The following is a 55,600-nucleotide window of genomic DNA, read 5'->3' as shown; positions in this document are numbered from 1 at the left end:
AGGCCGCCACGGGCCAGGGAGCCGAGGATCGAGAAGATCCCGCCGGCGCGGTGCACATCTTCCATGTGGTACTTCTGGATATTCGGCGCGACCTTGCACAGTTGCGGCACGTGACGGGACAGGCGGTCGATGTCGCGCAGGTCGAAATCGATCTCGGCTTCCTGGGCGGCGGCCAGCAGGTGCAGGATGGTGTTGGTGGAACCGCCCATGGCGATGTCCAGGGTCATGGCGTTTTCGAACGCCTTGAAGTTGGCGATATTGCGCGGCAACACCGACTCATCGTTCTCGCCGTAGTAGCGCTTGCACAGCTCGACGATGGTGCGGCCGGCCTGCAGGAACAACTGCTCGCGGTCGCTGTGAGTGGCCAGTGTGGAACCGTTGCCCGGCAAAGCCAGGCCCAAGGCTTCGACCAGGCAGTTCATCGAGTTGGCGGTGAACATGCCGGAGCACGAACCGCAGGTCGGGCAGGCGCTTCGCTCGTATTCCGCAACCTTCTCGTCAGAAGCGCTGGAATCGGCGGCGATTACCATGGCGTCGACGAGGTCGAGGCCGTGGGAGGCGAGTTTGGTCTTGCCGGCTTCCATCGGGCCGCCGGAGACGAAGATCACCGGGATGTTCAGGCGCAAGGCAGCCATCAACATGCCGGGGGTGATCTTGTCGCAGTTGGAGATGCACACAATGGCGTCGGCGCAGTGGGCGTTGACCATGTATTCCACGGAGTCGGCGATGATCTCGCGGCTCGGCAGCGAATACAGCATGCCGTCATGGCCCATGGCGATGCCGTCGTCCACGGCAATGGTATTGAATTCTTTTGCCACGCCACCGGCGCGTTCGATCTCGCGGGCGACCAGTTGGCCCAGGTCCTTGAGGTGAACATGGCCCGGCACGAACTGGGTGAACGAGTTGGCAATTGCGATGATCGGCTTCTTGAAGTCGTCATCTTTCATCCCCGTGGCACGCCACAGCGCGCGCGCACCGGCCATGTTGCGGCCGTGGGTGGATGTTTTCGAGCGGTAATCAGGCATTGGAGCACTCCGGGCGGCTAATCAAGTACTAAAGGGGAGTGAGCTTCTAATTGACGACTGGAACACTCAGAAAATGGCCGTGTGTCCGGTAGTTGCCACTCGCATCGCGGGATCGCCGCTTGCTTGGGCCTCGAGCTCATAAACCCGCCGGGGGATGACTGGCGATGAATAGGGCCGATTCTACACCGCTGGCGGCTGGAGGGAATGGGCGTATGTGTATTGGCGGGTTCAACCGACGTTCAGCAATTCCAGGCGACGTGAAATCAACGAATTCAACACGAGGGCCGCTGTACTCAGCAGCAAAAAAGCTAATGCCAGGGTCATCTGCGGGTTATCTGTACTCATGTTGATCAATGCGCTAATCAATCCACCCAGTATAAAAATTAAAGTGTTCCCAGCCGACGCCGCGGTGCCTGCATTTTCCGGAAACACGTCCATAGCTTTAGAGGTAGCGATGGGCCGACAAATGGTAGTTCCGGTGGTGCAGACGATCATTGGGATTAATACTGTCATCGTTGAAAGCTCAAAAGTGCTTGAAAAAAAGAGCATCAATAGCCCAGAACAAAAAATCAGGGCCAAACCGAGCACGATTTGAACCTTGGGCGCCAGCCTATTAGCGAGTATGCGAGCTACGATGCCGCCAGCAATATACGCCGCGCCGTAAAGTAGCAAGGCTAGTGAGAATTCATAAGTGGATAGCTGCAACTGATCCATGAAGATGAGCGGTGATATGACGATGAATGAAAAGTGGCAGGCGAAAGCAATTGCTGCAATTAGCCAGTAACCGACGAAACTGCGGTTGCTGAGTACCCGTTGATAAGCGCAGAAAATATCTTCTTTTGGATGAGAGTTTACATGATGATTGTCTAGTAAAAAATACGCGATTGACAAAACGCCAAGGGCCAATACGATAAAAAGAAAAAAGCTGCCAGGCCAGTCAAAAAGCTGTTGCAGTACACTACCAAGTAGCGGAGATATTGAAATAAAAATGCCACTCGCCGTGATCATCAGAATTCTCAACTGGTCCCTTTCTTTACCTTCAAACATATCCTGAACCAACGCCTGTGACAGCACGAAGCAGCCGCAACCGATGGCTTGGACCATTCTAAATATCAGAAACCACATATATTCGGTAGAGAATACGCAACCGGTGGCACCTGCAATGGATACAACCATCCCGCTAATCAACAACCCCTTGCGCCCTACGATATCTGAGAGTGGTCCGATTAAAAGTTGTGATAGGGAGATACCGATAGCAAAAAGGCTAATAGAGAACGCAATATCCGAAGGTTTATTTTGAAAGTGTTCAGCCAGTGCGGGGAAAGAAGGGAGTAAGACATCTAGAGGGAAAACACCAAGTAACACCATGGTCATTAATAGCACGATCGCCGACCTTTGTCTTTTTTTGTTACCGTTAGCGGTACGTGTCTTATTCATCTATAAGCCCCACATTTGAGAACAGCTGGCGAATATCAGTTCGTTTAAAAAAACCTGCTTTTTTCAATGCTTGAAATGTGGTGCTGGCACCTTCGCGAGCGCGAAGAATATGGGCGTGCGGGTCAGCCATCATGGTCACGACTTGATCGACGGTGGTCTCACTTAATTGCACGCTTCGTAAACTCAATTCGAGCCATTTTTTATCCGTCTCAAAGAAAATAAGGATAATATCTAAGAGCTGTTTGGCAGATAAAATTCGTTGCTCGTCACTCATCTGAATCCACAAATAATGAAAGACTTCGCTAAAATATCGACTGTGTCGGGCCTCGTCAGCGAGGTGATCTTTGAGCATCTCCTGAACGCAGCAGACCAAGTTTTTTTGATAAACATCACGTAGATCTTTTGCAATGATGGTTTCCGATACGAAACCAATTAGAAGCCACGTGATCGACTTCTGCTTATTCGGGGTGGTATGGATTAGCTGATTGAGTTTTGTTATTCGTCTGTGGATAGTTGATTGAGTTGCCATATCATAAAATTTACTGACTTGTTCGGCAAGCTGATAGGAGAATAGCGCGTGATAACCTTCGTCAGTGTAAAGCTGCAGTGCCGCTGTTTTCATACGAGAAGGTATCGTAAATTCAAGCTCGTCATGAATTATTAGTTCTACGGAGCGATTAACGATCTGGTGTTCAAGTAGTGTTGTGTAGTTTAGGAAGTTTACTAAGTGATTGGCGCAGAGACGCTTAGTGATGGCTTTGTCGGCTAATTTGACTTCCGGATGTTTAAGATAGGGAAGTAGGGCGGGAGGAAACCAATCTCTTGACTCCAGCTGTTTCTCTAAATCTGGAGGTAACTTGTATTGGTAATCACTGGTTCTTACTGATGCGCGGGTGTTCCAGTCTCCAAGAGTGAAGCTGGCTTTCCACAGATTAGAGTCGATGAGCGGCTCAACCATAATTCCTACCCTCGGTTGTTTAGCAGCGATTTTAGTTCCCTGCATATCACTTGTCCGTCGCTTTTACCGCACCCGACAAAAAATAAGACTTGTTCAGGATTGTTTTCTTCAAATCCTAATAAGGATTCAACCTGATTGTCTGTAAGTGCGCCCGTTAACCAAGTGCTCAGTCCCATCGCTGTCGCGACCAGTTGGTAGGTTTGTGAAATATGACCCGCTTCGACATAAGCCATTCGATAAGCTCGTGAGTGCTCGTATTTCCACCAGAGTTTGTCAAATCGACAAGTGATGAAGAGACCTGCCGGGAGTTCGTTAATGAAGTGCTGTCCTGAAAGCACTTGCCCCAATGCCGTTTTCAGTTGCGTATTGACGGTACTTAGAGTGTGCTCGGATGCGTTATAAGCGTAAATGCCGGGCTTCAACCCATCTATATTTTTAGCGTAAAGGAAACCTTCACACGCGTTTAATCCCCCACCGGAAGGGCTGCTCCTTCGGGCTTCGAGTCCTTTCGCAATACTTTCATCAACATTGTTTGCTCTTTCGTTTAAGTGTCCTAAGCACAAGTAAAGAATTGTACTTATGGTTTGCAGGGCAACGGATTCGCCTGTGAATGAACGGCAGGTTTTTCGGGTGAGCAATGCACTTTGAAGTGAGTTCTCTGACAGGTTGATAGGTGCTGGCAAGCGAATTAATGGAGTGTCAGCTTTGTGTTTGTGTATTCGGTCTGGAGGGGGAGGTGTTGATAATGTTTTTGTACAATGGTCTAGGTAGATGCTCGCCCATTCGTCTGCGTTTTCGGGCATTTGATCGCAAGGTATGTTTTTGGTGCCAATATGGAAAATTTTTGATAACTCATCCCAGCCCCAATTAATTGGCGGAGAAGGTGTGTCTGTCAAAATTTCGGCTTCTAATAGCTGAGTGTCTATTGGGTTTGAATTGTCGAAGATTTTTGGATCGTTTATCAGTTTGGTGAGTCGTACTGAGTATTCTAGATTGAGCTCGTATTGTTTGTGATTTTTATAGTTCCAAACTATCGCTGTAGGTGTTTTTGGGAGTATAAATATATAAGGGTTTATCTGCATTGCACTGCCTCCGTGCGGAGCGGAAAAACGCTGGGTAGCCGGCACTCCCCAGCGTTTTAGTTGCTTAGCGGGCTTTCAGTGCTACCAAGAAAGCCAAGTTGGCGATGTGGGAAGTTTCCAGTTTGATATTTTTCATTTTGGATCTCCTTATTTTCAACTTTATATTTAATTAAAGTGTCGCCGTCATCGGTGACAATTGAATAATAGGATTTAATGATGAAATTTCAAGAAAAAAACGCGTAGGAATGTTCGAGTTTTTTTGTCGGATTGGTACTACGAAGTGGCGTGGGGTAGTTATTCTATGCTTAATAGGCAGTCGGTAAAATACGGTCGGGCGGAATGGCTTAGATGTAATGAAATCATGGGAGATCCATTTTGGATCCCCCATTCAGATGTTAATCAGCTATTAGGCAACAACCGGCACGTAATGCTCTTGATATACCGCGTCTCGGCAATCGCCGGGTGCACCGGGTGGTCCGGGCCTTGGCCGCCGCGTTCGAGCATCTGGATGTTGCGGTCCAGATGGCGGGCGCTGGTGAGCAGGATGTTTTGCAGGTCATCTTCCGGCAGGTGCATGGAGCATGAAGCGCTGACGAGGATGCCGTCCTTGCTGAGCAGGCGCATGGCTTGCTCGTTGAGGCGGCGGTAGGCGCCTTCGCCGTTTTTCATGTCTTTTTTGCGTTTGATGAAGGCCGGTGGGTCGGCGACGATCACGTCGAAGCGTTCTTCGCTGGCTTTCAGTTCCTTCAAGGCTTCGAACACGTCGCCTTCGATGCAGGTCATTTTCTCGGCAAAGCCGTTCAGCGCGGCGTTGCGTTCTACGCCGTCGAGGGCGAAGGCGGAGGCGTCGACGCAGAACACTTCACTGGCGCCAAAGGCCGCCGCTTGCACGCCCCAGCCGCCGATGTAGCTGTACAGGTCCAGTACACGCTTGCCCTTGGCATACGGGGCCAGGCGGGCGCGGTTCATGCGGTGGTCGTAGAACCAGCCGGTTTTCTGGCCCTGGATCACCGGGGCTTCGAATTTCACGCCGTTTTCTTCCAGCGCCACCCACTCCGGCACCAGGCCGAATACGGTTTCGACGTAGCGGTTGAGGCCTTCGGCGTCACGCGCGGCGGAGTCGTTCTTGAACAGGATGCCGCTGGGCTTGAGCACTTGGGTCAGTGCGGCGATCACGTCTTCTTTATGCGCTTCCATGGTCGCTGAAGCGATCTGTACTACCAAGATGTCGCCGAAACGGTCGACCACCAGGCCCGGCAACAGGTCGGAATCACCGTAGACCAGGCGGTAGAACGGCTTGTCGAACAGGCGGTCACGCAGGGACAGGGCCACGTTGAGGCGGTGCACCAGCAGCGACTTGTCCAGCGGCAACTTGATGTCGCGCGACAGCAGGCGGGCGCAGATCAGGTTGTTCGGGCTCATGGCCACGATGCCCAGGGTCTTGCCGCCGGCTGCTTCCAGGATAGCCTGGTCGCCTGCCTGGAAGCCGTGGAGTGGGGTGGCGGCCACGTCGATTTCGTTGCTGTAGACCCACAGGTGGCCGTTGCGCAAACGACGATCGGCGTTGGCTTTGAGACGCAGGCTTGGCAGGGACATGACGTCGCTCCGGAAAAAAGAGCGGGAGTATACCCTTTGCGCACTCTTTCATGTGGGAGCTGGCTTGCCTGCGATGCGGGCGGCGCGGTGTATCAGACGTACGGTGGTGATGCTATCGCAGGCAAGCCAGCTCCCACATTCGATCGGGTTTCACTTGGCTTTTTGGGTGTCGGCCATGTCGGCATAAGGGGTAGAATTCGCGCCTAGCCCAGAGTGTGTACTTATGTCCCAAGAGCTTTCCCCCGAGCAGATCCAACAGGCCCTGCAAGGCATCAGCGTGCCGCCTCAACCGCAAATCATGGTGGATTTGCAGATGGAGCAGTACATGCCCGACCCGGACCTGGAAGTGATTGCGCGGTTGATCTCCCAGGACCCGGGCTTGTCCGGTGCGCTGCTCAAGATTGTCAATTCGCCGTATTACGGCCTGAGCAATAAAATCGCTTCGATCCAGCGTGCGGTGAACCTGCTGGGCAGCCGTTCGATCATCAATCTGATCAACGCGCAGTCGATCAAGGGCGAGATGTGCGACGACACCATCGTCACCCTCAACCGTTTCTGGGACACCGCCCAGGATGTGGCCATGACCTGCCTCACCCTGGCCAAGCGCACCGGTTCCCAGGCCGTGGACGAAGCCTATGCCTTGGGCCTGTTTCATGATTGTGGCGTGCCGCTGATGCTCAAGCGCTTCCCCAATTACATGGCGGTACTGGAAGAAGCCTACGCCAATGCCGGCCCGGATTGCCGCGTGGTCGACACCGAAAACAAAGCGTTCCACACCAACCATGCGGTGGTTGGCTACTACACCGCCAAGTCCTGGCGCCTGCCGGAGCATGTCACCGACGCCATCGCCAATCACCACAACGCCCTGGCGATTTTCAGCGATGAGACGTCGCGCAACCCGCAGCTCAAGAACCTGCTGGCCATTTTGAAGATGGCTGAGCATATCTGTTCGTCCTATCGCGTACTGGGCAACCAGCCGGTGGATCATGAGTGGAATGCCATCGGCCACCTGGTGCTGGATTACGTGGGCCTGTCGGACTACGACTTCGAGAGCCTGAAGTTGTCGATCCGCGAACTGGGCGCGCACTGACCCGTCATTCAAGAGGTACACATGCCCGAGTTACCAGAAGTCGAAACCACCCGCCGCGGGATCGCCCCGCACCTGGAAGGCCAGCGCGTCAGCCGCGTGGTGGTGCGTGAGCGGCGCCTGCGCTGGCCGATTCCGGAAGACCTGGATGTGCGCCTGTCGGGGCAGCGCATCGTGCTGGTGGAGCGCCGGGCCAAATACCTGTTGATCAATGCTGAAGTGGGCACCTTGATCAGCCACCTGGGCATGTCGGGCAACTTGCGCCTGGTGGAAGTCGGCATGCCGGCGGCCAAGCATGAACACGTGGATATCGAGCTGGAATCGGGTATGGCCCTGCGCTACACCGACCCGCGGCGCTTCGGTGCGATGCTCTGGAGCCACGACCCGCACAACCATGAGTTGCTGATGCGGCTGGGGCCGGAGCCGTTGACTGACCTGTTTGACGGTGAGCGCTTGTTCCAGTTGTCTCGCGGCAAGTCGATGGCGGTGAAGCCGTTCATCATGGACAACGCGGTGGTGGTGGGTGTGGGTAATATCTATGCGACAGAGGCGCTGTTTGCAGCGGGGATTGACCCGCGGCGCGCCGCTGGCGGGATTTCACGCGGGCGTTATTTGAAGCTGGCGATTGAGATCAAGCGGGTACTGGCCGCTGCCATTGAGCGGGGCGGTACCACGTTGCGGGACTTTATCGGCGGCGATGGGCAGCCGGGGTATTTCCAGCAGGAATTGTTCGTGTATGGCCGTGGTGGCGAGGCGTGCAAGGTTTGCGGCACTGAGCTACGCAATGTGGTGCTGGGGCAGCGGGCGAGTGTGTTTTGCCCTCGGTGTCAGAGCTGATGGCTGTGTGAGGGCTGATATCGTTATCGCAGGCAAGCCAGCTCCCACAGTTGAAGGTATTCACCTATCCAATGTGGGAGCTGGCTTGCCTGCGATGAGGCCCTTACGGGCAATGAAGAGGCTTAGGCCTTACCGGTAATCTTGCGGTACTTCTCCATCAACTGCTCTTCAGTCTCAGGGTGTGCCTCATCCAGCGGGATGCAATCCACCGGGCATACCTGCTGGCACTGCGGTTCGTCGTAGTGGCCGACGCACTGGGTGCACAGGTTAGGGTCGATCACATAGATCTCTTCGCCCTGGGAAATGGCGGCGTTCGGGCACTCGGGTTCGCAGACGTCGCAGTTGATGCAATCGTCGGTGATGATCAGGGACATGGAAACTCCTGCCAGGGCACTCTGCCAAGGCATCTGAAAACTAATGCGCGCAATTGTGCCGCATTGGCGCCCGCAGTGCGAGCAGGCACCGACCGGGCAGCCTTACTTCTTGAAGCGTAGCGTCAGCGCATCGGCCACGGCTGGGTGCACGAACTTGGTGATATCTCCGCCCAAAGCGGCGATTTCACGCACCAACGTCGAGGAAATGAACGAATAACGCTCCGACGGCGTGAGGAACAGGCTTTCCACGTCCGGTGCCAATTGGCGGTTCATGTTGGCTAGCTGGAATTCGTATTCGAAGTCCGACACCGCACGCAGGCCACGCAGGAACACATTGGCGTTCTGCTCCTTGGCGAAATGCGCCAGCAATGTCGAAAAGCCCACTACTTCCACATTCGGCAGGTGCTTGGTGACCTCTTGCGCCAGCTCCACACGTTGTTCCAGGGGAAACAACGGGTTTTTCTTGGGGCTGGCCGCGACCGCGATGATCACATGGTCGAACAGGCGAGAGGCGCGTTCGACCAGATCGCCATGGCCTTTGGTAATCGGGTCGAAGGTACCTGGGTACAACACTCGGTTCATCGCGTCGTCCTGGCGGAGTCCGTTGGGGAACCGGATGGTATCGCAGCATTACCGGTGGGCCAAGTCGACTTATGTAGATAGATGCCGTGAATACCCTGTTTTTTCATGCCGTTTTCAGACGTTCGGCCAATGCGCTCGCCAGTTGCGCGGTCAATCCGTACACCGACAATTGCGGGTTGGCGCCAATGCTGGTGGGGAACAGCGAGCCATCGTGGATCGACAGGTTACGCAACTGATGATGGCGACCCAGGCTGTCGGCCACGGCATTTTTTGGCTCTTCACCCATGGCGCAACCGCCCATCACGTGGGCGCTGCCCAGGGTGGTGCGATGCAGTTCCAGATTCAAACCGTCGATCACGCTGCGCGCTTCGGCCAAGTTGTTCACAAAGCGCGCGTCGTGATGCAGGGGCTTGACCGATTTGGCCCCCGCCGCGAACTGAATCTCGGCCATGCTGTGGAAGGCCCGGCGCAGGCCGTCCCAGGCGTAGGGGGAGACCTGATAGTCGAGCACTGGCGTGCCATCACCGCGCAACTCTACGGTGCCGCCCGGGCTGTCGGGGTGAAAACCGTCGCGCAGCAGGGCGAGCATGGCGTGGGTGTGGGGTAGTTGGTTCATGTCCAAGGCGTTCTGCTTGCCGTAGCCACCGAACAGGGTGCTCGCCAGGCCTGGATGCAGGGGCGGTGCTTCCAGTTTGTAGGACATTTTGCCGGTAGTGCCGTCCTGCCATTGGAAATGGTCGGAGTAGATGGATTGCGGCGCACCGTAGAAGGGGTTGATCACCTCGTCGAACAGCCCGGCGGAGAAATTGACCAGGTGCAGGAAGGTGCGCTTGCCCAACCGCGAGTGCGGGTCGGGTGCGTCCGAGCGCATCAGCAGGGCCGGGCTGTTGATGCCGCCGCCCGCTAGTACATAGTGCTTGGCTCTCACGCTGATCTTGCGCCCTGTGGGCGCTACGCAGCGTTCGTCCATGGCCACGCATTCGAGGCTGCTGATGGTGTCGCCGCTGTAGATGAGCCGTTCGGCGCGGGCCAGGTAAAGCAGCTCGCCGCCCTTTTCCAGGGTGGACGGGATGGTGGTCACCAGCATCGACTGCTTGGCGTTGACCGGGCAGCCCATGCCGCAATACCCCAGGTTGAAGCAGCCGCGCACATTGCGCGGGATCACATGCCAGCTGTAGCCGAGCTTTTCGCAGCCTTTGCGGATCACATCGTTATTGGCATTCGGCGGCAGCGCCCACGGCGCGATGCCCAGGCGCTGTTCCATTTTTTCGAACCAGGGCGCCATTTCGGCGCTGCTGTGGCCTTTGACCGCATATTCGCTGGCCCAATGCGAGAGGGTAGCGTCAGGGGTGCGAAAGCTGGAGGTCCAGTTGATCAAGGTGGTACCGCCCACCGCCCGGCCCTGCAGGATGGTGATAGCGCCGTCCTTGCTCATCCGCCCGATGCCTTCCTGGTAAAGGCTGGCGTAGGCTTCGTCTTCCAGCAGCTTGAAGTCGCTGCTGGTCTTGAGCGGACCTTCTTCGATCAGCAACACTTTGTAGCCGGCAGCGCTGAGGATTTCGGCGGTGGTACCGCCCCCGGCGCCGCTGCCGATGATGGCGACATCCGCTTCCAGGGTCAGGTCGTTATCCAGGGCGGCGCCATTGTGGGTTTTCCAGCCACGGGCCAGGCCGTCGCGGAACAGATCGGGTACGGGCATAGGTGTGCACTCTTATTTTTGTAGGAAGATGCAATCTTGGAGGATTGCCCAGGCTAGATCTTCGGCGGGCCGGGGTAGCCGCAATGGGCCCAGGACTCGGGCCGGAAGTACCAGGCCATGATCACCAGCTTGAGCAGTGAGCCCTGGCCCATGCGCAGCAGGTTCAGGTAGCTGTTTTCCCAGCGGTGCAGGAAATTGCGGATCTGTTCGCTGCTGGCATTTTCCCAACTGCCCCAGATACCGGTCAGCGGGCCGCGGGTGATGCCCATCGCCAGCACGTCGAATAATTGCTGGGTGAGCTTGAACATCTCGGGCGACAAGTGCTGCAGGCTGTAATCGAGTTTTTTCAGGGTGTCCTCAATACCGGCAAACACGTGCTCGGCGCTGGCCACGCCTTCCAGCAGCACCGGGATCACCGCCCGCAAGAACGGCAAGTCGCTGGTGCGCAACATCGCAAAGCCGCTGGCCGGCGTACTGCTGGAGCAACCGCTGAGGCTGGCGCCCAGCCCGGCGGTGGCGAGGAAGGCGCTGGCACACAGGCCGATTTTCAAGACGCTGCGCCGTGACAGCGCGGGTGAATCAGTCAGGCTGGGGTTCATTGTTTTTATTGTCCCGAAGGTGGCGGTTATCAGCGGATAAACAGCTTCTGGATCAGCTTCTGGATCGACTTGCCATAGGGCGGGTAGATCAACTTCGCCGCGTTCAGGCGCTGTTTGACCAGCACACCCTTGGCCTTGCTGAACGTCAGGAAACCTTCGTGACCGTGGTAATGGCCCATGCCCGACGGGCCGATGCCACCGAACGGCATATCGTCCTGGGCGACGTGCAGCAAGGTGTCGTTCAGGCATACACCACCGGAATGGGTTTCGTGGAGCACCCGCGCTTGTTCGCCTTTGTTGTAGCCGAAGTAATACAAGGCCAGTGGGCGAGGGCGCTGGTTGATGTAGGCAAAGGCTTGGTCAAGGCCGCGATACGGCACGATGGGCAGGAGCGGGCCGAAAATTTCGTCCTGCATCACGGTCATGTCGTCACTGACATTCAATAGCAGGCTGTGAGCCATTCGCCGCGCCTGGCCTTGCTCGTACAGCGGGATCAGGGTGGCACCTTTGTCGGTGGCGTCCTTGGCGTAGGCATTGAGCCGGGCCAGTTGGCGTTCGTTGATGATGGCGGTGTAGTCCGGGTTGTCGACCAGCGTCGGATAAAACCCGCGCACGGCTTTGGAATAGGCCTCGACAAAGCCCTCCACGCGATCTTCTGGTACCAGTACATAATCCGGTGCCACGCAGGTTTGCCCGGCGTTCAAAGCTTTGCCGAAGGCGATGCGTTCGGCGGCGTCCTTGAGCGGCACGTCGGCCGAAACGATCGCCGGCGATTTGCCGCCCAACTCCAGGGTCACCGGCGTGAGGTTTTCGGCCGCCGCACGCATCACGTGCTTGCCTATGCTGGTAGCACCGGTGAACAGCAGGTGATCGAAGCGCAACTTGGAAAACGCCATGCCCACGTCAGCTTCGCCCAGCACGACGCACACCAGGTCCTCGGGGAAGATCTTGGCCAGCAACGCCTTGAGCAGCTCGCCGGTGGCCGGCGTGGACTCGCTGAGCTTGAGCATTACCCGATTGCCGGCAGCCAACGCCCCCACCAACGGGCCGATGGCCAGGAACAGCGGGTAGTTCCACGGCACGATGACGCCGACGACGCCCAGTGGCTGGTAAATGACTTTGGCTGAGGCGGGCTGGAAGGCAATGCCTACAGCGCGGCGGGAAGGTTTCATCCAGCCCTTGAGGTGTTTGCTCGCGTAGTGAATGCCATGCAGGCTGGGCATCAATTCGGCAAACAGGGTTTCGTCGGCGCTGCGATGGCTAAAATCCTGGCTGATCGCATCGATCAGCGCCTGGCGTTCGTCGCTCAGTAGATCCCGCAGGGCCTTGAGCCATTGCTGGCGCTGTCCGGCCGGCGGCATCGGGTTGGCGGCATAGGCGCGGCGTTGAGCGTCGAACAGGTCCTGGAGTTGATCCAGTGCCTGGGAATCTTGCAGGTAGGCAACGTTGGCAGGCATGGCGCGGCACCGATTGTTATTGGTCTGCCTGGATTTTTAGAGTCATTGCTCTAAATTGTCAAACAACATTGCAGTAACATCCAGATTTATCCTGGCCGGGTTAGGCCGTAAGATGCCCCATCCCGTGTATAGAAGCTGATCCCCTATGGCACCACGAGTAAAGACCAGCGAGCGCATTGTGCAAACCAGCCTGGAGCTTTTTAACCAGCAGGGCGAGCGCAGTATCAGTACCAACCACATTGCCGCCCACATGGAAATTTCCCCGGGCAACCTGTACTACCACTTCCCTAACAAGCAGGCGATCATTGCCGTGCTGTTCCGCGAATATGAAGCGCTGGTAGACAGTTTCCTGCGTCCGCCCCAGGGACGCACGATGGTGGTGGAGGACAAGCGCTTTTACCTGCAAGCCGTATTGGCCGGCATGTGGCGTTATCGCTTCCTGCACCGCGACCTCGAACACCTGTTGGAGAGCGACCCGGAACTGGCGACCGGCTACCGGCGTTTTTCCCAGCGTTGCCTGATCCAGGGCGGCGCCATCTACCAAGGCTTTGTAGACGCCGGCATTCTCAATATGGACCCGGTGCAAACCGAAGCCCTGACCCTTAATGCCTGGATTATCCTCACCTCCTGGGTGCGCTTTTTGTGCACCACCAATGAAAAATCCACCCACCTGAGCGCCGAGGCGATCAAGCGCGGGGTGTATCAGGTGCTGGTGCTGGAGGCGGGGTTTGTCACGCCGCAGGCCAAAGAGGCGGTGGACGCCTTGTTCAAAGAGTTTTACGTGCCGTTGAATCAGGCACTGGAAGAAGTGAAGTAAGACCTTTCCCCTTTGTATTCACAGGAGTCAGTCATGCCGCTTGCCCAACTGATCAGCCCCCAGCAATTGGCCGAGCGCCAACAGTCGAGCGGGTGGGTGATCCTGGATTGCCGCTTTGCCCTGGAAGACCCGGACTACGGCTTGTGCAGTTACGCCGAAGGGCATATCGAGGGCGCGCAATACGCTGACCTTGAGCGCCACCTGAGCGGCCCGGTGACCAAGGGCGTGACCGGTCGTCATCCTTTGCCGGCGGCGGACACGTTCGCCAGGCAACTGCGGGCGTGGGGCATCAGTGCCGACACCGATGTGGTGCTGTATGACGACGGCCCCGGTGCCTACGCCGCCCGTGCCTGGTGGCTGCTGGCCTGGCTGGGCAAGCGTGATGGCGTGTTTATTCTCGATGGTGGCCTCAAGGCCTGGCATGCCGCCGGTTTCCCCCTGAGCCTGGACGCGCCTGTGATTGAGCCGGGTACCTTCGCCGGTATGCCGGATCCTCGGCTATTGCTGGATGCCGAACACTTGCAAAAACGCCTGGGCCAACCCGACCTGACCTTGATCGACGCCCGCGCCCAGCCGCGCTTTCGTGGCGAAGTAGAGCCCATCGATCCGATTGCCGGGCATATCCCTGGCGCGCAGTGCGCTGCGTTCAGTGAAAACCTGGGCAGCGATGGTCGCTTCCTGCCAGCCGAGCAGCTCAAGCAGCGCTTTGCCGCGCAGTTGCAAGGGCGCCCGGCGCAGGAATTGGTGGCGTATTGCGGCTCTGGGGTGACGGCGTGCCATAACCTGTTTGCGTTGAGCCTGGCGGGGTATCCGTTGGGTAAGTTGTATGCGGGGTCGTGGAGTGAGTGGATTACTGATCCTGCTCGGGAAATAGCAACGGGCGACTGAACGATCGGTGTGAACACTTGCTTAAAATGTGGGAGCTGGCTTGCCTGCGATAGCGGAGTGTCAGCCACCTCAACGTTGGCTGGCCCACCGCTATCGCAGGCAAGCCAGCTCCCACACTATTGACCGTATTGGGCCTGAAGCCACTGCGGGATCCGGCGCTCCAGATAGTAACCAGGGCGCTTCAGCGAACCCTCCACAAACCCCACATGCCCGCCCTTGGCCAGCAACTCGAACTCGGTGCAGGCCGACAGCTCACTGGCGTCAGGCAAGCTGTGCGCAAATACAAACGGGTCATCGGCCGCCTGGATAATCAACGTAGGCGTACGGATATCGCCCAGGTAATAGCGGCTCGATGCGCGGCGATAATAGTCTTCAGCACTGATGAAACCATGCAGCGGCGCGGTTACCCGCCCGTCGAAGTCCCAGAACGTGCGCATCTTTTCCAGGGAGCCAAGGGCCTCCAGGGTTTTGAGCCCATCCTCACGACCGTCCTGCAGGAACTGGCGTTGCTTGACGCGGATATACGCCAGCATCTCGCGCATGAAGTGCTTCTGATACACCCGCGAGAACCCCAGGCCGATGCGATCGGCGCATTGATCCAGGCGAAACGGCACCGACACCGCCGCCGCGCCCTGCAAGCCCGAGGCCTTGCCGGTTTCGCCCAAATGCTTGAGCAACACATTGCCGCCCAGGGAATAACCCACCGCATACACGGGCGCCAACGGCCGCTTGGCGCGCAGATGAGCAATCGCTGCCGCCAGGTCTTCGCTGGCGCCGGAGTGATAACTGCGAGCCAGCAGGTTGGGCTCGCCCGAGCAGCCGCGCCAGTTCAACGCAACGCTGGCCCAGCCTTGGGCGGCGAGGACTTTTTGCAGGCCGGCCACATAGGGCGAATTGGACGAGCCGGTCAGCCCATGCAGCACCAGCACCAAGGGTGCTTGCACGTCATGCGGCCCGTGCCAGTCAAGATCAAGGAAGTCGCCATCCTCCAGCCACAGGCGCTCGCGTTGGCGTTCGATGTGGGTGGTCGGCCGCCACAGCGGCCCCCACAGTGTCTGCAAGTGGGGGTTGCCGAGGCCGAAGGCGGGTTTGAAGCGGTCTGTAGATGGAATCATGAATTACCCGCTGCCGTGTAGGAGCGAGCTTGCTCGCGGAAAACGTTAACGATAACGCGGCGCTGTCAGACAGCCCGTGTCGCCTGTTTGACCTTCGCGAGCAAGCTCGCTCCTACAGGGCGCGATGCCACAACGCGTAATACACCCGCCCGGACTTCTGCTCCCGGTGCAGGCGCCAGCCACTTGGCAGGCCCAGCGTGGAGGGCGCGGTCTCGCTCTCAGTGTAGATCCAGGCATCCGGTGCCAGCCACTGGCGTTCTTCCAGCAGGGTGCAGACAGCTGGCAGCAGGTTCTGGTTGAACGGTGGGTCGAGGAACACTACGTCGTATTCAGTCGCCGCCTGGGTTTCCAGGTAGCGCAGCGCGTCCGCCGTCTGCACCTGGCCGGTGGTGCAACGCAGCGTGCCCAGGTGCTCCTTGAGGCTGGACACCGCCACGTTGCTGGCGTCCAGCGCCTGGCCCTGGGCCGCGCCACGGGACAGCGCCTCCAGGAACAGCGCGCCGCTGCCAGCGAACGGGTCCAGCACCTTGGCCCCGCCAATGTACGGTGCGAGCCAGTTGAACAGGGTTTCACGCACGCGGTCGGGCGTCGGGCGCAGGCCCACGACGTCGGGGAAGCTCAGCTTGCGGCTGCCCCATTCACCGCCAATGATGCGCAGTTGGCCCACACCGTTATGCACGTTGTGGACAGGTTTTTTCGGGCGAGATGAACTGGCCATTAATGCTCCGGAACCCCGAGCGGCTGCTCGGCAGGTTTATCAGTGGGGGGCGGTAGTGGCTTTTGCGCAATCGTCGGGCCGGCGGTCACGATGACCATCTTGTCGGCGCTCAAGTGTTTATTCATTGCAGCCTTGACCTGATCGACGGTCAGGGCCTGGGATTGTTTCATGAAATCTTCCAGATAGCTCAGCGGCAGGTTGTAGAAACCCATGGCGCCCAACTGCCCGACGATATCGGCGTTGCTGGCGGTGGACAGCGGGAAGCTGCCGGCCAGCTCGCGCTTGGCGTCATCCAGTTCCTTTTGCGTCGGGCCGGTCTTGAGGTAGTCAGCCAGTACGTCCTCCACCAGGCGCAAGGTGCCACCGCTCATTTCGGCGCGGGTCTGCAGGTTGATCATGAACGGGCCGCGCACCTGCATTGGTGAGAAACCGGAATACACGCCGTAGGTCAGGCCGCGCTTTTCACGCACTTCGCTCATCAAGCGGGTGCCGAAGCCACCGCCGCCGAGGATCTGGTTACCCAGGGACAAGGCTGCGTAATCCGGGTCGGCACGGTCGATGCCCAACTGCGCAAACAGCAGGTGGGTTTGCTTGGACGGGAACTCGATACGGCTCAGGCCGGCTTTTGGCTCGGTCGGCTGGGCGATCTTGGCCATAGCCGGGCCTTTGGGCAGCGACGCGGACACCTTGGCCGTCATGGCTTCAGCTTCGGCGCGGGTCAGGTCGCCCACCACTGCAATCACCGCGTTACCCGCTGCATAGGCCTTGGCGTGGAACGCCTGCAACTGCGCCAGGGTAATCTTCGGCACGCTCTCGGGGGTGCCTTCGCTCGGGTGTGCGTAAGGGTGGTCGCCGTACAGGCGCTTGAACAGCTCGATGCTCGCCAGTTTGCCGGGGTTCTGCTTCTGGTACTCGAAACCGGCCAGGATCTGGTTCTTGATGCGTGCCAGTGAGTCTGCCGGGAAAGTCGGCTGGCCGATCACCTGGTTGAACAGTGACAGGGCGGCGTCGCGCTTGGCGCTGTCGCTCAGGCTGCGCAGGGTCACCAGCGCCATGTCGCGGTAGGCGCCGTTGCCAAAGTCGGCCCCCAGGCCTTCGAAGCCACTGGCGATCTGGCTGACGTCCTTGCCCGGCACGCCTTCGTTGAGCATGGCGTTGGTCATCAGCGCCAGGCCTGGCACGTCGCCATCCTGGCTGCTGCCGGCGGCGAACAGCAGGCGCATGTCGAACATCGGCAACTCATGGGCTTCGACGAACAGCACCTTGGCGCCTTCGGCGGTGGTCCAGGTTTGTACGTCGAGCTTGCGGTTGGTCGGTGCCTTGCCATCCAGTTCCGCCAGGGATTGCAGGGTGCTGGCCGTTTGAGCCTTGTCCAGGGCCTGGCTGGCGACCGACTCGCTGGGGCGCAAGAAGTAAACGGCGCTGGCCGCCATCAGGGTGACGGCGATCAGGCCGGGCAGGATCAGGCGGCTGTTTTTGCGATCACTCATGAGCGGTCTCCTCAGGCAAAACATGGGCGACGCTCAGACGTTCGCGGGTGAAATAGGTGCGTGCAGCCTTCTGGATGTCTTCCGGGGTCACGCTTTGCAGGTCGGCAAGCTCGGTGTCCATGAGTTTCCAGGACAGGCCGACGGTTTCCAGGGAGCCAATGGCCGTGGCCTGGCTGGTGATGGAATCACGCTGGTACACCAGGCCGGCAATCACCTGGGCACGGATGCGCTCCAGTTCTTCGGCGGTCGGCGGCTTGGCCTTCAACTCATCGAGCAGGCGCCACAGGCCGGCTTCGGCTTGGGCGACGGTTTTCTTCTTCTGCTGGTTCGGCGTGGCCGAGAGGGTGAACAGGCTGTCGCCACGGGTGTAGGCGTCGTAGTTGGTGGAAGCGGCGGACACCAGCTCCTCACCGCGTTCCAGTTGCTCGGAAATCCGTGCACTGTAGCCGCCGTCCAGCAGGGCCGAGATCAGGCGCAGGGCCTGTACCGAGCGTTTGTCTTCGGCGGTGGCCAGGCCGGGCACGTTGAAGCCCAGGAACACGCTCGGCAGTTGGGTCTGCACGTGCAGGGTCAGCAGGCGCTCGCCGGGCTCGGCCAATTCCATCGGGATTTTTGCCGGCGGCACGTCACGCTTGGGGATCGGCCCGAAGTAACGTTGGGCGAGGTTTTTCACCTCGTCCGGGGTCACGTCGCCGACCACCACCAGGGTGGCGTTGTTCGGCACGTACCAGGATTGGTACCAGTGGCGCAGTTCCTCGACCTTCATGCGGTCCAGGTCGGCCATCCAGCCAATGGTCGGCGTGTGGTAGCCACTGGCCGGGAACGCCATGGCCTTGAAGCGCTCGAACGCCTTGGACATGGGGTTATCGTCGGTGCGCAGGCGGCGTTCTTCCTTGATTACCTCGATTTCACGGCTGAACTCGTCGGCCGGCAGGCGCAGGCTGGCCATGCGGTCGGCTTCCAGCTCAAAGGCCACGCCCAGGCGGTCACGGGCCAATACCTGGTAGTACGCGGTGTAGTCGTCGCTGGTGAACGCATTTTCTTCGGCGCCCAGGTCGCGCAGGATCAGCGAGGCTTCGCCGGGGCCAACCTTGGCGCTGCCTTTGAACATCATGTGTTCCAGGGCGTGGGACAAACCGGTCTGGCCCGGGGTTTCGTAGCTTGAGCCAACCTTGTACCAGACCTGGGAAACCACCACCGGCGCACGATGATCTTCGCGCACGACCACCTTGAGGCCGTTATCGAGGGTGAATTCATGGGTGGGTTGTGGATCGGCAGCCAAAGCTGAGAGAGGCAGACAAACTGTGCTGAACAGCAGGCCTGCGGCGCGGCGGGCTAGAGCATTCATTCGTTTTTAAACCTGTTGGGCTGCCCGCTTGGTCTTAGCGTCGGCGGGCGAGGAGGTGCTAGGATACTGGTCCGACTTAAGGACGGCCACTGCGGCTGTCTTGTGAAGGCCCTATTTAGGCCTTACAAAATGTTGCGCATGAACGAGCTGGCTAAAAAACAGTCTGTTACGCATCGAATTTTATTTACCGGCGCGCCCTGTGGCGCGTCGCTACCTTGAGATAGCCGTCTCCATGTTTGGTTCCAACGACGACAAGAAGACCCCAGCTGCGGCTGGCGAGAAGAAAGGCCTGTTCGGATGGCTGCGCAAAAAGCCGCAGGAAACCGTCGTCGAACAGCCACAGGTTCACGCTGAACCGACCCCCGAACCCGTAATAGAAGCCGAACCGGTTGCCGAAACGCCAGTTCCGGTGGTGTTGCCGATGGCTGAGCCGGTGTTGCAGCCGGTCGCCGAGGCCGCGCCGGAACCTGAGCCCGAGCACAAGCCCTGGTTGGAGCTGCCCGTGGCCGAAGAGCCCGTGGCGTTGGTGGAGGATGTTCAGGCCGAGCACGTCGTGCCGCCGATTCCGGCAGTGGCTGAGCCGGCGCCGGTAGAGGTTGTGGCTGAAGTACCGCCCGTCGTCGAAGTGCCTGCACCGGTTGTCGCTGCACCTGCCGTTATCGAGCCAGAACCCGCCGCTGCCGTAACCGAAACCAGCAAAACCGGATTCTTTGCCCGCCTCAAGCAGGGCCTGAGCAAGACCAGCGCCAGTATTGGCGAAGGCATGGCCAGCCTGTTTCTGGGCAAGAAAGTCATTGATGACGAGTTGCTGGAAGACATCGAGACCCGCCTGCTAACCGCCGACGTGGGCGTCGAAGCCACCGCCGTGATTATCCAGAGCCTGACGCAGAAGGTCGCGCGCAAGCAGTTGACCGACGCCGATGCGCTGTACAAATCCCTGCAGGCTGAGCTGGCCGCCATGCTCAAGCCGGTTGAGGCGCCGCTGGTGATCACGCCGAAAAAGCCTTTCGTCATCCTCGTGGTAGGCGTAAACGGCGCTGGCAAGACCACCACCATCGGCAAGCTGGCCAAGAAGCTGCAGGGTGAAGGCAAGAAAGTCATGCTCGCCGCCGGTGACACCTTCCGTGCCGCGGCCGTCGAGCAGTTGCAGGTGTGGGGTGAGCGCAACAAGATCCCGGTGATCGCCCAGCACACCGGTGCCGACTCTGCTTCGGTGATCTTCGATGCTGTGCAAGCCGCCAAGGCGCGCAACATCGATGTGCTGATCGCTGATACAGCCGGCCGCCTGCACACCAAAGACAATTTGATGGAAGAGCTGAAGAAAGTGCGCCGCGTGATCGGCAAGCTCGACGCCGATGCACCCCATGAAGTCCTGCTGGTGCTCGACGCCGGTACCGGCCAGAACGCCATCAGCCAGGCCAAGCAATTCAACCAGACGGTGCAGCTGACCGGCTTGGCATTGACTAAGCTCGACGGCACGGCCAAGGGCGGTGTGATTTTCGCCCTGGCCAAACAGTTCGGGTTGCCGATTCGTTATATCGGCGTCGGTGAAGGCATCGACGACCTGCGCACCTTTGAAGCCGAACCCTTTGTACAGGCACTGTTTGCCGAGCGGGAGCGTTCATGATTCGATTCGAACAGGTCGGTAAACGCTATGCCAACGGGCATGTGGGCTTGCATGAGCTGAGCTTTCGAGTGCGTCGCGGCGAATTCTTGTTTGTCACCGGCCATTCGGGCGCAGGCAAAAGTACGCTGTTGCGCCTGCTGCTGGCCATGGAACGCCCGACTACCGGCAAGTTGCTGCTGGCGGGCCAGGACCTGGCCACTATCAGCAATGCGCAAATTCCATTCCTGCGCCGCCAGATCGGCGTGGTGTTCCAGAACCACCAGTTGCTGTTCGACCGCACGGTGTTCAACAACGTGGCCCTGCCGTTGCAGATCCTCGGGCTGTCCAAGGCCGAGATCGTCAAACGCGTGGACTCGGCCCTGGAACGCGTGGCCTTGTCGGACAAGACCGACCTCTTCCCCGGCGACCTGTCCACCGGCCAGCAACAGCGTGTCGGTATCGCCCGCGCCATCGTCCATCGCCCGGCTTTGCTGCTGGCGGACGAGCCCACCGGTAACCTCGACCCGCGCCTGGCGGCCGAGATTATGGGGGTGTTCGAAGACATCAACCGCCTGGGCACCAGCGTCTTGATCGCCAGCCACGACCTGGCCCTGATTGCCCGCATGCGCCATCGCATGCTCACCCTGCAACGCGGCCGCCTGATCGGCGATGGGGAGGCTGGCGTATGAGTGCTACACGCAGCCCTAAAGTATCCGAACGGGTGGCTCCGAAGCCGGCCGACCCGCAACCGAAAAAGAAAAAACACGACGAAGACGACGGCCCGGACTTCGGCACCCTGGTGCACGCCTGGATCGAAAGCCACCGCGCCAGCCTGCTGGACAGCCTGCGTCGCCTGGGCAAGCAGCCGATCGGCAGCTTTTTCACCTGCCTGGTCATGGCCGTGGCCTTGAGCCTGCCGATGGGCTTGTCGCTGTTGCTTAATAATGTGGAGCGCCTGGGCGGCTCCTGGCAGCGGGCGGCGCAGATTTCGCTGTACCTGAACCTGGACACCAGCAGCAAGGAAGGCGAAGCGCTGCGCGATGACATCAAGAACATCCCGGGGGTTGCCGAGGCTGAGTACATCAGCCGCGACCAGGCCCTTGAAGAGTTCCAGCAGCAATCGGGCCTGGGCGAGGCGCTCAAGGAGCTGCCGCAGAACCCGCTGCCGGGCGTGGTGCTGGTAACGCCGAACGAGGTCGACAAGCCGGCGCTGGAAGCCCTGCGACAAAAACTCGCAGAGATGCCGAAGGTGCAACAGGCGCAACTTGATCTAGTCTGGGTAGAGCGCCTGGCCGCGATCCTCAAGCTGGGTGACCGCTTTGTGTTCGGCCTGACGGTGTTATTAGTGTCTGCATTACTTTTGGTGATAGGTAATACCATTCGTCTTCATATTGAAAACCGTCGCACCGAGATAGAAGTGATTAAACTGGTGGGCGGCACAGACAGCTATGTGCGTCGGCCTTTCCTCTACATGGGCGCGTTGTATGGCCTGGGTGCGGGGATCTTGTCCTGGGGCGTACTGGCGTTTGGCCTGGATTGGTTGAACGACGCGGTTGTCGGCTTGGCCGGGCTCTACGGCAGTGATTTCGCGTTGGCCGGTGTGCCGGTAGCCGATGGTCTGAGTCTCTTGCTTGGCGCGGTCTTGTTGGGGTATATCGGTGCGTGGATTGCGGTGGCACGGCATTTACGTGAGCTGGCGCCGAAGTAGTTAATGCCAGATTAATGTGGTTTCGTTTGTATTGACCGTATCAGCGGTTTAGGGAACTTGTCCTACGGTTCCCAGGTCAATTTTCGCAGTGCTGAACTGCACGAGTTATGTGAGTCGGAGGTTTTTTCGTATGACCACTTCTTTGCAACCTGCTTATGCCTTGGTCCCAGGTGCGAACCTGGAGGCTTATGTGCACACGGTCAACAGCATTCCATTGCTGACGCCCGAGCAGGAGCGTGAACTGGCCGAGAGTCTCTACTATGAGCAGGATTTGGGGGCGGCTCGGCAGATGGTGCTCGCCCACCTGCGTTTTGTCGTACATATCGCCCGTAGCTATAGCGGCTACGGTCTGGCCCAGGCCGACCTGATTCAGGAAGGCAACGTCGGCCTGATGAAGGCTGTGAAGCGTTTCAACCCTGAAATGGGTGTGCGCCTGGTGTCGTTTGCCGTGCACTGGATCAAGGCGGAAATCCACGAGTTCATCCTGCGCAACTGGCGCATCGTGAAAGTGGCCACCACCAAGGCCCAGCGCAAGCTGTTCTTCAACCTGCGCAGCCAGAAAAAACGCCTGGCGTGGCTGAACAACGAAGAAGTCCACCGCGTGGCCGAAAGCCTCGGCGTGGAGCCGCGTGAAGTGCGCGAGATGGAAAGCCGCCTGACCGGCCATGACATGGCCTTCGACCCAGCCGCCGAAGCGGATGACGACAGCGCTTTCCAATCGCCGGCCAACTACCTGGAAGACCACCGGTACGACCCGGCGCGTCAACTGGAAGACGCCGACTGGAGCGACAACTCCAACCACAACCTGCACGAAGCGCTGGAAGTGCTGGACGACCGCAGCCGTGACATCCTCTACCAGCGCTGGCTGGCAGAAGAAAAAGCCACGCTGCACGACCTGGCGCAGAAGTACAACGTGTCGGCCGAGCGGATTCGTCAGCTTGAGAAAAGCGCGATGAACAAGCTGAAGTTGTCGATCGCCGCCTAAAACGCAGCGAACAAAAAAATGCCCCGGTCGAAAGATCGGGGCATTTTTGTATGTGTTCGAAAAGTCTCAAGCCCAACTCGGTTTAATGTGGGAGCTGGCTTGCCTGCGATGAGGCCGTGTCAGTTAAAACATGGGTTACTGACCCACCGCTATCGCAGGCAAGCCAGCTCCCACAGGTCCCGTATTGTGTCAGTCGGACCAGGGGGCTTTGCGGGTAGTGTTCAGCTCCATTAGGTAACCATCCCCACCCAACTGGCTCATCTGCTGACGAATCCATGCCGCTCTGCGTGCCACATAGGCCGTCGGATGGCTGGCACTCCACACCCGCGGATTAGGCAGCACCGCCGCCAGGTAGCTGGCCTGCTGCCGCGAAAGCGCTTTGGCATTCACGCCAAAATGGTGCCGCGCCGCGGCCTCTGCGCCAAACACACCTTCATCCCATTCCACGCTGTTGAGGTACACCTCAAGAATCCGCTGCTTGGGCCACAACACTTCGATCAAGCCGGTAAACCACGCCTCCAGGCCTTTGCGCAAATAGCTGCGCCCGGCCCACAGGAACAGGTTTTTCGACACCTGCTGGCTCAGGGTGCTGGCGCCGCGAATCGAGCCGCCACGTTCGTTGTGCAGGATCGCGGCCTGGATCGCGCCGAAATCAAAACCCCAGTGTTGTGGGAAGCGTTGGTCTTCACCGGCCATCACCGCCACTTTCAGGTCATCGGAGATTTCATCCCACGGCACCCAGCTGCGTTGCAGGTCAATGGGTTCGCCATCTATCCAGGACTCAACCTTGCGCTCCACCATCAGCGCAGTGAACGGCGGCGGCACCACACGAAACAGCAGCACCAGCAACACACTGCCGATGGCAAACCATTTCACGACGTTGAGAAAGCGTTTGAAGAGGACACGCAGCATAGAGATGGCTTGGCCGAACCCGTTGAGCGGGCCATTATACAGACCCTGCCCGATGAGTCTGACTGGAGTTCCCCATGCTGCGTAGCTTTCTGATGCTGGCTGCCTTTTTCGGCTTTACTGGCGTTGCGCTGGGCGCGTTCGCCGCCCACGGCCTGAAAAACCGCCTGAGCGCCGACTACCTGGCGATCTTCCATACCGGCGTGACCTACCAGTTGGTGCATGCCCTGGCATTGTTCGGCGTGGCCTTGCTGGTGGCGCATATTCCGGGCCGGCTGGTCACCTGGGCGGGAATTTCGTTCACCGTCGGCATCCTGCTGTTCTCGGGCAGCCTGTATGTGCTGACGATGACCGGCATCAGTAAACTGGGAATCATCACGCCGTTTGGCGGGCTGGCGTTCCTGCTTGGCTGGTTCTTCCTGGGCCTGGCGGCGTGGCGCTTGCAGCTTTGACCGCTTGACGCTTGGAGCTGACCTTCAGGTTCCAATCGCGCTAGAATGCTGGCCCCTAAAAACGATGGCGGCCCGTGGCATGCGCATTCAGTTGAACGGCGAACCCTTTGAACTTCCCGATGGCGAAACCGTTGCGGCCCTGCTGACCCGTCTGGACCTGACCGGGCGTCGCGTCGCAGTGGAGCTCAACCTGGATATCGTCCCGCGTAGCCAGCACGCCGAGACTGCGCTCACCGAAGGTGACCAGGTCGAAGTGGTCCACGCCATCGGCGGCGGCTAGCCTGCCACGGCCGCAACGCATTCTGCAGAACCTCATCCAACCAGAGGATTTCCCATGAGCATCGTTCGTAGCGACAAGCCTTTCGTCCTGGCCGGTCGTACCTACCAGTCCCGTCTGCTGGTCGGCACCGGCAAGTACCGCGACATGGAAGAAACCCGCCTGGCCATCGAAGCCTCGGGTGCCGAGATCGTCACCTTCGCCGTGCGCCGCACCAACCTCGGCCAGATCGAGGGCGAGCCGAACCTGCTCGAAGTGCTCTCGCCGCAGCGCTACACCTTTCTGCCAAACACCGCTGGCTGCTACGACGCCATCGAAGCCGTGCGCACCTGCCGCCTGGCCCGTGAGCTGCTCGACGGCCACAACCTGGTGAAGCTGGAAGTGCTGGCCGACCAGAAAACCCTGTTCCCCAATGTGATCGAAACCCTCAAGGCCGCCGAAACCCTGGTCAAGGAAGGTTTCGACGTGATGGTCTACACCAGCGATGACCCGATCATCGCGCGCCAACTGGCAGAAATCGGCTGCATCGCCGTGATGCCGCTGGCCGGTCTGATCGGTTCCGGCCTGGGCATCTGCAACCCGTACAACCTGCAGATCATCCTTGAAGAAGCCAAGATCCCGGTGCTGGTGGATGCGGGCGTGGGCACTGCCTCCGACGCAACCATCGCCATGGAACTGGGCTGCGACGCGGTGCTGATGAACTCGGCCATTGCCCATGCCCAGCAACCAATCATGATGGCCCAAGCCATGAACCACGCCATCGTCGCGGGCCGCCTGGCCTACCTCGCCGGGCGCATGCCGAAAAAACTCTATGCCAGCGCCTCTTCGCCGCTGGATGGTCTGATCAAGTAAGAGCTATTGATGACTGAATCAAACGAAACGCCGAACACCGTGGAAGAGGGCGACGAGTCCAAGCACCGCCGCATCAAGAGTTTTGTGATGCGCGCCGGCCGCATGACCGAAGGCCAGCAAAAGGGCCTGGAGCAGGGCACGCCGCTGTTCGTGTTGCCTCTGGCCGACGCGCCGGTGGACTACGACCAAGTGTTTGGCCGTTCGGCCCCACGCTCCCTGGAAATCGGTTTCGGCATGGGCCATTCCCTGCTGGAAATGGCCGCAGCCGCGCCGGAGCAGGATTTCATCGGTGTGGAAGTCCACCGCCCAGGCGTCGGCGCACTGCTCAACGGTGTGCTGACCCAAGGCCTGAAAAACCTGCGGGTCTACGACTGCGACGCGATTGAAGTGCTCAACCGCTGCATCGCTGACAACAGCCTCGACCGCCTGATGCTGTTCTTCCCCGACCCATGGCACAAGGCCCGTCACCACAAGCGCCGCATCGTCCAGGCCTCCTTCGCGGAGCTGGTACGCAGCAAGCTGAAAGTGGGCGGCATCCTGCACATGGCCACCGACTGGGAACCGTACGCGGAATACATGCTGGAAGTGATGAACGTCGCCCCTGGCTACCGCAACCTGGCCGAAGACGGCAAATGCGTGCCACGCCCGGCCGAGCGGCCGATCACCAAGTTCGAACGCCGTGGCGAGCGGTTGGGGCATGGGGTGTGGGATTTGAAGTTCGAGAAGCTGGCTTAACTCGCGTTGCTAATCACGGCGGTGGAGTCGCTGCGTTCCACTGCCGCTTCGCTTTTTACTTGTAAAGGAATACAAGCGCTTGAAAACCCTCCTTTCCAGTCTACTGTTGCTCAGCCTTTTGTCTGCGACAGCCTTCGCGGCCAGCACATCCTCTTTGCCAGTGACTTCCAGTGACGACTACTTTGAGCGTGCTCAGAAGAAGGCGGAGCAACTCAAGCTGATGTTCGATGAGAGCGTCAAGCTGGAGACCAGTGGCAAGCTGGATAAAGCCACGTTGCCCGAAGAACTCAAAGAGGTTCAGGGTGTCATGACTGCGTTCCAAGATGATCTGAAAATGGCCTCGGAGGGCGGGCATGTTGTTGCGACCTATATGCTGGCCAATATCCAAAGCCGGTTCGGCATGTCCAAGGAAGAACGCAAACAGGTGTGTGAGCCGATGCACAAGGCAATGGATCAAGGTTTGTTAGCCGCCGGCGTGGGGTATTACTATCAATGTGATATGGCGTACATGCGTCTAAATCTGCTTGATCCTGGGCACGTAAAGTACCTGGAAGCGCTCAAGCAGATGCTTCTGAACGTTGACCCCAACCATGACTATTATCCGCTGTACACCAATCGCTCGCTTTGTTTCGAAGGTGATCGGCTAGCTGAGATCAAGGAAGAAAGAACCTTGGGCAACATGCAAGCACGCGCCAGCGCGCGGATGCTGACCTATGATCAGTACCGGGCGGATGCCTACTACATCTTGGCGGCGACTCGTATGAACGACAAAGGTGAGCCCGACAGCGTGAATTTGACCTACCTGAATCAGGCGCTGGCGCTGGGTTGCAAAGACCCGATGACACTTAAAGAGTATTACGAAAAAGCATTTGGCAGTCAGGTCTCTAAATAGCTTCGAGGAACTGGGCAGGAACCTGCTCCGTCAGCCAAACCCCATTCTGCGCCTGATAAAACTTGAAACCCTGGGCCAGCATCTTCGAAGTGTTGATCTTCAGAATAACCACTTTCCCATAGCGCTGCCCAACTTCCCTGGCCGTCTCAAGCTGTTCACTGAGATGCACATGATGTCGTGACCCGGGAATCAGCCCCTTTTGGTTGATTGACTCGATGAAGCGCGTTGCGGTGCCGTGGTACAGGACGGCTGGTGGTTGTCTTTCATCGAGTTGCAGCTGGACGCCTTGGTTGGAGTGACCCTGCACGGCGCGGATGTGTTGACCGTCCTCGGAGAACGAAAAGCGCTTCTTCTCGTTTGTGTGCACCACCTGCTCCAGCAGTTCTCGGCTAAGGCTGCGCCCGTCGCGGCTGGCCGCCTCAATCAGCTCTGCAATGCCTGCCCAGCCTTCTGAATCCAATGAAAGGCCAATTGCCTGAGGCTCATGGCGCAGTACATAGCTGAGAAATTTGCTAGTGTCGTCCAGAAGCTTTTTGCTCATGAGATGTCCTTGCCTTCATCTGGATGAAATCAGCGGCGGTCTGCCACAACGCCAATCAACACCAGCACCACGACCAACACCGGCGCCAGGCTGTAGTTATTGAACTGGCTCAACCCCCGCACAATCCACGGCGTGGCGTAGATCAACGCCGCGCCGCTGCCGATCAGGCACAGCAGGGCCATCAAGGGCACGCGCAAGGCGCCGGCGATGCTGCCCAGGCGTGCTTCGACCCAGCCCTTGATGTCGGCGCCGAACAGCACCAGCAAACAACCCACAAGGGCTAACGAGATTTCCGACAGGTTGCTACGGCTCCAGCGGGATACGGTGGCGAGCAGGTCGAGTACCAGATCCATTCGATTTCCTTAAGAGCTATCAGCTCAAAAACTTCTGCAACAGGTCATTGAGAAAGAGTTGCCCGCGATCGGTGGCCGCCAGGCGTGACGGTTCGACCTGCATTAATCCACTTTGTTCTGCGTCGCGGCGGCCTTCGTCGAGGCTCGCCAGATCAAGGCCGGTGCGCTCGGCGTAGAGCTTGGCATCAACCCCGTCGGTGAGGCGCAGCGCGTTCATCAGGAACTCGAACGGCAGTTCATCGTTGGTCAGTTCTTTCGCGCCGGCCTGGAAGCTTTTGGCCGGGTTGAGGTAGTCCTTCGGTGCACGGGTTTTCCAGGTGCGGATGATGCGTCCGTCCGGGTGGCTGAGCTTGCCGTGGGCGCCGGCGCCGATGCCGATAAAGTCGCCAAAGCTCCAGTAATTGAGGTTATGCCGCGCCGGCCGCCCCAGTTGGGCGTAGGCCGAGACTTCATATTGTGCGTAACCGTGTTCGGCGAGCAGTGCCTGGCCGGCTTCCTGGATATCCCACAGCGTGTCGTCTTCCGGCAGCACGGGTGGCTGGTTCCAGAACACGGTGTTGGGTTCCAGGGTCAGTTGGTACCAGGACAGGTGCGTCGGCTTGAGCGCAATAGCCTGGCGCAAGTCGCCCAAGGCGTCGTCGAGGGACTGGTTGGGCAAACCGTGCATCAAGTCCAGGTTGAAGTTATCGAACCCGGCCTGGCGCGCCATACCGGCGGCGCGTGCGGCTTCGTCACCATTGTGAATGCGGCCCAGGGCTTCAAGCTTCTCTTGCTGGAAGCTCTGGATGCCGATGGACAGGCGATTGATCCCCAGCTTGCGGTACGCCACGAACTTCTCTTGTTCGAACGTCCCGGGGTTGGCTTCCAGGGTGATCTCGATATCGTCGGCAAACGGGATGCGCGCTTCAACGCCTTTGAGCAGGCGGCCCAGTGCAGCAGCGCTGAACAGGCTGGGCGTGCCGCCGCCGAAGAAAATCGAACTCAGTTCACGGCCATAAACGGCGTGCAGGTCTTGGTCCAGGTCCGCCAGCAAGGCGTCCACATACTCTTCTTCCGGCAGCACCTTACTGGCGGTGTGGGAGTTGAAGTCGCAATACGGGCATTTGCGCACGCACCACGGAATATGGATGTACAGCGCCAGGGGCGGCAGGTGGGGCAGCGCCGCCCGGGGTGTTTGCGCGCCGCCGTGGATCAGCGGCTGCGCAGAGGTGTTCTGGGTCATTTCAAACCTAGGCGCTGGCGCAGCAACGCCATGGCGCGGGCGCGGTGGCTGATTTGGTTTTTGTCGGCCGGGCTCAGTTCGGCGCTGGAGACATTACGCTCCGGCGCCCAGAACAGCGGGTCATAGCCAAAGCCATGCTCACCGCTGGCCGCCTGCAGGATGCGGCCGTGCCACAGGCCTTCACACAGGATCGGCAACGGGTCATCGGCGTGCCGCACCAACGCCAGCACGCAGACGAACTGCGCGCCGCGCTCGGCCTCCGGCACGTCCTTGAGGGCGTCGAGCAGCTTGGCGTTGTTGGCTGCGTCGCCCTTGCCGTCGGCGTAACGGGCGGAGTAGATACCAGGGGCGCCGCCGAGGAAGTCCACGGCCAGGCCCGAATCATCCGCCAGGGCTGGCAGGCCAGAGATACGTGCGGCATTGCGGGCCTTGAGGATGGCATTCTCGACGAACGACAGGCCGGTCTCTTCCGGCTCGACCTGGCTGAACTCGCCAATCGAACGCAGGTGCACAGACTCACCTAGCATGGCTTGCAGTTCTTTGAGTTTGCCGGCGTTGTGGCTGGCGAGTACGAGTTGGGTAAGGTTCATCATTCGGCCGGGAACAGTTCTTGGTTGAATTGGAAGCCGTGGGCCTTGCCGCCGGTTTCAACGTTGATGGTAAACGTCTTGTATTCCCGCTGGGTCACCGAGTAGGGCGCGAGGTAGCTGATGCCGCTTTTCTCTTCGATCTGCTTGAACGTCAGGATCTCGCTCTTGCCGCCCAAATCCTTGACCGTGCCAGTGACTTGCGCGGCCACCGGGCTTACGCCCTTGATCACGGTCACGTTGATCAAACCCTTCTCCTTGCTGCGCACCACACCGACTTTTTGGGCGGTCTCAGCGGGCAGGAAGCTTGAAGTGAAGGTGTTGTAATGAACGGTGATATCGCCGAAGTCTTTTTTGCGATTAGCGTCGATAGTGTCGGCGGCCATGGCGCTGGCGCCCAGGCATGCGGTCAATAGAAAAATAGCCAAACGACTCATGAACGTCCCTCTTGAAGATGATTAGACGGCAACTTTGTGGTCGGTCAGGCCAGGACTGCTGACCCGGTAAATACCAATTTCGCCCAACAGGTTGGGCCATAGCTTACTCGCCCAGCCGTGGCGGTGCTGTTGATCGACGGCAAGGCGGTTGATCACCTTGGCTTCACGCGCGCCACACAGGGCTTCGAAGTCTTCGAAGGTGCAAAAGTGGATGTTCGGCGTGTTGTACCAGGTGTAGGGCAGGAAGTCGGAGACCGGCATGCGCCCCTTGGTGGCCAGGTACCAGCGGCAGCGCCAGTGGCCAAAGTTGGGGAAAGTGATGATGCATTGGCGGCCAACGCGCAGCATTTCGTCGAGGATGCGGTCCGGGTAGTGCACCGCTTGCAGGGCCTGGGTCATCACCACGATATCGAAGCTGTTGCTGGCAAAGTTGCCCAGGCCCTTGTCCAGGTCCTGCTCGATCACGTTGATGCCCTTGGCCACGCACTGGGCGATGTTGTCCGGGTCGTTTTCCAGGCCGTAGCCGGTGACTTGCTTGTGGTCGCGCAGCCAGCTCAGCAGTTCGCCGTCGCCGCAGCCCAGGTCGAGCACGCGGCTGCCGGCGGGGATCCAGTCTTGGATGATTTCCAGGTCGGCTCTCATGGCGTTCTCACAAAGTAATGCGGTTCATGTAGTTACTGAACGCCTGCAGGTAACGTGGGATCGGAATCAGGAAGGCGTCGTGGCCTTGCGGTGCATCGATCTCCAGGTAGCAGACGTCTTTCTTGGCGGCCATCAGGGCATCCACCAGCTCACGGGAGCGTGCCGGCGAAAAGCGCCAGTCAGTGGTGAACGACATCACGCAGAACTTGGCCGTGGCGTGCTCGAAGGTTTTTGCCAGGTCGTCATCGTGGTTGGCGGCCGGGTCGAAGTAGTCCAGGGCCTTGGTCATCAGCAGGTAGGTGTTGGCGTCAAAGCGCCCTGAGAATTCCTCGCCCTGGTAACGCAGGTAGCTCTCCACTTGGAACTCGACGCTGTGGAAGTCGTAGTTGAGTTTCTCGCTCTTGAGGCCACGGCCGAATTTCTCGCCCATGGAATCGTCGGACAGGTAGGTGATGTGGCCGACCATCCGCGCCAGCATCAAGCCACGCTTGGGGATCACGCCCGCTTCCTGGAACGAACCACCGTGGAAGTCGGGGTCGGTGAGGATCGCCTGGCGCGCCACTTCGTTGAAGGCGATGTTCTGCGCCGACAACTTGGGCGCCGAGGCGATGGCCAGGCAATGACGCACGCGGTCCGGGTAAGTAATGGTCCATTGCAGGGCCTGCATGCCGCCCAGGCTGCCGCCAATCACGGCGGCCCACTGGCTGATGCCCAGCAGGTCGGCCAGGCGTGCCTGGCTGTGCACCCAGTCTTCCACGGTCAGCACCGGGAAGTCGGCGCCGAACGGCTTACCGGTTTCCGGGTTGAGGCTGCTGGGGCCGGTGGAACCGTTGCAGCCGCCGAGGTTGTTCAGGCTGACCACAAAGAACTTATGGGTGTCGATGGGCTTGCCGGGGCCGATACAACTGTCCCACCAGCCGGGCTTGCGGTCGTCAACGCTATGGAAACCGGCGGCGTGATGATGGCCGGACAAGGCATGGCAGATCAGCACGGCGTTGCTCGCCGTGGCGTTCAGTTGGCCATAGGTTTCGTAGATCAGGTCGTAGGCTGGCAACGAACGGCCGCAGGCCAGGGCCAGGGGTTCGCTGAAATGCGCCACTTGTGGCACGACCAGTCCAACAGAATCGGGGGGGAAGGCAGCTGGCATCGACCCTGCTCTCGTTTAAATGAGGCGTAAGTCTAAAGAGCGGGGACCCTAGCGGCAAGCAATGGTCGGGGGTTAGCGTGATCGTTCCCACGCTCCGCGTGGGAATGCCTCTTGGGACGCTCTGCGTCCTGCCCTGGTGACGCGGAGCGTCACGGGCTGCATTCCCACGCGGAGCGTGGGAACGATCAGCACAAGCCATGCTATCGCAGGCAAGCCAGCCCCCATAGGGGCTACGGCATTCAGATCAGGCCAAACAACTCTTTTGGCATGTAAGCAAAGTACGCCAGGCGCGGAATCACCCAGCTTTGCAGCAACTGAATCACGATAAACGCGAAGATCGGCGAGATATCCAGGCCACCCAGGTTCGGAATCAGGCGACGGAAGGGTGCCAGCACCGGCTCGGTGATCTGAGCCACCAATTCGGCACCCGGGCTACGGCTACCCGGTGCGACCCAGGACAGGATCACGCTGATGATCATCGACCAGAAAATGATCTTCAGGAACAGCGAGAAAATCCCGATCAGGCCCCATGGCAACAGCAGCACGGTGAAGGCCTGGTATCCATTGAGCATCAGGATCACCACGAACAGCAAAATCTGCAGCAACAGCGCCAGCACCAGCGACGACATGTCCAGGCCGAACAGGCTCGGGATCACCCGGCGCAGCGGCTTGAGCAGCGGTTGGGTGGCCTTCACCACGAACTGGCACAGCGGGTTGTAGAAGTTCGCACGCACCAGTTGCAGGATAAAGCGCATCAGTACGATCAGCAGGTACAGGCTGCCCAGGGTCTGGATGATGAAAATGGCAGCGTCATTGATTCCGAGCATGTTTGATTACCTTGGTAAGGGACGACTATTTGCCCAGTTGCTCAGCCATCTCGGCTGAACGATGTGCGGCGGCACCCAGTGCTGTTTCCACCAGGGCTTCAAAGCCCCCGGCCTGGAACGACTCAATAGCCGCTTGTGTGGTACCACCTGGCGAGGTGACGCGACGGCGCAGTTCGGCGGCATCCACCTCGCTGCCGACCGCCATCTTGGCGGCGCCCAGGGCGGTTTGTTCCGCCAGTTGCTCGGCCACGTCGTGGGGCAGGCCCAGCTTGACGCCTGCGGCCGTCATGGCCTCGATCAACAGGAAGAAGTAAGCCGGGCCGCTGCCGGAGACGGCGGTGACCGCATCCAGTTGCTGTTCCTGCTCCAGCCACACGGCGATGCCCACCGCAGACAGCAGTTCCTGGGCCTGGTCACGTTGCTGCGCGGTGACTTCGCCAGTGGCATACAAACCGCTGACGCCCTGGCGCAGCAGCGCCGGGGTGTTGGGCATGCAGCGCACAATGGGCTGGGCACCGAGCCAGTTGGTCATGCTGGCGCAGGTGATGCCAGCGGCAATCGACACCACCAGTTGATGGGGTTGCAGGCTCGGGCTCAGGCTCTCGCACACGGCCTTCATGGCCTGGGGCTTGACCGCCAGCACGATCACATCGACGCCGTGGATGGCCTCGGCGTTATCGGCGAAGGTCTGGATACCGTGTTCGGCGCTGACGCGCTCGCGGGTTTCGGCACCGGGGTCGCTGGCGCGGATCTGCTCGGCGTCCAGGCCCTTGGCCCGCAGGCCACCGATCAGGCTGGCCGCCATGTTACCGGCGCCGATAAAGGCAATACGCGTGTTGCTCATGACAGGTCCTTATTTCGAGGGATGTCAGCCATTTCACGGCTGGCCGTAGTCGCGGGCGCCAAACAGGGCGGTACCGATCCGCACCCAGGTGGCGCCTTGGGCAATGGCCGACTCAAGGTCGTGGCTCATGCCCATGGAAAGTGTGTCCAGCGCCAGGTTCAAGCTGGCTTGCAAGTCGCGCACCGTGGCGAACGCCGCATCCTGCTCCGCCCGGTCTTGCGTCGGCTCGGGAATCGCCATCAAGCCCCGCAGCTTCAAGCGCGGCAGGGCGCTGATCGCTGTGGCCAGGGCCGGCAGGTCAGCGGGCGTGCAGCCGGACTTGCTGGCTTCGCCACTGACATTGACCTGGATGCAGATATTGAGCGGCGGCAGGTCGGCCGGGCGTTGTTCGGACAGGCGTTGTGCGATTTTCAGGCGGTCCACGGAGTGCACCCAAGCGAAGTGCTCGGCGATGGCACGAGTCTTGTTCGATTGAATGGGGCCGATGAAGTGCCAACTCAAGGGCAGGTCGGTTAATTCCGCCTGTTTGCCCAGGGCTTCCTGCAGGTAGTTTTCACCAAAGTCGCGCAGCCCGGCGGCATAGGCTTCGCGCACTGCCTGCGCCGGTTTGGTCTTGCTCACGGCCAGCAGGTGGATGCTGCTTGCGTCACGTTGCACGGCGTCGGCTGCGGCGCGGATGCGCTGGCTAACCAGGCCGATGTTGTCTGCTATCGTCGACATTCAAGATGCGCCCGTGGATATGGAGTCCGCGGCATTCTACTGGAAATGGAAAGCCCTATGGATATCACGCAATTGCTGACGGCCAGCGTAAGCCGAGGCGCCTCAGACCTGCATCTGTCAGCCGGCCTGGCACCCATGCTGCGCATTGATGGCGAGGTTTGGCCCCTGGATGGGCCGGCGCTGAGCGCTACCCAAGTGGTCGACTTATTGAGCCCTTTGCTGAATAAACATCAACAAAAGGATTTCGAAACATCTCTTGAAACGGATTTTGCCTTCGAGTTGCCAGGCGTCGCCCGGTTCCGGGCGAACGTGTTCCGCCAGGATCGCGGCGTGGGTGCGGTGTTTCGGGCTATTCCGGCTGAGGTCCAGAGCCTGGAAGACCTGAGGTTGGGCGAGGTGTTCCAGCGTATCGCCCGCTTCCCTCGCGGGCTGGTGCTGGTGACCGGGCCCACCGGCTCGGGCAAGTCCACGACCCTGGCGGCGATGATTGACGACCTCAACCGACACCGTCGCCAGCATATCCTCACGCTGGAAGACCCCATCGAGTTTATCCACAGGCCGAAAATGGCCCTGGTCAACCAGCGCCAGGTGCATCGCGATACCCACAGTTTCTCGCAGGCCCTGCGTTCCGCCCTGCGCGAAGACCCGGATGTGATCCTGGTGGGTGAACTGCGCGACCTTGAAACCATCCGCCTGGCGCTGACGGCGGCAGAGACCGGGCATCTGGTGTTTGGCACCCTGCACACCTCGTCGGCGGCAAAGACGGTAGACAGGCTGGTGGACGTCTTCCCGGCCGGGGAGAAGGCGATGGTCCGCTCGATGCTGTCGGAGTCGTTGCAGGCGGTGGTGTCCCAGGTGCTGGTGAAGAAAGTGGGCGGTGGGCGCGTGGCCGCCCATGAAATCATGCTGGGCACCCCGGCGATTCGTAACTTGATTCGCGAAGACAAGGTGGCGCAGATGGTTTCGGCGATCCAGACAGGTGGGGCGTTGGGGATGAAGACCCTGGATATGAGTTTGAAGGCGTTGGTCGGCGCAGGGCTGGTCAGCCGGGAAGAGGCGCGGGAGAAGGCGAGGGTGCCGGCAGATATCTAAAACGCACAGACACACAATGTGGGAGCTGGCTTGCCTGCGATAGCGGACTGTCAGGCACTCTCTCTGCCAACTGACACACCGTCATCGCAGGCAAGCCAGCTCCCACATTTGATTGCATTTCAAAGGGGGAGCTTCAGTGGTGCCTGGCTTAGCGCTGCACGATCCGCAGGTTGCTGTTCTGCTCTTTAGGCAGTACCCGCTTGGCAATCACGTAGTTCTTGTCCCAGAACGGCTTTTTCAGCGTGTCGATGCTCACCGACTTGCCACGGCGCGGTGCGTGAATAAAGCGGTCATTGCCCAGGTAGATGGCAACGTGGTTCACCTGGCGGCTCTTCAACTTGAAGAACAACAGATCGCCCGGCTTCAGGTCTTTGCGGTCAACCTTCAACCCATGGCCGGCCGCCATGGCGTTGGAGGTGCGTGGCAGGTCCACCGCTTTTACATCGTTAAATGCATATTTCACCAGCCCGCTGCAGTCGAACCCTTTACTTGGGCTGCTGCCGCCCCAACGATAAGGTGTACCGAGCACGTTGACGGCACGGCTCAAGACGTTGCTGCTTTGCTTGGTGTTCACGGCCAGCTGGGTGGAAAGCACTTTGCCGTGGGCCTTGCTCAGTTGAGTCGGGCGGCTGACGGTCGGCTTTGCCGCTTTGGCAGTGCTGGGCGTGCTATGGACTTTAGGGGTGAAACCGTTAACGTTCGGAAGTCGTTGCTCACGATTGGTGGCGTGGGCGGCCAGTGGCATTAATAGGCAAATGGTTAGCCATGTCTTGAAAAATGGTCGCATTAGGCGTGGCTCTTATGGGTTTGCGCGCAACTTTATAACAGCTTTTTGTGCTGTTCTCAGGCCGTTTGTCGACTGAACCTTGGGGTCAAATTCAGGAAAAACGCGACGATTCGCCGCAATTGTCCTACACAAGGCAGGCGGTACAAGGCTTTGAGGGCAGGAAGATACCATTTACCGTACGTCGGGCGCCCGTAAAAAAGTCACAAAGAAAATGAAAAAATTTATCTATCGACGCAAAAGAGGTCCTTCATGAACACCTATCAACAGGTTGGTCAGCAGCACGATACCCACAGTAAGGCGATTGGTTACCTGCTGTGGATTTTCGGTTTTACCGGGGCTCATCGCTTTTATTACGGCAAGCCCGTGACCGGTACGATCTGGTTTTTCACTTTCGGCTTGCTGGGTATTGGCTGGCTGATCGACTTGTTCCTGATCCCGGCCATGGACCGTGAGGCCGACCTGCGGTTTACCGCTGGGCCGATTGAATACAACGTGGCCTGGATTCTGTTGGCGTTCCTGGGGGTGTTTGGTGTGCACCGCATGTATCAGGGCAAATGGATCACCGGCCTGATCTACCTGCTGACCGGCGGTTTGTTCCTGGTCGGAGTGCTGTATGACTTCTGGACGTTGAACACGCAGATTTCGATCCGCAATGCCGAGCGCAATAGCGGCCGTTGAGCACTATAGCGCAGTGTGGGAGCTGGCTTGCCTGCGATGCAGGCACCTCGGTGTATCAGGTAGACCGAGGTGATGCTATCGCAGGCAAGCCGGCTCCCACATTGACCGTAACCACATTAGATAGGCGAGTTATCAAGCCTGGTAGCTGATCCGCCCATCCATCAAGGTATACCGCACCGTCGCCGGCAGGCTGTGGCCGATGAACGGGCAGTTTTCGCCCTTGGACAACCAGCGCTCACCAGCCACCGTCGAGCTTGCCAGGTCGAACAGCACCAGGTCCGCCGGTGAGCCCACCGCCAACTGGCCCGCTGGCAAGCGCAGGGCCTCGGCCGGGCCGGCGCTCAGGCGTGCCAGCAGTGTCGGCAGGTCCAGCAAGCCGTCTTCTACCAGCGTCATCGCCAATGGCAGCAACAACTCCACGCTGCTGATGCCCGGCTCGGTCGCGCCAAACGGTGCCAGCTTGGCATCTCGCTCGTGAGGTTGGTGGTGGCTGGAAATCGCCGACACCACACCCGACTTCACCGCCGCACGCAAACCGTCACGGTCTGCCTTGGTGCGCAGCGGGGGCTGTACGTGGTACAGGCTGGAGAAGTCGATCAGCGCCTCATCCGTCAGGATCAGTTGGTACAGGGCGACATCCGCGGTTACCCGTAAGCCACGGGCCTGGGCCTGGGCGATCAAAGCCACGCCCCGGGCGCTGGTCAACTGGCTGAAATGCGCACGCACGCCGCTTTGTTCTACCAGCAACAGGTCACGGGCGAGAGCCACGGTTTCTGCGGTTTCCGGAATGCCCGGCAGGCCGAGGAAGCTGGCCACTGCGCCTTCATGGGCCAGGCCACCTTCGGCCAGGTCGCGGTCCTGGGAATGGAAGATCACCGTCAAGTCGAACGTGGCCGCGTATTCCAGGGCGCGGCACAAGGTGCGTGTGCTGCGAAAGCTTTCCAGGCCATTGCCGAAGGCTACGCAACCGGCGTCACGCAGGGCGATCAATTCGGCAAGTTGTTCGCCATCCAGGCCCTTGCTCAAGGCGCCAATGGGAAACACTTTGCAATTGCCGGCTTCGCGGGCGCGGTCGAGGATCAGTTCGGTCACGGCCGACGTGTCCAGCACCGGCTTGGTGTTGGGCGGGCAACACAGGCTGGTCACACCACCGGCTGCGGCGGCCTGGGTTTCGCTGGCGATATTGCCTTTGCGGCTGTAGCCCGGCTCGCGCAGGGCGACATTCAAGTCCACCAGCCCAGGCGCGGCCACCAGGCCCTTGGCATCGATGCTCTGGCCGGCGTTGAAGCCTGCGGGGGCGGCGCCGATGGCGACGATCTTGCCGGCGTCCAGGTGTATATCGGTAACTTGGTCCAGGCCACTGGCCGGGTCGATGACTCGGGCGCCGAGAATGCTGAGCTTCACTGGGCCTGCTCCTGCTCGAATTGACGTTGCGCGGTTTGCCCGCTCATGGCCATGGACAGCACGGCCATACGCACCGCGATGCCGTAGGTCACTTGGTTGAGAATCACCGACTGTGGGCCGTCGGCCACCGCCGACTCAATTTCTACGCCACGGTTGATCGGCCCCGGGTGCATCACGATGGCATCCGGCTTGGCCATGCCCAGGCGTGCGGTGGTCAGCCCGAACAGGCGGTAAAACTCACCTTCGCTGGGCAATAAGCCCCCGGCCATGCGCTCGCGTTGCAGGCGCAGCATGATCACCACGTCCACATCCTTGAGGCCCTCGGCCATGTCGGTGTAGACCTTCACGCCATACTGTTCGATGCCGATGGGCAACAAGGTCTTGGGCGCAATCACGCGGATATCCGGGCAACCCAGGGCTTTGAGGGCCAGCATGTTCGAACGTGCTACCCGCGAATGCAGGATGTCGCCGACGATGGCCACCGAGAGGTTTTCAAAGCTGCCCTTGTGCCGACGAATGGTGAGCATGTCGAGCATGCCCTGGGTCGGGTGCGCGTGGCGGCCGTCGCCGCCATTGATGATCGCCACGTTCGGGCACACATGCTCAGCAATGAAGTGCGCAGCGCCGGAGTCGCCGTGGCGTACCACGAACATGTCGGCTGCCATGGCCTCCAGGTTGCGCAGGGTATCGAGCAGAGTTTCGCCCTTGCTCGCCGACGAGGTGGACACGTTCAGCGTGATCACATCGGCCGACAGCCGCTGGGCCGCCAGTTCAAAGGTGGTGCGGGTGCGGGTGGAGTTCTCGAAGAACACGTTGCAGATAGTTTTACCGCGCAACAACGGGACTTTCTTCACTGCTCGGCCACCGACTTCCAGGAATGAGTCGGCGGTGTCGAGGATTTCGGTGAGCAGTTCGCGGGGCAAACCGTCGAGGGACAAGAAGTGTTGCAACTGGCCCTGAGCATTGAGCTGCAGCGGGCGCTTGGCATCTAGAGGCGTCATCGCGGGGACTCTTTACAAGGCGGTTTAAAGGGCAAGGTCTTGCAGTTCGAGTTCGAGCGGCGTGGGACCGGACAATTTTACCCGTTGCTGGGGGGCAAGCGACAGGGTCGCGCCTACGACGTCCGGGCTGATCGGCAGCTCGCCAGCGTCCAGGTCCAACAGGCACACCAGGGTCACGCTGGCCGGGCGGCCATAGTCGAACAGCTCGTTCATGGCGGCGCGGATGGTACGGCCGCTCATCAGCACGTCGTCGATCAATACCAGGTGCTGGCCTTCGATCTCGAAGGGCAGGGCCGATGGGCGCACTTGTGGATGCAGGCCGTTCTGGCTGAAATCGTCGCGGTAGAAGGACACGTCCAGGGTGCCCAGGGGCGAATCGCTACCCAGTTCTTCCAGCAATGCCTGGGCCACCCACACGCCACCGGTGCGTATGCCGATAAAACGCGGTTCGCTGATGGCACGGTGTTCCAGGTGCGCCTTGAGGCGTATCGCCATCTGGCTGATCAGTTCGGCAGGGTTCGGCAAGCTCATGGTGGCTCCTTGTTAAGTGTGTAGGAGCGAGCTTGCTCGCGAAAAACTCATGGGCACCGCGTTCATCCAGCCTTCTCGCGGTATCGTTAACGTTCTTCGCGGGCAAGCCCGCTCCCACAGGATCGCGGCGGGTCAGGATTCAAATAAAGCGGTGTTTTCATCCAGCCAGCCCTGCAACAGCAAGGCGGCGGCGATGGCGTCCACCGGGTTGTCGCGGTAACTGCCTTTTTGCCCGCCACGGTCACGGCGCTCACCCTTGGCTTCAAAGGTGGTAAGGCGTTCGTCGTGGGTATAGAAGGGCAGGTTGTAGCGGCCATTGAGGCGGCGCGCGAATTTCTCGGCGCGCAGGCACATGTCGCTCGGGGTGCCATCCATGTTCAGGGGCAGGCCGACCACCACTGCGTCAGGCTTCCACTCTTTAATCAGGGCTTCGACCTGGTTCCAGTCCGGCACGCCGTTCTGGGCCTTGAGGGTGCACAGCTCACGGGCCTGGCCGGTGATGACCTGGCCAACCGCGACGCCGATCTGTTTGGTGCCGTAGTCAAAACCGAGGATCAGACGCAAAGCCATCAGGCGTGCCCCGCCTGGCTGGTCAGCAGGCTGAGGTTGACCCGCAGCTTGGCCGCGGCCGCTTCCAGGCGCAGTTCGCTGGCGGTGTTGAACAGGATGTCAGCGTCGAACGGGCAGGTCAGCCAGGCATTGCTGGCCAGTTCGGCCTCCAGTTGCCCGGCTTCCCAACCGGCGTAGCCCAGGGTGATCACACTTTGCTCAGGGCCGACGCCGTCGGCGATGGCAAACAGCACGTCCTGGGACGTGGAGAGTGACACGCCTTCAAGGTCTACCGTGGCCTGGAACTTCGGCCCGGTGGGGTGCAGCACAAAACCGCGATCGGTCTGCACCGGCCCGCCGATGTAGATCGGCACGTGCAGGCAGCTTGCCGGCGGGTCGATTTCCGGGCGCAGTTGCTCAAGGATATCCGCCAGGTTCAGCTCCTGCGGGCGGTTGACCACCAGCCCCATGGCACCATTGGCCGTGTGCTCGACGATGTAGGTCAAGGTCTGCGCAAAGTTCGGGTCGGCCATATGGGGCATGGCGATCAGGAATTGGTGCTTGAGGTAGGTCGGGCTGACGTTTTTCATGTCCGCTAGTGTGGCGTTGGAGGGGCGAACTGACAAGTGCGGGCGCGCGCCTGATCGCTGATCGTTCCCACGCTCCGCGTGGGAACGCATCCCGGGGCGCTCCGCGTCCCAAGGGCAGACGCAGAGCGTCCGTGGCGGCATTCCCACGCGGAGCGTGGGAACGATCTGTAGTGCGGGCGCGATCAGTTGCTGGACAACCGGTCGCCCTTGGCAAACCGCCAGGTGCGGATGATTTCCAGGCGGTCCACGTCGTTCAAGTCGCCGCTGAACGGCGCAAAGGGCGCGGCCAGACGCACGATACGTTGCGCGGCCTGGTCCAGCAGCGGCTGGCCGGAGGACTCCAGCACCTGCACTTCATACAGCGAGCCGTCACGGTTGATCGACACCAGCAGGCGCAAATTGCCATAAATCTGCTGGCGCCGCGCCTCGTCCGGGTAATTGAGGTTACCGATACGTTCGACCTTCTTGCGCCACTCGTCCTTATACCAGGCACCTTTGTCGCGCATGGTCGAGGCCGCGTTCAGGCGGTAGATGCGCGGGCGCTTGGCATACAGCTGTTGCTCATGGGCCAGTTCGGCTTCCAGGCTGGAAATTTCGTCGGACAGCGTCGAACTGTCGAACGTCGGCGCAGGTTTTACTGGCTCGGGCTTGGGTTCGGTCTTGGCCTTTTCGCGCTGGGTCGGGGCTTTTTGTGGCTTGGGCGCGACGGTGGCTACCGCAGCCTTGGGCGTGGCCTGCTTGACCTCGGGCTTTGGCGCCGGCGGCGGGGTGACCTTCTTGACCTGGTTGTCGTGGAAGGGCGCCACTTCGGTGGTCTTGGGCACGGCTTTCTTGTCGAGGGTGCCGCTGCCTTGCTGGTTGTCCTGGGCGAGAAAGTCAGCCTTTTCGGGCTTCTTTTCGCTCTTGAACGTGGCGAGGGTGATTTCCAGGGTCTTGGTGATCTGCTTGGGTTCCACCAGGGTGAACCCCACGCCCAGGAGCAGGGCGAGGTGAATCAGCGCAGCGAGAAACAGGGTAAAACCGAGACGATCAGCCGGGCGCACGCCGCTATGGGTGAATTCGGGGGGCAGATCGGACGGGAGTGTCATGACAAGAAAACCAACATCGCGCGTTTCACAGATGGCGCATGATAACGCAATGTTGGTGTGTGTCCGGCTGTTCTATGTCACTTGGCTTTTAGCTTGCGCTCAATGGCGGCCATCAGCATTTCGCCGATATTCGTGCCAAATGCATTGTCGATCTCGCGAATACAGGTGGGGCTGGTGACGTTGATTTCAGTGAGGTTCTCACCAATTACGTCGAGTCCGACAAACAGCAGGCCTTTTTCCCGCAGGGTCGGGCCGACTTGAGCGGCGATCCAGCGGTCCTTGTCCGACAACGGCCGCGCTTCACCGCGACCACCGGCGGCCAGGTTGCCACGGGTCTCGCCGGCTGCCGGGATACGCGCCAGGCAGTAATCCACCGGCTCGCCGTCGATCATCAGGATACGCTTGTCACCGTCCTTGATCGCCGGCAGGTAGGCCTGGCCCATGATCTGCTGGGTGCCCAGGGCGGTCAGGGTTTCGAGGATCACCGACAGGTTCGGGTCGCCGGCGCGGTGACGGAAGATCGAGGTGCCGCCCATGCCGTCCAGCGGCTTGAGGATCACGTCGCCATGCTTGGCGGCGAATTCACGCAGTACATCGGCGCGGCGGCTGACCACGGTCGGTGGCGTGCACTGCGGGAACAGGGTGGCAAACAGCTTTTCATTGCAGTCGCGCAGGCTCTGCGGTTTGTTGACGATCAACACGCCCGCACGTTCTGCCTGCTCCAGCAAGTAGGTGGAGTACACAAACTCCATGTCGAACGGCGGATCCTTGCGCATCAGGATCACGTCGAGGTCGCTCAGCGGGCTGTCGATTTCGTCAGAAAGCTCGAACCACTTCTCAGGGTTGGCGAACACCTGCAGCGGGCGCATGCGTGCGCGGGCTTCGCCGTCACCCTGGTAAAGGTCGCGCTGCTCCATATAGAACAAGGTCCAGCCGCGGGCCTGGGCGGCCAGGAGCATGGCCAGCGAACTGTCCTTTTTATAGGAAATGCTGGCGATAGGGTCCATGACAATGCCGACGCGAACGCTCATGGGGGATTTCCTCTAGCAAATTGGGGCGCATAAAAGTGGCGTCAGAGTGGCGCTGCGGCTGTTGTGGGTCAAGGAAAAACCACTGGGCGGGCGCCTCGATAGATTGCGCCAGGAGACTGTGCTAAAAAGGCTGGCACGGCGCAGCAGCCCTTGAATTCCAAGGCTTGCGGCGTTCATCCTGTGCAACGTCAGGCAGTACACACCGAAAACCGATTCGCTGTGGCGATGGTAGAGCAAATATGGAACAGCATTCCAACGCCTTGAAGGTGATGGTGATCGACGATTCGAAAACGATCCGCCGCACCGCCGAGACGCTGTTGAAGAACATGGGGTGCGAGGTCATCACGGCGATCGACGGTTTCGACGCCCTGGCCCGTATTGTCGATCATCACCCGCACATTATCTTTGTCGACATCATGATGCCGCGCCTGGATGGCTACCAGACCTGCGCCCTGGTGAAGAACAACCCGGCGTTCAAGTCGATCCCGGTGATCATGCTGTCCTCCAAGGATGGCCTGTTCGACAAGGCCAAGGGACGCATTGTGGGTGTCGATCAATTTTTGACCAAGCCTTTCAGCAAGGAAGAACTGCTGGGGGCGATCAAGGCTTATGTGCCTGGGTTCGCCGCAGTAGAACAAGCACACTGACGCCGCCTCACGAGGGCTGGCGCCGACCAATGTAGCGGGGAAAACCATGGCACGTATTCTGATCGTCGACGATTCGCCGACTGAAATGTACAAACTCACCGGCATGCTGGAAAAGCACGGCCACCAAGTCCTGAAAGCCGAGAACGGAGGGAATGGCGTGGCCCTGGCCCGCCAGGAAAAGCCCGACGCGGTGCTGATGGACATCGTGATGCCGGGCCTCAACGGCTTCCAGGCCACACGCCAATTGTCCAAGTCGCCCGAAACCAGCGATATCCCCGTGATCATCATCACCACCAAGGATCAGGACACCGACAAAGTCTGGGGCAAACGCCAGGGCGCCAAGGACTACCTCACCAAGCCGGTGGATGAAGAAACCCTGATCGCCACCCTGAACAAGGTGCTGGCCGGCTAAGGCTTGCGATCATGACCGAGTCGCAAACCGCTTTTGAGCTGCTGCTGGACATCGACCGCCGCTGCCGCTTGCTGGCCGCGGACCTGCCGTCCCAGGAAACGCGCCTGCAACGCTGGAGCGGTATCGCCTTTCGCATAGGGCCAAACGCCTACGTGGCGCCCATGGGCGAAGTCGCCGAGGTGTTGCATGAGCCGCGCTGCACCTTGATGCCGGGGGTCAAGCCTTGGGTCAAGGGCGTGGCCAACTTGCGCGGGCGCTTGCTGCCGGTGATGGACCTGGGCGGGTTCCTTGGCCTTGAGTTGTCCAAGGCGCGCAAGCAACGGCGGGTGCTGGTGGTGGAGTTCAACGACCTGTTTGTCGGGCTGCTGGTAGATGAGGTGGTAGGCATGCAGCATTTCCCATTGGACGCCTGGGTGGCGAGCACCGCCTCGAGCGCGCCGTTTATTCAGGGCCAGTTCGACGGCGACCCGCCGTGGCAAGTCTTCAGCCCCTTCGCCCTGGCCCAGGCCCCTGGCTTCATGGATGTTGCCGCATGAGCACCGCTACCACGCCCAAACCCCAGGCCGCTTCGCGCAGCCGTTCGCAGATCATCGTGCTGTTTATCGCCTTGATTGTGTTCATCATGTTGCTGTTCGCCAACTTCGCGTACCTCAACACCCAGTCCACCTACGATAAACAGTACATCGGCCACGCCGGTGAGCTGCGCGTGCTGTCCCAGCGCATTGCCAAGAACGCCACCGAGGCCGCTGCCGGCAAAGCGGCGGCGTTCAAGCTGCTGGGCGATGCGCGCAACGATTTTGCCCAGCGCTGGGGCTACCTGAAAAAAGGTGACCCGCAAACCGGTTTGCCGGCGGCGCCCAGTGCGGTACGCGCCGAAATGCGGGCAGTGCAGACCGACTGGGAGGCGCTGCTGAAAAACACCGACGCTATTCTCGCCAGCGAGCAGACCGTGTTGTCGTTGCACCAGGTGGCGGCGACCCTGGCCGAAACCGTGCCGCAACTGCAGATCGAGTCGGAAAAGGTCGTGGATAGCCTGCTGCAACGCGGCGCCCCGGCCAGCCAGGTGGCCTTGGCCCAACGCCAGTCGCTGCTGGCCGAACGTATCCTGGGGGCGGTCAACACGGTGCTGGCGGGGGATGAAACCGCCGTGCAGGCCGCCGATGCCTTCGGTCGCGATGCCAACCGTTTTGGCGCGGTGCTCAATGGCATGCTCAACGGCAACCCGGGGTTGCGTATCACCCAGGTCGAAGACCCGGACGCCCGGGCGCGGCTGGCGGACATTGCCGAGCTGTTCGAATTTGTCTCCGGCTCCGTGGATGAAATTCTCGAGACTTCGCCGCAGTTGTTCCAGGTGCGCGCCTCGGCGAGCAATATTTTCAACTTGTCGCAAACCCTGCTCGATGAAGCTTCGCACCTGGCCACCGGTTTTGAAAACCTCGCCAGCGGGCGCAGTTTAGACACCATCGGCGGTTACGTGCTGGGCTTGCTGGCGCTGGCCTCGATCATCCTGATCGGCCTGGTCATGGTGCGCGAGACCAACCGCCAACTGCATGAAACCGCGCAGAAGAACGAGCGCAACCAGAACGCGATCATGCGCCTGCTGGATGAAATCGAAGACCTGGCCGACGGCGACCTTACCGTCACCGCCTCGGTCACCGAAGACTTTACCGGCACCATCGCAGACTCCATCAACTATTCGGTGGACCAACTGCGCGACCTGGTCGCCACCATCAATCTCACGGCCGGGCAGGTCGCGGGCGCGGTACAGGACACCCAGGCCACCGCCATGCACCTGGCCCAGGCGTCGGAGCATCAGGCCCAGCAGATTGCCGAAGCGTCTACCGCCATCAACCAGATGGCGCAGTCCATCGATCAGGTATCGGCCAACGCGGCCGAATCCTCTGCGGTAGCAGAACGTTCGGTAGAGATCGCCAACAAAGGTAACGAGGTGGTGCACAACACCATCCACGGCATGGACAACATTCGCGAACAGATCCAGGACACCGCCAAGCGCATCAAGCGCCTGGGCGAGTCGTCCCAGGAAATTGGCGACATCATCAGCCTGATCGACGACATCGCCGACCAGACCAACATCCTCGCCCTCAACGCCGCAATCCAGGCCAGCATGGCCGGTGACGCCGGGCGCGGCTTTGCGGTGGTGGCCGATGAAGTGCAACGGCTGGCCGAACGCTCCTCGGCGGCCACCCGGCAGATCGAAACCCTGGTGCGCACCATTCAGGCCGACACCAACGAAGCGGTGATCTCCATGGAGCAGACCACTACAGAAGTGGTGCGCGGCGCACGCCTGGCCCAGGACGCCGGGGTGGCGCTGGAAGAGATCGAAGGCGTGTCCAAAACCCTGGCGGCGCTGATCCAGAGCATTTACAACGCGGCGCAGCAACAGACCTCATCGGCGGGGCAGATTTCCCTGACCATGAACGTGATCCAGCAGATCACCACCCAGACGTCGTCGGGTTCCACCGCCACCGCCGAGAGCATTGGTAACCTGGCGAAGATGGCCAGCCAGTTGCGCAGGTCGGTATCGGGTTTCACCTTGCCGCCGCCCAAGCAGGTCGATGATTGAAATACGACCTGAACAACACCACAGTCCAACTGTGGGAGCTGGCTTGCCTGCGATAGCGGTTTGTCAGATACAGATATAGTGCTGACCCACCGCTATCGCAGGCAAGCCAGCTCCCACATTGGATCTCCATTGTTTGTGAGATACCAGCAACTCATGAATTCTAAGCGGAGCAGTTATGGTTGATCGGCACGACTACGTGGCCCTCGAATGGGTCAAGGGCGACATTGCCGAAACCCTGAAGCAGGCCCGTTCGGCCCTGGACGCGTACGTTGAAACCCAGGTCGACGACGCCCTCAACGAATGCCTGGCCGGTATCCACCAGGTGCATGGCGCGCTGCAAATGGTCGAGTTCTACGGCGCGGCGCTGTTGGCCGAAGAGATCGAAGAACTGGCCCTGGCGCTACAGGCCGGGCATGTCGGCCAGCGCGATGAAAGTATCCGCCTGCTGCAACAAGCCCTCGGCCAATTGCCGCTGTACCTCGACCGCGTGCACAGTGCCCGCCGCGACCTGCCACTGGTGGTGCTGCCGCTGCTCAACGACCTGCGCAGCGCCCGTGGTGAAAGCCTGCTGTCGGAAACCAGCCTGTTCAGCCCGCAACTACTGTCGATCGAGCCGTTGCCTGAGCAAGCCCTGGCCCAACGGGCAACGCCGGATCTGCATGAGCAGTTGCGCCAATGGCGCCACCTGCTGCAACAAGCCCTTGCCGGGTTGCTGCGTGAAGACCACGGCCCCAGCAACCTGGAAGACATGGCCCGGGTGTTCGCACGCCTCGAAGCGCTGTGCCAGGGCGCGCCGCTGTTGTCGTTGTGGCAGGTCACCTCGGCGCTGGTCGAAGGCATGCTCACCGGCGTGGTCGCCAACAGCCCGGCGCTGCGCAGCCTGCTCAAGGCTAGCGATAAACAACTCAAGCGCTTGCTGGTTCAAGGCGTCAATGGCATCAACCAGCCGGCGCCGGATGAGTTGCTCAAGAGCCTGTTGTTCTACGTCGCCAAAGTCACCCGGCCGACGCCGCGCATGCAAAGCCTGAAGGAACGCTACGGCTTGGACGAAGCCTTGCCCGACAGCGCCGTGGTCGATGCTGAACGTGCGCGGCTGGCTGGGCCGGATCGCAATGCCATGGGCTCGGTGCTCGGGGCGTTGTGTGAGGAACTGGTGCGGGTCAAGGAACGCCTGGATCTGTTCGTGCGCAGTGATCGCCAGCACACCCAAGACCTCGACCCATTGCTGGCGCCGTTGCGGCAGATCGCCGATACCCTCGCGGTGCTGGGTTTCGGCCAGCCGCGCAAAGTGATCATCGACCAACTCGCGGTGGTGTTGAGCCTGGTCCAGGGGCAGCGCGAACCCAATGACGCGGTGTTGATGGATGTGGCCGGCGCGTTGCTGTATGTCGAAGCGACGTTGGCGGGGATGATCGGCACCGTCGAACCGCAAAGCCGTGAAGACAGCCGCTTGCCCACCACCGACCTGACCCAGATTCACCAGCTGGTGATTCGCGAGTCGTGCCAGTGCCTGCGCCAAGCCAAGGAGCTGGTGATCGACTGCATCGAGGCCGACTGGGACCGTCAGCGCCTTGAGTCCTTGCCCGAGCTGTTGAGCCAGGTACGCGGTGCCCTGGCGATGATTCCTTTGCCGCGCGCGGCGAGCTTGATGCGCGGTTGCACCGACTACGTCGATGAGCAATTGATGATCAACCAGGCCGCTCCTTCGGCGGCTCAACTGGCGCATTTCGCCGAGGTGGTCAGCAGCCTGGAGTACTACCTCGAACGCATGCTTCAAGACCCTGACGCGGCGGGCGAAAAAGTGCTGGAACTTGCCACCCAGGGCTTGAATGCATTGGGCTACCTGCCGGTGGAAAAACCTTGGCGCCAGGCCCTGGTTGCGCCCGAGGGCGCACTGTCCGAGGCCGCACCCAGCCAGTCCCAGTTCGATGCGCTGGCCAGCCCCACCTCACGTCTCAACCCTCCGGCCTTGCAGCGACCGGGCAGCCTGTTGCCGCCGCCGGCCGGTGAAGAACCGATTGACGATGAGCTGCGCGAAGTCTTCCTTGAAGAAACCGATGAAGTCCTCGACGTGTTGCATCGCTACCTGCCCGACAGCACGGACAAAGCCGCCCAGGGCGAAATGCGCCGCGCCTTCCATACCCTCAAGGGCAGCGGCCGCATGGTGCGCGCCCTGGTGCTGGCCGAGCTGGCCTGGGCCGTGGAGAACCTGCTCAATCGCGTGCTGGAACGCAGCGTAATCCTTGGCCCTGAGGTGCAGCAGGTGTTGGATGAGGCCGTGGCCCTGCTGCCGGAGCTGATCGCCGATTTTGCCAGCGACGACCAACGCCAGCGCGATGAAGTGGACGCCTTGGCCGCCCGTGCCCATGCCCTGGCCAGTGGCGCCGCCACGTCGGCCACCGAGCCCCATGACCCGATGCTGCTGGAGATCTTCCGCAACGAAGCCCAGGGCCATCTGGACAGCCTCGACCACTTCTTGCAACAGGCCGCCGAGCAGGTGCCGCTGCAGGTCAGCGATGAGCTGCAACGCGCCTTGCACACCCTCAAGGGCAGCGCCTACATGGCCGGCGTATTGCCCATCGCCGAACTGGCGCGCCCGCTGGACCACCTCACCCGTGAATACAAGGCCCACCGCCTGCCGCTGGACAAGGACGAAGTGGCGTTGCTGCTTGAAGCACAAGCGCTGTTCCAGCGCGGGCTGGGTGACCTGGACCACAATCCACTGGCGCCGATCAACGGCGCGGCCGACCTGATCAGCCGCACCCAACGCCTGCTGGAGCATCAACTCGCCGCCTTGCTCGACGCGCCCACGGCCGGCCTGCGCGTCAAGCGTGACCCGCACTTGATCACCAACTTCCTGGCCCAGGGCATGGACATCCTGCTCGACGCCGAAAGCTTGCTGCGTCGCTGGCAGCAACACCCTGGCGACCGTCAGGAACTCACGGCGTTGCTGGACGAGCTGACCACCCTGGGCGAGGGCGCGCACCTTGCCGATCTGCATCCTATCGACGCGTTGTGCGAAGCCTTGCTCGACCTGTATGGCGCGGTAGAAGAAAGCAGCCTGGCGGTCAGCGCCCGGTTTTTCCAGGAGGCCGAACAGGCCCATGACGCGCTGATCAACATGCTCGACCAGTTGGCCGCCGGCCAGGAAATCAGCCCCGCGCCCGCACGGCTGCAGGCGTTGCGCGAGTTGCTCGATGAAGCACTGGACCCGTCCGCCACGGGCCTGATCAAAAGCGACGGCAGTCGCGGCCTGAGTATCGCCGAGTTGGGCGCGGCCACTGCGCAGCTGGATCACGCCACCGCGATGGACGACGAGATTGTCGAGATTTTCCTTGAAGAGGCCGTAGACATCCTCGACAGCGCCGGCCAGTCGCTCAAGCGCTGGTTGCTGGAACCCGAAAACGCTGCGCCCTTGTCCTCGTTGCAGCGGGACCTGCACACCCTCAAGGGCGGTGCGCGCATGGCCGAAATCGACCCGGTGGGCGACTTGGCCCATGAGCTGGAATGCGTTTATGAGGGGCTGGTGGACCGCCGCTATAGCTATTCTGTCGAGCTGTCCCAGGCACTGATGGCCAGCCATGAGCGCTTGGCCCAACAGTTGGACGAGCTGCAACAGCAGCAACCCTTGAGTGACGGTGCCGAACTGGTCGAAAGGCTGCGGGAATTGCGCCAGGCCAGCAGCCCTGCAGCGCCGGCTGTGGTGGCGCCGGCCTCGGGTGCCGACCCGGAATTGCTGGATATCTTCCTCGAAGAAGCCGCCGATATCCTCGACAGTTCAGGCAGCGCGCTCCTGCGCTGGCAGGCCGAACCGGGCAGTCGCCAGGAAGTGGAAACCCTGCTGCGGGACCTGCACACCCTCAAGGGTGGTGCACGCATGGTCGAGATCGGGCCGATCGGCGATCTGGCCCATGAGCTGGAATTTCTCTACGAAGGGCTGTCCGCCGGTTTGCTCGCGCCGACCCCTGAACTGTTCGCACTGCTGCAAGGCTGCCATGACCGCCTGGCGCAGATGATCGACGCCGTGGCCGAGGGGTTGCCGGTGGGTTCGGTGGATAAACTCATCGAGCGCATCAAGAGCCTGGTGCACCCCAGTGATGAGCCGGTCACACCGGTGGCGCTGCCGGCTGGCAAGGCCGAAGCGGTCGCCGACCCGGCTGCCGACATGGTGAAAATCTCCGCCGACTTGCTTGATGACCTGGTCAACCTGGCCGGCGAAACCTCGATCTTCCGTGGGCGTATCGAGCAGCAAGTCAAGGATGCGCGCATTGCCTTGAGTGAGATGGAAACCACCATTGAACGCATGCGCGACCAACTGCGCCGGCTCGACAGCGAAACCCAGGGCCGCCTCCTGAGCCGTCAGCAGGCCGAGGCCGAACGCCTGGGCTACGAAGAATTCGACCCGCTGGAAATGGACCGCCACTCGCAGCTGCAACAGCTGGCCCGTGCGCTGTCCGAATCTGCCTCCGACCTGCTCGACCTCAAGGACACCCTTGAGCGCCGCAACCAGGATGCCCACAATCTGCTGCAGCAACAGGCGCGCATCAACACCGAATTGCAGGAAGGCCTGATGCGCACGCGCATGGTGCCTTTCGAGCGCATGTTGCCACGCCTCAAGCGCATCGTGCGGCAAGTAGCGGGCGAGTTGGGCAAGGACGTGGAGTTTATCGTCGGCAATGCCGAAGGCGAGATGGACCGCAATGTGCTGGAACGCATGGCGGCCCCCTTGGAGCATATGCTGCGCAACGCCGTCGACCACGGTCTGGAGTCCCGCGAAGTGCGGCTGGCGGCGGGTAAACCTGAGAAGGGCCGCATCACCCTGGACCTGACTCACGAAGGCGGCGACATCGTCTTCGACATGCGTGACGACGGCGCGGGTGTGCCCCTCGAAGCGGTGCGGCGCAAGGCGATCAAGCGCGGCTTGCTCGCGCCCCATCAAGAGATCAGCGACCGTGACGTGTTGCAGTTCATCCTGCAACCGGGCTTTTCCACCGCCGAGAAAATCACCCAGATTTCCGGGCGCGGCGTGGGCATGGACGTGGTGCATGAAGAAGTGCGCCAGCTCGGCGGCTCCATGGTGATCGACTCGACGCCGGGCATGGGCGTGCATTTTCGCATTCGCCTGCCGTTTACCGTGTCGGTCAATCGTGCGCTGATGGTGCACTGCGCGGACGACCAATACGCGATTCCTCTCAACACCATCGAAGGCCTGGTGCGCGTGCTGCCCCACGAATTGGCGGGGCACTACCAGCAAGACCCAGCGCACTATGAATATGGCGGTCAGCGCTACGAGTTGTTCTACTTAGGCGACCTGCTGCACACCGCCAGCCGCCCGAAACTGCTGGGCCAGTACCAGCCTGTGCCGGTGCTGCTGGTGCACTGCAATGAACGCCGCGTGGCGGTGCACGTGGATGCCATGGCCGGTACCCGCGAGATTGTGGTCAAGGGCCTGGGGCCGCAATTCTCCGGGGTGCAGGGTGTGACCGGCGCGACCATCCTGGGCGACGGCCATGTGGTGCTGATCATCGACCTGCTGGCGCACATCCGCGCCCGACAACCGGCCTTGCCGGCCCAGGCGGTGGATGCGCCGCTGATCCTCAACGACCCACTGAAAAAACGCCCGCTGCTGGTGCTGGTGGTGGACGACTCGGTCACCGTGCGCAAAGTCACCAGCCGCCTGCTGGAGCGCAACGGCATGAACGTGCTCACCGCCAAGGACGGCATCGACGCCCTCGCCATCCTGGAAGAACACACCCCGGACCTGATGCTGCTCGACATCGAAATGCCGCGCATGGACGGCTTCGAAGTGGCCATCCAGATACGCAACGACCCACGCCTGATGCGCTTGCCGATCATCATGATCACCTCACGCACCGGCCAGAAACACCGCGACCGCGCCATGGCCATTGGCGTCAACGACTACCTCGGCAAGCCGTACCAAGAGTCGGTACTGCTGGAAAGCATCGCCTACTGGAGCAAGTCCCATGCTTGAGCACCGCACCAGCCAACTCACCGGGCTGCTGCTGCCCCTGGCCGACCGCCACCTGGTGCTGCCCAACGTTGCCGTGGCCGAACTGATCGACTTCCAGCGCGGCGAACCCGCCAGCGATGCGCCGCCGTGGTACCTGCGGCAAGTGACCTGGCGCGATCGGCAAATTCCGCTGATCAGCTTTGAGGCGGCCTGCGGCGAAGCCAGCATGACGGGTGAACGCTCGCGCATCGTGGTGTTGAATGCACTGGGCGGGCGACCGACATTGAAATTCATCGCGCTGGTGATTCAGGGCATTCCGCGTTCGTACAAGCTTGATAGCGAATTGAGCTACGTGGATGTGCCGCTATGCCCACTGGAACTGGCGGCGGTGCAAGTGGGCGAGCAGGTGGCGAAGGTGCCGGATTTAATGGGCCTTGAAGCGCTGCTGGTAGAGTCCGGCCTGGCCTGATCCTGAGCCCTATGACTGTTCGTTCCCACGCTCCGCGTGGGAATGCCGCCGGGAACGCTCCGCGTCCTGCCAGTCAGCACAAGGGTGACGCAGAGCGTCACAGGATGCATGCCCACGCGGAGCGTGGGAACGATCAGTTAAAAGCCTTAAAGACAGTTGCTCCCACACTGAGCTGCGCTCATCTCCAGGTCTCAATCAATCCACGCAGAGCGTGCAAATAATCGATGAATGTCGGAATAGGATGGAGTTGCTGTAGGCGAGTTCTGAATTTGGAATAGGCGGGTTTTCAGGCCGCAGTGGAGTGGCTAGTTTCTGCACTCCTCACTGCCGGCAAGGACTCGCAAATGGCCGTGCCGTTAATGCCGCCCGGTGTTTCAACTCTTGAAAACATGGCGATATCCCAATCCAAACGCATTCATCTCAAGCCCGGCTCGGCATTCGCCTATTCCTGGTTTGAATCCCAGGTCCGTGCGGCCGGCCCTTGGAGCTATAAGAAGCAGAGGCGTCAGTACGAAGCTTTTGGTAACTTCAATTACGGTGCCACAGGCACAGTGCTGGGCATTCCCGAAAATGTGTTGCTGCGAGCCGCCGGTGTGGCTCAAACCGTCGCCAGAACGACTCGTCCGGATTTTGGATCATGGTGGGGCGGTGAGCCTTTTGGTGACGACCCACGGGACCAATATTGGATAAGAAGAGGTATCGAATATGCCATTTCGCAAGGCCACTAAGCGGCTCATACCTGTGCTGCGTAATTGCCTGCTTGTGATCTGCCTGCTCTATATCGGCGGCAGTTGGGTCCTGGCGCCCGGAACACCGGACCTGGATGAAGTGGTGTTGAAGCATTCCCTGGGCAACGGTATGTCGATCTATGGTGCGCGAGATGGCCAAGGTGGCGCGACGGTGGGGTTTTCCTACAGGTACTACGTGCATAAGGATTTGGGAAGTGATCAGGAAATACTCGGCGCATTAGTGTCAGCACCTCCTTTTCTCAAAACAAAAGAGCCCGATGTTCAAGTCAATAATGAGGGTGGTGCCCTGCAGCTGGTTATTCAGGGAGAAGTGTATGAGTACCATAGCTATGCGCTGGAGGGCCTTGGGAAGGTCAGGGTGATGATGGTGTTGTGATGGGCCGGCGCTCAGATTTTTCCTGCAAGATGTCGGGCTGTGCATGAACTTGTTGTGATTGATCATCGCGCCTAGTCTTCGCTCCGTCATCGCAAAAAACGGTGACACGGACGTGCAAGTCCGGTTACATGTCGGCGCACCAACGCCCATAGCCATTCGACGGGCGTTTTTTATGCCTGCTGTACTCGTTATGGCGGCTGTGCGTGGGAGATTCTTCGGAGTCTGCCGGGGTCCGATATGCCCGGTCTTGCACACCTGCGTACAGCTGCCACCTTCATTCGCGTGCAAGCGGAGAGAGGGCAGCCTCCATCACATATCGGAGCTGTAAATCATGGTCAAACCTACGCCCAATCCACCGCTCTTCACCGTAAACCCCCACCAAGACACCGAAACCCTGCTGGTCAATGCCAGCGAAACCCTGTCCTCGCTCAATGCGCTCACCTGCAACCTGGCCTTCGACTTGGACACTTCCCAGCGCGCCATCATGCTGGGAATTCAGCAAATGGCCGAGCTGGGTCAGTTGTTGGTCGATAGAGCGCTGGAGCAAATCAGCCCATCGCCAGCAACTTGAAACGGTCCCAAAAAGGGACTGATCATTCCCTCTTTGGGACCGCTATCTAACCAACACCACCGACCCATGTGGGAGCTGGCTTGCCTGCGGCCATAGGTATCTACACAACTTTGTGGGTTGTAACAGCAGACGGTAACCACGATGCGAAGCGAGTCGCTCTTGATCTGCTTTTGATCTTAGGCGCCCCGTTAAACCACGCTGGCCGGAATTCGACAGGGATTTGGG

The 55,600-nt window shown here is 60.3% G+C and carries 57 protein-coding genes (1 of these 57 cut by a window edge); 24 read left to right on the top strand and 33 right to left on the bottom strand.

The window, feature by feature from the left end; genetic code table 11:
* The 5 genes from ilvD to QK296_RS00265 all read right to left on the bottom strand — a co-directional run.
* Positions 1-1,025, bottom strand: the 5' portion of a protein-coding gene (gene ilvD, locus QK296_RS00285; RefSeq protein WP_003195159.1) for a dihydroxy-acid dehydratase. Its footprint begins 817 nt before the window's first position; 1,025 of the gene's 1,842 nt are visible here — the first part of the coding sequence; the start codon lies at positions 1,023-1,025; its stop codon lies off the left edge, out of view.
* A 228-nt stretch (positions 1,026-1,253) separates the two neighbouring features.
* Entirely contained in the window at positions 1,254-2,462 is a 1,209-nt protein-coding gene (locus QK296_RS00280; RefSeq protein ID WP_003195157.1) for an MFS transporter, read from the bottom strand.
* A complete protein-coding gene (locus QK296_RS00275; RefSeq protein WP_094773930.1) occupies positions 2,455-3,420 on the bottom strand; it encodes a diiron oxygenase in 966 nt (321 codons plus the stop codon). Before QK296_RS00275 ends, QK296_RS00280 begins: the two co-directional genes overlap by 8 nt.
* Before the next feature lie 5 nt (positions 3,421-3,425).
* Positions 3,426-4,502, bottom strand: a complete 1,077-nt coding sequence (locus tag QK296_RS00270) for a SagB family peptide dehydrogenase (RefSeq protein WP_003195155.1) — start codon at positions 4,500-4,502, stop codon at positions 3,426-3,428.
* Between the two features lie 399 nt (positions 4,503-4,901).
* Complete coding sequence (locus tag QK296_RS00265; RefSeq protein WP_003195152.1) at positions 4,902-6,098, bottom strand: class I SAM-dependent rRNA methyltransferase; 1,197 nt, start codon at positions 6,096-6,098, stop codon at positions 4,902-4,904.
* Between the two features lie 277 nt (positions 6,099-6,375).
* Between QK296_RS00265 and QK296_RS00260 the strand changes: the two genes are divergently transcribed.
* Positions 6,376-7,188 carry an HDOD domain-containing protein gene (locus tag QK296_RS00260; protein WP_169912901.1) on the top strand — a complete coding sequence of 271 codons (813 nt, stop codon included), beginning with the start codon at positions 6,376-6,378 and terminating at the stop codon, positions 7,186-7,188.
* Between the two features lie 21 nt (positions 7,189-7,209).
* Positions 7,210-8,022, top strand: coding sequence for a bifunctional DNA-formamidopyrimidine glycosylase/DNA-(apurinic or apyrimidinic site) lyase (gene mutM, locus QK296_RS00255; RefSeq protein WP_014720348.1), 813 nt, complete (start codon positions 7,210-7,212; stop codon positions 8,020-8,022).
* Between the two features lie 122 nt (positions 8,023-8,144).
* Here mutM and QK296_RS00250 read toward each other — a convergent pair whose 3' ends face one another.
* The 5 genes from QK296_RS00250 to QK296_RS00230 all read right to left on the bottom strand — a co-directional run bounded on the left by QK296_RS00250 (position 8,145) and on the right by QK296_RS00230 (position 12,733).
* Complete coding sequence (locus QK296_RS00250; protein WP_003195146.1) at positions 8,145-8,396, bottom strand: YfhL family 4Fe-4S dicluster ferredoxin; 252 nt, start codon at positions 8,394-8,396, stop codon at positions 8,145-8,147.
* A gap of 102 nt (positions 8,397-8,498) precedes the next feature.
* A complete protein-coding gene (coaD, locus tag QK296_RS00245) occupies positions 8,499-8,978 on the bottom strand; it encodes a pantetheine-phosphate adenylyltransferase (RefSeq protein ID WP_003195136.1) in 480 nt (159 codons plus the stop codon).
* A gap of 103 nt (positions 8,979-9,081) precedes the next feature.
* The gene (locus tag QK296_RS00240) at positions 9,082-10,677 is read right to left on the bottom strand and encodes a GMC family oxidoreductase (RefSeq protein ID WP_003195134.1); all 1,596 of its coding nucleotides are present in this window, start codon (positions 10,675-10,677) and stop codon (positions 9,082-9,084) included.
* 53 nt (positions 10,678-10,730) lie between these two features.
* Positions 10,731-11,276: a hypothetical protein gene (locus tag QK296_RS00235; protein ID WP_003195131.1), complete on the bottom strand. Its 546-nt coding sequence runs from the start codon at positions 11,274-11,276 to the stop codon at positions 10,731-10,733.
* Positions 11,277-11,305: 29 nt separating this feature from the next.
* On the bottom strand, positions 11,306-12,733 hold the full coding sequence (locus QK296_RS00230; protein WP_003195129.1) for a coniferyl aldehyde dehydrogenase: 1,428 nt from the start codon (positions 12,731-12,733) through the stop codon (positions 11,306-11,308).
* 145 nt (positions 12,734-12,878) lie between these two features.
* Between QK296_RS00230 and QK296_RS00225 the strand changes: the two genes are divergently transcribed.
* Both QK296_RS00225 and QK296_RS00220 read left to right on the top strand, forming a co-directional pair.
* Positions 12,879-13,550 carry a TetR/AcrR family transcriptional regulator gene (locus QK296_RS00225; protein ID WP_137204154.1) on the top strand — a complete coding sequence of 224 codons (672 nt, stop codon included), beginning with the start codon at positions 12,879-12,881 and terminating at the stop codon, positions 13,548-13,550.
* A 33-nt stretch (positions 13,551-13,583) separates the two neighbouring features.
* Positions 13,584-14,438, top strand: a complete 855-nt coding sequence (locus QK296_RS00220) for a sulfurtransferase (RefSeq protein ID WP_057710239.1) — start codon at positions 13,584-13,586, stop codon at positions 14,436-14,438.
* A gap of 116 nt (positions 14,439-14,554) precedes the next feature.
* Here the strand turns inward: QK296_RS00220 and QK296_RS00215 are convergent, their stop codons facing one another.
* From QK296_RS00215 to QK296_RS00200, 4 genes are all read right to left on the bottom strand, one after another.
* A complete protein-coding gene (locus tag QK296_RS00215; RefSeq protein ID WP_094773927.1) occupies positions 14,555-15,553 on the bottom strand; it encodes a hydrolase in 999 nt (332 codons plus the stop codon).
* Between the two features lie 112 nt (positions 15,554-15,665).
* Complete coding sequence (gene rsmD, locus QK296_RS00210; RefSeq protein ID WP_003195120.1) at positions 15,666-16,271, bottom strand: 16S rRNA (guanine(966)-N(2))-methyltransferase RsmD; 606 nt, start codon at positions 16,269-16,271, stop codon at positions 15,666-15,668.
* Positions 16,271-17,761 carry a pitrilysin family protein gene (locus tag QK296_RS00205; protein ID WP_032894697.1) on the bottom strand — a complete coding sequence of 497 codons (1,491 nt, stop codon included), beginning with the start codon at positions 17,759-17,761 and terminating at the stop codon, positions 16,271-16,273. The genes rsmD and QK296_RS00205 overlap by 1 nt, the downstream gene beginning before the upstream one ends.
* Positions 17,754-19,109, bottom strand: a complete 1,356-nt coding sequence (locus QK296_RS00200) for a pitrilysin family protein (protein WP_003195117.1) — start codon at positions 19,107-19,109, stop codon at positions 17,754-17,756. Before QK296_RS00200 ends, QK296_RS00205 begins: the two co-directional genes overlap by 8 nt.
* Positions 19,110-19,341: 232 nt before the next feature.
* Here QK296_RS00200 and ftsY point away from each other — a divergent pair, with 232 nt between their 5' ends.
* From ftsY to rpoH, 4 genes are all read left to right on the top strand, one after another.
* On the top strand, positions 19,342-20,736 hold the full coding sequence (gene ftsY / locus QK296_RS00195; RefSeq protein ID WP_282390462.1) for a signal recognition particle-docking protein FtsY: 1,395 nt from the start codon (positions 19,342-19,344) through the stop codon (positions 20,734-20,736).
* Entirely contained in the window at positions 20,733-21,404 is a 672-nt protein-coding gene (gene ftsE / locus QK296_RS00190) for a cell division ATP-binding protein FtsE (RefSeq protein ID WP_003195112.1), read from the top strand. Before ftsY ends, ftsE begins: the two co-directional genes overlap by 4 nt.
* Positions 21,401-22,423, top strand: a complete 1,023-nt coding sequence (gene ftsX, locus QK296_RS00185; RefSeq protein ID WP_003195111.1) for a permease-like cell division protein FtsX — start codon at positions 21,401-21,403, stop codon at positions 22,421-22,423. The genes ftsE and ftsX overlap by 4 nt, the downstream gene beginning before the upstream one ends.
* Before the next feature lie 130 nt (positions 22,424-22,553).
* Complete coding sequence (gene rpoH / locus QK296_RS00180) at positions 22,554-23,408, top strand: RNA polymerase sigma factor RpoH (RefSeq protein WP_003176698.1); 855 nt, start codon at positions 22,554-22,556, stop codon at positions 23,406-23,408.
* A 189-nt stretch (positions 23,409-23,597) separates the two neighbouring features.
* Here rpoH and mtgA read toward each other — a convergent pair whose 3' ends face one another.
* Entirely contained in the window at positions 23,598-24,320 is a 723-nt protein-coding gene (gene mtgA, locus QK296_RS00175; RefSeq protein WP_003195110.1) for a monofunctional biosynthetic peptidoglycan transglycosylase, read from the bottom strand.
* A gap of 74 nt (positions 24,321-24,394) precedes the next feature.
* Between mtgA and QK296_RS00170 the strand changes: the two genes are divergently transcribed.
* From QK296_RS00170 to QK296_RS00150, 5 genes are all read left to right on the top strand, one after another.
* Positions 24,395-24,769, top strand: coding sequence for a DUF423 domain-containing protein (locus tag QK296_RS00170; protein ID WP_003195108.1), 375 nt, complete (start codon positions 24,395-24,397; stop codon positions 24,767-24,769).
* A gap of 79 nt (positions 24,770-24,848) precedes the next feature.
* Positions 24,849-25,049, top strand: coding sequence for a sulfur carrier protein ThiS (gene thiS, locus QK296_RS00165; protein WP_032901150.1), 201 nt, complete (start codon positions 24,849-24,851; stop codon positions 25,047-25,049).
* A gap of 54 nt (positions 25,050-25,103) precedes the next feature.
* The gene (locus QK296_RS00160) at positions 25,104-25,898 is read left to right on the top strand and encodes a thiazole synthase (protein WP_003195103.1); all 795 of its coding nucleotides are present in this window, start codon (positions 25,104-25,106) and stop codon (positions 25,896-25,898) included.
* 9 nt (positions 25,899-25,907) lie between these two features.
* A complete protein-coding gene (gene trmB / locus QK296_RS00155) occupies positions 25,908-26,633 on the top strand; it encodes a tRNA (guanosine(46)-N7)-methyltransferase TrmB (RefSeq protein ID WP_003195101.1) in 726 nt (241 codons plus the stop codon).
* 79 nt (positions 26,634-26,712) lie between these two features.
* On the top strand, positions 26,713-27,525 hold the full coding sequence (locus QK296_RS00150) for a hypothetical protein (protein ID WP_282390461.1): 813 nt from the start codon (positions 26,713-26,715) through the stop codon (positions 27,523-27,525).
* On the opposite strand, the gene QK296_RS00145 is transcribed toward QK296_RS00150, so the two are convergent.
* The 10 genes from QK296_RS00145 to QK296_RS00100 form a co-directional block, all read right to left on the bottom strand.
* Positions 27,518-28,066: an RNA 2'-phosphotransferase gene (locus QK296_RS00145; RefSeq protein WP_057710244.1), complete on the bottom strand. Its 549-nt coding sequence runs from the start codon at positions 28,064-28,066 to the stop codon at positions 27,518-27,520. The genes QK296_RS00150 and QK296_RS00145 overlap by 8 nt on opposite strands.
* A 29-nt stretch (positions 28,067-28,095) precedes the next feature.
* Positions 28,096-28,419, bottom strand: coding sequence for a DUF3392 domain-containing protein (locus QK296_RS00140; protein ID WP_034133991.1), 324 nt, complete (start codon positions 28,417-28,419; stop codon positions 28,096-28,098).
* 19 nt (positions 28,420-28,438) lie between these two features.
* Positions 28,439-29,641 (bottom strand): radical SAM family heme chaperone HemW, encoded by a 1,203-nt coding sequence (hemW, locus tag QK296_RS00135; RefSeq protein WP_003195097.1) that lies wholly within the window; start codon positions 29,639-29,641, stop codon positions 28,439-28,441.
* On the bottom strand, positions 29,638-30,234 hold the full coding sequence (rdgB, locus tag QK296_RS00130) for an RdgB/HAM1 family non-canonical purine NTP pyrophosphatase (protein ID WP_282390460.1): 597 nt from the start codon (positions 30,232-30,234) through the stop codon (positions 29,638-29,640). Before rdgB ends, hemW begins: the two co-directional genes overlap by 4 nt.
* Positions 30,231-30,665 carry a DUF4426 domain-containing protein gene (locus QK296_RS00125; RefSeq protein WP_003195093.1) on the bottom strand — a complete coding sequence of 145 codons (435 nt, stop codon included), beginning with the start codon at positions 30,663-30,665 and terminating at the stop codon, positions 30,231-30,233. The genes rdgB and QK296_RS00125 overlap by 4 nt, the downstream gene beginning before the upstream one ends.
* Before the next feature lie 21 nt (positions 30,666-30,686).
* Positions 30,687-31,307 (bottom strand): methionine biosynthesis protein MetW, encoded by a 621-nt coding sequence (metW, locus tag QK296_RS00120; RefSeq protein WP_034133988.1) that lies wholly within the window; start codon positions 31,305-31,307, stop codon positions 30,687-30,689.
* Positions 31,308-31,314: 7 nt separating this feature from the next.
* Positions 31,315-32,454: a homoserine O-acetyltransferase gene (locus QK296_RS00115; protein WP_137204159.1), complete on the bottom strand. Its 1,140-nt coding sequence runs from the start codon at positions 32,452-32,454 to the stop codon at positions 31,315-31,317.
* Positions 32,455-32,693: 239 nt separating this feature from the next.
* Positions 32,694-33,281, bottom strand: coding sequence for a YggT family protein (locus QK296_RS00110; protein WP_003195087.1), 588 nt, complete (start codon positions 33,279-33,281; stop codon positions 32,694-32,696).
* A gap of 25 nt (positions 33,282-33,306) precedes the next feature.
* Positions 33,307-34,125 carry a pyrroline-5-carboxylate reductase gene (gene proC, locus QK296_RS00105; RefSeq protein ID WP_003195085.1) on the bottom strand — a complete coding sequence of 273 codons (819 nt, stop codon included), beginning with the start codon at positions 34,123-34,125 and terminating at the stop codon, positions 33,307-33,309.
* Between the two features lie 33 nt (positions 34,126-34,158).
* On the bottom strand, positions 34,159-34,845 hold the full coding sequence (locus tag QK296_RS00100) for a YggS family pyridoxal phosphate-dependent enzyme (RefSeq protein WP_003195083.1): 687 nt from the start codon (positions 34,843-34,845) through the stop codon (positions 34,159-34,161).
* A gap of 57 nt (positions 34,846-34,902) precedes the next feature.
* Between QK296_RS00100 and QK296_RS00095 the strand changes: the two genes are divergently transcribed.
* Complete coding sequence (locus tag QK296_RS00095) at positions 34,903-35,937, top strand: type IV pilus twitching motility protein PilT (RefSeq protein ID WP_169912765.1); 1,035 nt, start codon at positions 34,903-34,905, stop codon at positions 35,935-35,937.
* Positions 35,938-36,085: 148 nt separating this feature from the next.
* On the opposite strand, the gene QK296_RS00090 is transcribed toward QK296_RS00095, so the two are convergent.
* Positions 36,086-36,724: a C40 family peptidase gene (locus tag QK296_RS00090; protein ID WP_003195078.1), complete on the bottom strand. Its 639-nt coding sequence runs from the start codon at positions 36,722-36,724 to the stop codon at positions 36,086-36,088.
* Between the two features lie 249 nt (positions 36,725-36,973).
* Between QK296_RS00090 and QK296_RS00085 the strand changes: the two genes are divergently transcribed.
* Entirely contained in the window at positions 36,974-37,402 is a 429-nt protein-coding gene (locus tag QK296_RS00085; protein WP_003195076.1) for a TM2 domain-containing protein, read from the top strand.
* 132 nt (positions 37,403-37,534) lie between these two features.
* On the opposite strand, the gene QK296_RS00080 is transcribed toward QK296_RS00085, so the two are convergent.
* From QK296_RS00080 to gshB, 7 genes are all read right to left on the bottom strand, one after another.
* Complete coding sequence (locus QK296_RS00080; RefSeq protein WP_034133985.1) at positions 37,535-38,806, bottom strand: dihydroorotase; 1,272 nt, start codon at positions 38,804-38,806, stop codon at positions 37,535-37,537.
* The gene (locus QK296_RS00075) at positions 38,803-39,807 is read right to left on the bottom strand and encodes an aspartate carbamoyltransferase catalytic subunit (protein ID WP_003195072.1); all 1,005 of its coding nucleotides are present in this window, start codon (positions 39,805-39,807) and stop codon (positions 38,803-38,805) included. The genes QK296_RS00080 and QK296_RS00075 overlap by 4 nt, the downstream gene beginning before the upstream one ends.
* A gap of 24 nt (positions 39,808-39,831) precedes the next feature.
* Positions 39,832-40,338, bottom strand: a complete 507-nt coding sequence (gene pyrR / locus QK296_RS00070; RefSeq protein WP_003195069.1) for a bifunctional pyr operon transcriptional regulator/uracil phosphoribosyltransferase PyrR — start codon at positions 40,336-40,338, stop codon at positions 39,832-39,834.
* Positions 40,339-40,470: 132 nt separating this feature from the next.
* Positions 40,471-40,908, bottom strand: a complete 438-nt coding sequence (gene ruvX, locus QK296_RS00065) for a Holliday junction resolvase RuvX (protein ID WP_003195067.1) — start codon at positions 40,906-40,908, stop codon at positions 40,471-40,473.
* On the bottom strand, positions 40,908-41,477 hold the full coding sequence (locus QK296_RS00060) for a YqgE/AlgH family protein (RefSeq protein WP_003195065.1): 570 nt from the start codon (positions 41,475-41,477) through the stop codon (positions 40,908-40,910). Before QK296_RS00060 ends, ruvX begins: the two co-directional genes overlap by 1 nt.
* A 182-nt stretch (positions 41,478-41,659) precedes the next feature.
* Positions 41,660-42,565, bottom strand: a complete 906-nt coding sequence (locus QK296_RS00055) for an energy transducer TonB (protein WP_034133983.1) — start codon at positions 42,563-42,565, stop codon at positions 41,660-41,662.
* 77 nt (positions 42,566-42,642) lie between these two features.
* Positions 42,643-43,596 carry a glutathione synthase gene (gene gshB, locus QK296_RS00050; protein ID WP_003195061.1) on the bottom strand — a complete coding sequence of 318 codons (954 nt, stop codon included), beginning with the start codon at positions 43,594-43,596 and terminating at the stop codon, positions 42,643-42,645.
* Between the two features lie 239 nt (positions 43,597-43,835).
* Between gshB and pilG the strand changes: the two genes are divergently transcribed.
* The 9 genes from pilG to QK296_RS00005 all read left to right on the top strand — a co-directional run bounded on the left by pilG (position 43,836) and on the right by QK296_RS00005 (position 55,375).
* Positions 43,836-44,243, top strand: a complete 408-nt coding sequence (pilG, locus tag QK296_RS00045) for a twitching motility response regulator PilG (protein ID WP_014720321.1) — start codon at positions 43,836-43,838, stop codon at positions 44,241-44,243.
* 46 nt (positions 44,244-44,289) lie between these two features.
* The gene (pilH, locus tag QK296_RS00040) at positions 44,290-44,655 is read left to right on the top strand and encodes a twitching motility response regulator PilH (protein WP_003195057.1); all 366 of its coding nucleotides are present in this window, start codon (positions 44,290-44,292) and stop codon (positions 44,653-44,655) included.
* Positions 44,656-44,666: 11 nt separating this feature from the next.
* Complete coding sequence (locus QK296_RS00035; RefSeq protein WP_034133982.1) at positions 44,667-45,191, top strand: chemotaxis protein CheW; 525 nt, start codon at positions 44,667-44,669, stop codon at positions 45,189-45,191.
* Positions 45,188-47,239, top strand: coding sequence for a methyl-accepting chemotaxis protein (locus tag QK296_RS00030; RefSeq protein WP_003195053.1), 2,052 nt, complete (start codon positions 45,188-45,190; stop codon positions 47,237-47,239). The genes QK296_RS00035 and QK296_RS00030 overlap by 4 nt, the downstream gene beginning before the upstream one ends.
* Positions 47,240-47,414: 175 nt before the next feature.
* Complete coding sequence (locus QK296_RS00025; RefSeq protein WP_282390459.1) at positions 47,415-53,231, top strand: Hpt domain-containing protein; 5,817 nt, start codon at positions 47,415-47,417, stop codon at positions 53,229-53,231.
* Positions 53,224-53,679, top strand: coding sequence for a chemotaxis protein CheW (locus QK296_RS00020; protein ID WP_003195048.1), 456 nt, complete (start codon positions 53,224-53,226; stop codon positions 53,677-53,679). The genes QK296_RS00025 and QK296_RS00020 overlap by 8 nt, the downstream gene beginning before the upstream one ends.
* Before the next feature lie 344 nt (positions 53,680-54,023).
* Positions 54,024-54,407: a polymorphic toxin type 44 domain-containing protein gene (locus QK296_RS00015; RefSeq protein WP_282390458.1), complete on the top strand. Its 384-nt coding sequence runs from the start codon at positions 54,024-54,026 to the stop codon at positions 54,405-54,407.
* Complete coding sequence (locus tag QK296_RS00010) at positions 54,385-54,804, top strand: hypothetical protein (RefSeq protein ID WP_282390457.1); 420 nt, start codon at positions 54,385-54,387, stop codon at positions 54,802-54,804. The genes QK296_RS00015 and QK296_RS00010 overlap by 23 nt, the downstream gene beginning before the upstream one ends.
* Positions 54,805-55,135: 331 nt before the next feature.
* A complete protein-coding gene (locus tag QK296_RS00005) occupies positions 55,136-55,375 on the top strand; it encodes a DUF6124 family protein (protein WP_003195043.1) in 240 nt (79 codons plus the stop codon).
* Positions 55,376-55,600: the final 225 nt, after the last annotated feature.

Origin of the sequence: Pseudomonas sp. AL10 (assembly GCF_029960685.1) — a bacterium.
In the GTDB taxonomy this organism is placed as follows: domain Bacteria; phylum Pseudomonadota; class Gammaproteobacteria; order Pseudomonadales; family Pseudomonadaceae; genus Aquipseudomonas; species Aquipseudomonas lactis.
The sequence above is the reverse complement of the archived record's forward strand: the minus strand, read 5'-3'. Positions and strand labels throughout refer to the sequence as shown.

Bases quoted from the DNA above. Each gene is read 5' to 3' on its own strand.
- QK296_RS00160 (WP_003195103.1), top strand. From the start codon at position 25,104: ATGAGCATCGTTCGTAGCGACAAGCCTTTCGTCCTGGCCGGTCGTACC.
- QK296_RS00225 (WP_137204154.1), top strand. From the start codon at position 12,879: ATGGCACCACGAGTAAAGACCAGCGAGCGCATTGTGCAAACCAGCCTG.
- QK296_RS00170 (WP_003195108.1), top strand. From the start codon at position 24,395: ATGCTGCGTAGCTTTCTGATGCTGGCTGCCTTTTTCGGCTTTACTGGC.
- QK296_RS00215 (WP_094773927.1), bottom strand. From the start codon at position 15,553: ATGATTCCATCTACAGACCGCTTCAAACCCGCCTTCGGCCTCGGCAAC.
- pilH (WP_003195057.1), top strand. From the start codon at position 44,290: ATGGCACGTATTCTGATCGTCGACGATTCGCCGACTGAAATGTACAAA.
- QK296_RS00200 (WP_003195117.1), bottom strand. From the start codon at position 19,109: ATGAATGCTCTAGCCCGCCGCGCCGCAGGCCTGCTGTTCAGCACAGTT.
- QK296_RS00275 (WP_094773930.1), bottom strand. From the start codon at position 3,420: ATGGTTGAGCCGCTCATCGACTCTAATCTGTGGAAAGCCAGCTTCACT.
- QK296_RS00095 (WP_169912765.1), top strand. From the start codon at position 34,903: ATGGATATCACGCAATTGCTGACGGCCAGCGTAAGCCGAGGCGCCTCA.
- thiS (WP_032901150.1), top strand. From the start codon at position 24,849: ATGCGCATTCAGTTGAACGGCGAACCCTTTGAACTTCCCGATGGCGAA.
- QK296_RS00140 (WP_034133991.1), bottom strand. From the start codon at position 28,419: ATGGATCTGGTACTCGACCTGCTCGCCACCGTATCCCGCTGGAGCCGT.
- QK296_RS00280 (WP_003195157.1), bottom strand. From the start codon at position 2,462: ATGAATAAGACACGTACCGCTAACGGTAACAAAAAAAGACAAAGGTCG.
- QK296_RS00115 (WP_137204159.1), bottom strand. From the start codon at position 32,454: ATGCCAGCTGCCTTCCCCCCCGATTCTGTTGGACTGGTCGTGCCACAA.
- QK296_RS00075 (WP_003195072.1), bottom strand. From the start codon at position 39,807: ATGACGCCTCTAGATGCCAAGCGCCCGCTGCAGCTCAATGCTCAGGGC.
- ftsE (WP_003195112.1), top strand. From the start codon at position 20,733: ATGATTCGATTCGAACAGGTCGGTAAACGCTATGCCAACGGGCATGTG.
- rsmD (WP_003195120.1), bottom strand. From the start codon at position 16,271: ATGGCCAGTTCATCTCGCCCGAAAAAACCTGTCCACAACGTGCATAAC.
- QK296_RS00060 (WP_003195065.1), bottom strand. From the start codon at position 41,477: ATGAAAAACGTCAGCCCGACCTACCTCAAGCACCAATTCCTGATCGCC.
- mtgA (WP_003195110.1), bottom strand. From the start codon at position 24,320: ATGCTGCGTGTCCTCTTCAAACGCTTTCTCAACGTCGTGAAATGGTTT.
- rdgB (WP_282390460.1), bottom strand. From the start codon at position 30,234: ATGATGAACCTTACCCAACTCGTACTCGCCAGCCACAACGCCGGCAAA.
- proC (WP_003195085.1), bottom strand. From the start codon at position 34,125: ATGAGCAACACGCGTATTGCCTTTATCGGCGCCGGTAACATGGCGGCC.
- rpoH (WP_003176698.1), top strand. From the start codon at position 22,554: ATGACCACTTCTTTGCAACCTGCTTATGCCTTGGTCCCAGGTGCGAAC.
- ftsX (WP_003195111.1), top strand. From the start codon at position 21,401: ATGAGTGCTACACGCAGCCCTAAAGTATCCGAACGGGTGGCTCCGAAG.
- ruvX (WP_003195067.1), bottom strand. From the start codon at position 40,908: ATGGCTTTGCGTCTGATCCTCGGTTTTGACTACGGCACCAAACAGATC.
- QK296_RS00270 (WP_003195155.1), bottom strand. From the start codon at position 4,502: ATGCAGATAAACCCTTATATATTTATACTCCCAAAAACACCTACAGCG.
- QK296_RS00090 (WP_003195078.1), bottom strand. From the start codon at position 36,724: ATGCGACCATTTTTCAAGACATGGCTAACCATTTGCCTATTAATGCCA.
- QK296_RS00030 (WP_003195053.1), top strand. From the start codon at position 45,188: ATGAGCACCGCTACCACGCCCAAACCCCAGGCCGCTTCGCGCAGCCGT.
- pyrR (WP_003195069.1), bottom strand. From the start codon at position 40,338: ATGAGCTTGCCGAACCCTGCCGAACTGATCAGCCAGATGGCGATACGC.
- QK296_RS00025 (WP_282390459.1), top strand. From the start codon at position 47,415: ATGGTTGATCGGCACGACTACGTGGCCCTCGAATGGGTCAAGGGCGAC.
- QK296_RS00205 (WP_032894697.1), bottom strand. From the start codon at position 17,761: ATGAGTGATCGCAAAAACAGCCGCCTGATCCTGCCCGGCCTGATCGCC.
- QK296_RS00055 (WP_034133983.1), bottom strand. From the start codon at position 42,565: ATGACACTCCCGTCCGATCTGCCCCCCGAATTCACCCATAGCGGCGTG.
- mutM (WP_014720348.1), top strand. From the start codon at position 7,210: ATGCCCGAGTTACCAGAAGTCGAAACCACCCGCCGCGGGATCGCCCCG.
- QK296_RS00035 (WP_034133982.1), top strand. From the start codon at position 44,667: ATGACCGAGTCGCAAACCGCTTTTGAGCTGCTGCTGGACATCGACCGC.
- QK296_RS00125 (WP_003195093.1), bottom strand. From the start codon at position 30,665: ATGAGTCGTTTGGCTATTTTTCTATTGACCGCATGCCTGGGCGCCAGC.
- QK296_RS00085 (WP_003195076.1), top strand. From the start codon at position 36,974: ATGAACACCTATCAACAGGTTGGTCAGCAGCACGATACCCACAGTAAG.
- QK296_RS00005 (WP_003195043.1), top strand. From the start codon at position 55,136: ATGGTCAAACCTACGCCCAATCCACCGCTCTTCACCGTAAACCCCCAC.
- QK296_RS00230 (WP_003195129.1), bottom strand. From the start codon at position 12,733: ATGCCTGCCAACGTTGCCTACCTGCAAGATTCCCAGGCACTGGATCAA.
- gshB (WP_003195061.1), bottom strand. From the start codon at position 43,596: ATGAGCGTTCGCGTCGGCATTGTCATGGACCCTATCGCCAGCATTTCC.
- QK296_RS00220 (WP_057710239.1), top strand. From the start codon at position 13,584: ATGCCGCTTGCCCAACTGATCAGCCCCCAGCAATTGGCCGAGCGCCAA.
- QK296_RS00020 (WP_003195048.1), top strand. From the start codon at position 53,224: ATGCTTGAGCACCGCACCAGCCAACTCACCGGGCTGCTGCTGCCCCTG.
- QK296_RS00235 (WP_003195131.1), bottom strand. From the start codon at position 11,276: ATGAACCCCAGCCTGACTGATTCACCCGCGCTGTCACGGCGCAGCGTC.
- QK296_RS00145 (WP_057710244.1), bottom strand. From the start codon at position 28,066: ATGAGCAAAAAGCTTCTGGACGACACTAGCAAATTTCTCAGCTATGTA.
- QK296_RS00265 (WP_003195152.1), bottom strand. From the start codon at position 6,098: ATGTCCCTGCCAAGCCTGCGTCTCAAAGCCAACGCCGATCGTCGTTTG.
- QK296_RS00015 (WP_282390458.1), top strand. From the start codon at position 54,024: ATGGCCGTGCCGTTAATGCCGCCCGGTGTTTCAACTCTTGAAAACATG.
- QK296_RS00250 (WP_003195146.1), bottom strand. From the start codon at position 8,396: ATGTCCCTGATCATCACCGACGATTGCATCAACTGCGACGTCTGCGAA.
- ftsY (WP_282390462.1), top strand. From the start codon at position 19,342: ATGTTTGGTTCCAACGACGACAAGAAGACCCCAGCTGCGGCTGGCGAG.
- QK296_RS00010 (WP_282390457.1), top strand. From the start codon at position 54,385: ATGCCATTTCGCAAGGCCACTAAGCGGCTCATACCTGTGCTGCGTAAT.
- QK296_RS00110 (WP_003195087.1), bottom strand. From the start codon at position 33,281: ATGCTCGGAATCAATGACGCTGCCATTTTCATCATCCAGACCCTGGGC.
- hemW (WP_003195097.1), bottom strand. From the start codon at position 29,641: ATGACCCAGAACACCTCTGCGCAGCCGCTGATCCACGGCGGCGCGCAA.
- QK296_RS00100 (WP_003195083.1), bottom strand. From the start codon at position 34,845: ATGTCGACGATAGCAGACAACATCGGCCTGGTTAGCCAGCGCATCCGC.
- metW (WP_034133988.1), bottom strand. From the start codon at position 31,307: ATGAGAGCCGACCTGGAAATCATCCAAGACTGGATCCCCGCCGGCAGC.
- trmB (WP_003195101.1), top strand. From the start codon at position 25,908: ATGACTGAATCAAACGAAACGCCGAACACCGTGGAAGAGGGCGACGAG.
- QK296_RS00240 (WP_003195134.1), bottom strand. From the start codon at position 10,677: ATGCCCGTACCCGATCTGTTCCGCGACGGCCTGGCCCGTGGCTGGAAA.
- pilG (WP_014720321.1), top strand. From the start codon at position 43,836: ATGGAACAGCATTCCAACGCCTTGAAGGTGATGGTGATCGACGATTCG.
- coaD (WP_003195136.1), bottom strand. From the start codon at position 8,978: ATGAACCGAGTGTTGTACCCAGGTACCTTCGACCCGATTACCAAAGGC.